The 56,529-nt window shown below is 62.6% G+C and carries 34 protein-coding genes (1 of these 34 cut by a window edge); 21 read left to right on the top strand and 13 right to left on the bottom strand.

Translation table 11 applies throughout. The annotated features are described in order from the left end of the window. The 5 genes from ACM6J5_RS08520 to ACM6J5_RS08540 all read left to right on the top strand — a co-directional run. Window positions 1-1,891: the 3' end of an amino acid adenylation domain-containing protein gene (locus ACM6J5_RS08520; RefSeq protein WP_414928185.1), read on the top strand. The gene continues 7,346 nt to the left of window position 1, outside the view; only the last 1,891 of its 9,237 coding nucleotides appear in the window; its start codon lies off the left edge, out of view; its stop codon occupies window positions 1,889-1,891. Between the two features lie 52 nt (window positions 1,892-1,943). Next, window positions 1,944-3,002, top strand: a complete 1,059-nt coding sequence (locus tag ACM6J5_RS08525) for a TauD/TfdA family dioxygenase (RefSeq protein ID WP_095942525.1) — start codon at window positions 1,944-1,946, stop codon at window positions 3,000-3,002. An 11-nt stretch (window positions 3,003-3,013) separates the two neighbouring features. Continuing rightward, window positions 3,014-6,112: a non-ribosomal peptide synthetase gene (locus ACM6J5_RS08530; RefSeq protein WP_414928186.1), complete on the top strand. Its 3,099-nt coding sequence runs from the start codon at window positions 3,014-3,016 to the stop codon at window positions 6,110-6,112. Continuing rightward, window positions 6,109-17,913 (top strand): amino acid adenylation domain-containing protein, encoded by an 11,805-nt coding sequence (locus ACM6J5_RS08535; RefSeq protein ID WP_414928187.1) that lies wholly within the window; start codon window positions 6,109-6,111, stop codon window positions 17,911-17,913. The genes ACM6J5_RS08530 and ACM6J5_RS08535 overlap by 4 nt, the downstream gene beginning before the upstream one ends. Before the next feature lie 92 nt (window positions 17,914-18,005). After that, a complete protein-coding gene (locus tag ACM6J5_RS08540; protein WP_414928188.1) occupies window positions 18,006-18,971 on the top strand; it encodes an alpha/beta hydrolase in 966 nt (321 codons plus the stop codon). A 148-nt stretch (window positions 18,972-19,119) separates the two neighbouring features. On the opposite strand, the gene ACM6J5_RS08545 is transcribed toward ACM6J5_RS08540, so the two are convergent. Then, window positions 19,120-19,479, bottom strand: coding sequence for a DUF6124 family protein (locus ACM6J5_RS08545; RefSeq protein WP_095942529.1), 360 nt, complete (start codon window positions 19,477-19,479; stop codon window positions 19,120-19,122). A 534-nt stretch (window positions 19,480-20,013) separates the two neighbouring features. On the opposite strand from ACM6J5_RS08545, the gene ACM6J5_RS08550 reads away from it, so the two are divergent. The 3 genes from ACM6J5_RS08550 (at window position 20,014) to ACM6J5_RS08560 (ending at window position 21,279) form a co-directional block, all read left to right on the top strand. Next, on the top strand, window positions 20,014-20,241 hold the full coding sequence (locus ACM6J5_RS08550; protein WP_414928189.1) for an antitoxin: 228 nt from the start codon (window positions 20,014-20,016) through the stop codon (window positions 20,239-20,241). A gap of 44 nt (window positions 20,242-20,285) precedes the next feature. Beyond that, window positions 20,286-20,657: a hypothetical protein gene (locus tag ACM6J5_RS08555; protein WP_414928190.1), complete on the top strand. Its 372-nt coding sequence runs from the start codon at window positions 20,286-20,288 to the stop codon at window positions 20,655-20,657. A 106-nt stretch (window positions 20,658-20,763) separates the two neighbouring features. After that, complete coding sequence (locus ACM6J5_RS08560; protein ID WP_095942530.1) at window positions 20,764-21,279, top strand: PaaI family thioesterase; 516 nt, start codon at window positions 20,764-20,766, stop codon at window positions 21,277-21,279. Window positions 21,280-21,392: 113 nt separating this feature from the next. Here ACM6J5_RS08560 and ACM6J5_RS08565 read toward each other — a convergent pair whose 3' ends face one another. From ACM6J5_RS08565 to pvdM, 5 genes are all read right to left on the bottom strand, one after another. Next, the gene (locus ACM6J5_RS08565) at window positions 21,393-23,810 is read right to left on the bottom strand and encodes a TonB-dependent siderophore receptor (protein ID WP_414928191.1); all 2,418 of its coding nucleotides are present in this window, start codon (window positions 23,808-23,810) and stop codon (window positions 21,393-21,395) included. A gap of 126 nt (window positions 23,811-23,936) precedes the next feature. Next, the gene (locus ACM6J5_RS08570) at window positions 23,937-25,586 is read right to left on the bottom strand and encodes a cyclic peptide export ABC transporter (RefSeq protein ID WP_414928192.1); all 1,650 of its coding nucleotides are present in this window, start codon (window positions 25,584-25,586) and stop codon (window positions 23,937-23,939) included. Between the two features lie 220 nt (window positions 25,587-25,806). Then, entirely contained in the window at window positions 25,807-26,679 is an 873-nt protein-coding gene (locus ACM6J5_RS08575; RefSeq protein WP_095942533.1) for a formylglycine-generating enzyme family protein, read from the bottom strand. Window positions 26,680-26,695: 16 nt separating this feature from the next. Beyond that, window positions 26,696-27,976 carry an aminotransferase class V-fold PLP-dependent enzyme gene (locus ACM6J5_RS08580; RefSeq protein WP_414928193.1) on the bottom strand — a complete coding sequence of 427 codons (1,281 nt, stop codon included), beginning with the start codon at window positions 27,974-27,976 and terminating at the stop codon, window positions 26,696-26,698. Between the two features lie 29 nt (window positions 27,977-28,005). Then, the gene (pvdM, locus tag ACM6J5_RS08585) at window positions 28,006-29,355 is read right to left on the bottom strand and encodes a pyoverdine-tailoring dipeptidase-like protein PvdM (protein ID WP_095942535.1); all 1,350 of its coding nucleotides are present in this window, start codon (window positions 29,353-29,355) and stop codon (window positions 28,006-28,008) included. A gap of 229 nt (window positions 29,356-29,584) precedes the next feature. On the opposite strand from pvdM, the gene ACM6J5_RS08590 reads away from it, so the two are divergent. After that, the gene (locus ACM6J5_RS08590; protein ID WP_414928194.1) at window positions 29,585-31,204 is read left to right on the top strand and encodes a PvdJ/PvdD/PvdP-like protein; all 1,620 of its coding nucleotides are present in this window, start codon (window positions 29,585-29,587) and stop codon (window positions 31,202-31,204) included. Window positions 31,205-31,334: 130 nt separating this feature from the next. On the opposite strand, the gene ACM6J5_RS08595 is transcribed toward ACM6J5_RS08590, so the two are convergent. Genes ACM6J5_RS08595 through ACM6J5_RS08605 form a run of 3 tightly spaced genes read right to left on the bottom strand, consistent with a single transcriptional unit; the run spans window position 31,335 to window position 35,883 of the window. Beyond that, window positions 31,335-32,729, bottom strand: coding sequence for an efflux transporter outer membrane subunit (locus tag ACM6J5_RS08595; RefSeq protein WP_414928195.1), 1,395 nt, complete (start codon window positions 32,727-32,729; stop codon window positions 31,335-31,337). 7 nt (window positions 32,730-32,736) lie between these two features. Then, the gene (locus ACM6J5_RS08600; protein ID WP_150674015.1) at window positions 32,737-34,710 is read right to left on the bottom strand and encodes a MacB family efflux pump subunit; all 1,974 of its coding nucleotides are present in this window, start codon (window positions 34,708-34,710) and stop codon (window positions 32,737-32,739) included. Beyond that, window positions 34,711-35,883, bottom strand: a complete 1,173-nt coding sequence (locus ACM6J5_RS08605; RefSeq protein WP_414928196.1) for an efflux RND transporter periplasmic adaptor subunit — start codon at window positions 35,881-35,883, stop codon at window positions 34,711-34,713. 381 nt (window positions 35,884-36,264) lie between these two features. On the opposite strand from ACM6J5_RS08605, the gene ACM6J5_RS08610 reads away from it, so the two are divergent. The 7 genes from ACM6J5_RS08610 (at window position 36,265) to ACM6J5_RS08640 (ending at window position 46,827) form a co-directional block, all read left to right on the top strand. Further along, on the top strand, window positions 36,265-36,744 hold the full coding sequence (locus ACM6J5_RS08610; RefSeq protein ID WP_095942540.1) for a sigma-70 family RNA polymerase sigma factor: 480 nt from the start codon (window positions 36,265-36,267) through the stop codon (window positions 36,742-36,744). Between the two features lie 136 nt (window positions 36,745-36,880). Continuing rightward, the gene (locus ACM6J5_RS08615) at window positions 36,881-38,218 is read left to right on the top strand and encodes a lysine N(6)-hydroxylase/L-ornithine N(5)-oxygenase family protein (RefSeq protein ID WP_414928197.1); all 1,338 of its coding nucleotides are present in this window, start codon (window positions 36,881-36,883) and stop codon (window positions 38,216-38,218) included. 568 nt (window positions 38,219-38,786) lie between these two features. Beyond that, window positions 38,787-41,501, top strand: coding sequence for a magnesium-translocating P-type ATPase (gene mgtA / locus ACM6J5_RS08620; protein ID WP_414928198.1), 2,715 nt, complete (start codon window positions 38,787-38,789; stop codon window positions 41,499-41,501). A 139-nt stretch (window positions 41,502-41,640) separates the two neighbouring features. Further along, entirely contained in the window at window positions 41,641-42,357 is a 717-nt protein-coding gene (locus ACM6J5_RS08625; protein ID WP_150674010.1) for an MgtC/SapB family protein, read from the top strand. Between the two features lie 105 nt (window positions 42,358-42,462). Then, on the top strand, window positions 42,463-42,864 hold the full coding sequence (locus ACM6J5_RS08630; RefSeq protein WP_095942597.1) for a chemotaxis protein CheY: 402 nt from the start codon (window positions 42,463-42,465) through the stop codon (window positions 42,862-42,864). A gap of 108 nt (window positions 42,865-42,972) precedes the next feature. Then, window positions 42,973-43,599 carry a response regulator transcription factor gene (locus ACM6J5_RS08635; RefSeq protein ID WP_095942544.1) on the top strand — a complete coding sequence of 209 codons (627 nt, stop codon included), beginning with the start codon at window positions 42,973-42,975 and terminating at the stop codon, window positions 43,597-43,599. Continuing rightward, window positions 43,600-46,827, top strand: a complete 3,228-nt coding sequence (locus ACM6J5_RS08640) for a transporter substrate-binding domain-containing protein (RefSeq protein ID WP_414928199.1) — start codon at window positions 43,600-43,602, stop codon at window positions 46,825-46,827. Window positions 46,828-46,830: 3 nt separating this feature from the next. Here ACM6J5_RS08640 and dkgB read toward each other — a convergent pair whose 3' ends face one another. Continuing rightward, window positions 46,831-47,634 carry a 2,5-didehydrogluconate reductase DkgB gene (gene dkgB, locus ACM6J5_RS08645; protein WP_150674007.1) on the bottom strand — a complete coding sequence of 268 codons (804 nt, stop codon included), beginning with the start codon at window positions 47,632-47,634 and terminating at the stop codon, window positions 46,831-46,833. 249 nt (window positions 47,635-47,883) lie between these two features. Next, window positions 47,884-48,792, bottom strand: coding sequence for a LysR family transcriptional regulator (locus tag ACM6J5_RS08650; RefSeq protein ID WP_095942547.1), 909 nt, complete (start codon window positions 48,790-48,792; stop codon window positions 47,884-47,886). Between the two features lie 104 nt (window positions 48,793-48,896). Between ACM6J5_RS08650 and ACM6J5_RS08655 the strand changes: the two genes are divergently transcribed. From ACM6J5_RS08655 to ACM6J5_RS08675, 5 genes are all read left to right on the top strand, one after another. Further along, complete coding sequence (locus ACM6J5_RS08655) at window positions 48,897-49,763, top strand: pirin family protein (RefSeq protein WP_414928200.1); 867 nt, start codon at window positions 48,897-48,899, stop codon at window positions 49,761-49,763. A gap of 93 nt (window positions 49,764-49,856) precedes the next feature. Beyond that, the gene (locus ACM6J5_RS08660; RefSeq protein WP_150674005.1) at window positions 49,857-50,540 is read left to right on the top strand and encodes an isochorismatase family protein; all 684 of its coding nucleotides are present in this window, start codon (window positions 49,857-49,859) and stop codon (window positions 50,538-50,540) included. 56 nt (window positions 50,541-50,596) lie between these two features. Then, window positions 50,597-51,223, top strand: coding sequence for an isochorismate family cysteine hydrolase YcaC (gene ycaC / locus ACM6J5_RS08665; RefSeq protein ID WP_095942550.1), 627 nt, complete (start codon window positions 50,597-50,599; stop codon window positions 51,221-51,223). Window positions 51,224-51,434: 211 nt separating this feature from the next. Beyond that, window positions 51,435-52,877 (top strand): mechanosensitive ion channel family protein, encoded by a 1,443-nt coding sequence (locus ACM6J5_RS08670; protein ID WP_095942551.1) that lies wholly within the window; start codon window positions 51,435-51,437, stop codon window positions 52,875-52,877. A 237-nt stretch (window positions 52,878-53,114) separates the two neighbouring features. Then, a complete protein-coding gene (locus ACM6J5_RS08675; protein WP_095942552.1) occupies window positions 53,115-53,555 on the top strand; it encodes a carboxymuconolactone decarboxylase family protein in 441 nt (146 codons plus the stop codon). 12 nt (window positions 53,556-53,567) lie between these two features. On the opposite strand, the gene ACM6J5_RS08680 is transcribed toward ACM6J5_RS08675, so the two are convergent. Together ACM6J5_RS08680 and ACM6J5_RS08685 are read right to left on the bottom strand one after the other, a co-directional pair. Beyond that, a complete protein-coding gene (locus ACM6J5_RS08680) occupies window positions 53,568-55,160 on the bottom strand; it encodes a DHA2 family efflux MFS transporter permease subunit (protein WP_414928201.1) in 1,593 nt (530 codons plus the stop codon). Next, window positions 55,157-56,278, bottom strand: coding sequence for an HlyD family secretion protein (locus ACM6J5_RS08685; protein ID WP_414928202.1), 1,122 nt, complete (start codon window positions 56,276-56,278; stop codon window positions 55,157-55,159). Before ACM6J5_RS08685 ends, ACM6J5_RS08680 begins: the two co-directional genes overlap by 4 nt. Window positions 56,279-56,529: the final 251 nt, after the last annotated feature.

A 56,529-nucleotide genomic window follows, 5' to 3' on the forward strand; every position in this document is an offset into this window, starting at 1 on the left:
GCGGCTGCCGGCGGATGCGCGTCAACTCACCGACACCGTGCGTCGCGCTCTGGGCGAACGCCTGCCGGACTACATGCTGCCGGCGCAACTGGTGTTGCTGGCGGCGTTGCCGCTCAACCGCAACGGCAAACTCGACCGCGCCGCGTTGCCGGCCCCGCAGGTCTGGGAGGCCGAACTCGGCAGCGCCCCGCAAGGCGCACTGGAAATCGAACTGGCGCAGATTTGGCGGCAGGTGTTGCGGGTCAATCGCGTCGACCGGGAAAACAGCTTCTTCGAATTGGGCGGGCATTCGTTGCTCGCGACGCAGATCGTCTCGCAGATCCGCCAGCGCCTGGGCCTGTCGGTGAGCCTGCGCAGCCTGTTCGAGCATCCGCGCCTCGAGGATTTCGCCGCTCAGGTGCAGGCGCTGCAACACAGCTGTGAACGCCCGGCGCTGGTGGCGGACACCTCTGGCGAGCGCCAGCCGTTGTCCTTTGCCCAGCAGCGCCTGTGGTTCCTGTGGAACCTGGAGCCGGACAGTTCGATGTACAACATGCCGGGTGCCTTGCGCCTGCGGGGCGAACTGAATCTCGACGCCCTGCGCCAGACCTTCGAAACCCTGGTGCAGCGTCATGCAGTATTGCGCACCACCTTCTACGAGGAAGACGGCCAGACCTGGCAGCGGGTCCACGGGCAGTTGCCGTTGAGCTTCGAGGCCAGCGACCTGCGGCATCGGCCAGCACCGGACGTCGAAGCGCAGCAACTGGCCCGCGAGGAAGTCGCCCGACCATTCGACCTGCGCCACGGTCCGTTGCTGCGGGTGCGGGTGCTGCGGGTCGCGGATGATCAGCGTGTGCTGTTGCTGACGGTGCATCACATCGTCGCCGATGACTGGTCGTTCCGCGTGCTGATCAATGAATTCATCACGCTGTATCCAACCCTCAACCGTGGCCAGACCCCGCAACTGCCGGCGCACAGCGTGCAGTACGCCGACTTCGCCAAATGGCAGCGCCAGTGGCTGGAGCAGGGCGGTGAGTTGCAACGCCAGCTCGACTACTGGCAGCAGCGCCTTGCCGAGCCACAGGCGGTGCTGGAGTTGCCCGCCGATGGCGACCGGCGCACGGCGCAAGAGGGTGCCAGTGCCCATTTCACCTTCAGCGACGAACTCAGCCGGCAGTTGCGCGACTTTGCCCAGCAACGCGATTTGTCGCTGTTCATGCTGCTGCTGGCCGGTTTCACCCTGGTCCTGCGCCAGCGTACCAAGGTCAGTCGGGTGCGCATCGGCACCGATATCGCCAACCGAAATCAAGCCGAGCTTGAAGAAATGGTCGGCTTCTTCGTTAACCAATTAGTACTGCAAGTGGAGGTCGATGCCGAGCAGTCGGCGGCACAGTTGCTGGAGGCCTGTCGCCGGGCGGTGCTGGAGGCTTCGGACCATCAGGACCTGCCGTTCGAGCGTCTGGTGGAAGCCTTGCGCCTGCCGCGCCGGGCCGGTCGTTCGCCGCTGTTCGACATCAAGCTGATCTACCAGGAAGGCGTCGGTCGCCTGCCGTCGATGGAGGGCCTGCAGGTCGAGGACTTCCCGTCCGGGCGCCAGGCCGCCGAGATCGGCATGGTCGCTGCGTTCTACAACGATGCCGAGCACATTCACTTGAGTTTCGAAACGCCGGTGGGCCAGTACCTGCCGAGCACGCTGGAGTCTTTGTTCGAACAGATCCGGGCGGTGCTCGAAGCGCTGATACGCGCTGACGGGGTGCAGGTCGGTGAGTTGCTGGACCTGGCGGCTGATGTGCAACGCCTTGCCGATGCGCGCGTGAACGAGCAACGCAAGGCCCTGCTCGGCGGTGCCATGGCGATCAAGCGTCGCTCGGCGAACCGTGGCGCGCCGGAGCGGCAAACCGCAGCGGACTGATTCAGTCGGCGGCGCCCTTGAGCGCCGCCGTCAACATTTTCTGGAGGGGTTTATGACCGTTTCAACGACCAAGTCCATGCCCAGGATGGGCCGTGGTGCCCGCAAAAGCCTGTCCACCGATCCGACGCGGCTGGTGAGTTTTGCGCCGATGTTCGAAGGCCTCAGCATGCCGCTGGTGTGCCGTCCGGCCGTGTCCGGCGTGAGCCTGGTGGAATGGGCGAGCCAGAATCGCGCGCTGATCGAAAGCAAGCTGCTGGAACACGCGGTGATCCTGTTCCGTGGCTTCCAGGTGGCCGATATCGGCGAGTTCAACCGTTGCGTCGACGGGATTTCCGGCGGCGCCCTGGAGTACCTGTTCCGCGCCTCGCCACGGACCCAGATCAGCGGCCAGTTCAAGATCTACAGCTCCACCGATTACCCGGCGGCGGAGAAAATTTTCCCGCACAACGAACACTCGTATTCGCCGGTGTTCCCGCGTCACCTGTATTTCTACTGCGACACGCCGTCGACCACCGGCGGTGAAACCCCCTTTGGCGATACCCGCCGGATCCTCGCGCGGATCGACCCGGCGGTGCGCGAAGAATTTACCCGCAAACGCATCATGTACGTGCGCAACTACGGCGACGGCATGGGCCTGCCATGGCAGACGGTGTTCCAGAGCGAGGACCGCGCAGAAGTCGAGGCCTACTGCGCAAAAATCGGCATCCAGGCCGAATGGAAACCGGGCAACCGCCTGCGCACCCGGCAGAACGGCCCGGCCATCGTGCGCCATCCACTGAGCGGCGAGCGCATCTGGTTCAACCACGGCACCTTCTTCAACGCACTGACCCTGCCGGACAGCATCCGCGACAACCTGCTGCGTGAATTCGGCCCGCAGGACCTGCCACAAAACACCTTCTTCGGCGACGGCTCGCCGATTCCCGAGGATGTGATTCGCCACCTGCAAGGCATCTACCGCGAGGTGATGGTCGAGTTCGCCTGGGAGAAGGGCGACGTGGTCCTGCTCGACAACATCCTCAGCGTGCATGCGCGCAACGAATTCACCGGCTACAGAAAAATCCTCACGGCCATGGCCATCGCGCAGAAAAGCGCCGACCTGGATCAGGAATAAGGACATCCGACATGAACACCACCGCCCTCGAACCTTCGGTAGACGTATTCCAGACTTCGGCCCAGCAGGCCTTTTATTTGCGTGCCCAGGCGCTGGGCGCTCGGCCGCTATTCGCCGCGCTGACGTTGCCGGTCGCCCGGCCAGTGGACGCCCTGGCGTTGCGCACGGCACTGGAAACCCTCGGTCGGCGCCATGAAATCCTGCGCACGCTGTACCGCCGCCTGCCGGGCATGAAGTGGCCGGTGCAAAGCCTGTGCGATGCCTTGCCGGTCACGTTGCTGGGCAACCAGCCTTCGCTGGACGAGGCCTTGAGCCGCAGCCGTGAAGTCATGGTTGAAGATTCGAGCAAGGCGCTGGTGGTGGCGCAGGTTGAAGACCAGGCAGGGCAGTCTTTCATCACCCTGCTGACCCCAGCGTGCAGCTTCGACGAGGCCTCGCTGCGGGTACTCTCGGCCGAGCTTGCCAGTCTGTTGCGCGGCGAAACCCTGGTCGAAGACGAGGACGCGCTGCAATACCTGGACTACAGCGCCTGGCAGGAAGAACTGCGCGAAGAAGACATCGGCCACCAGGGCGCCGCGTTCTGGCGCAACCTGCAACAGCAGTTCGCCGTGGCCCACCGTTTGCCGTTCGAAAAAACCGTTGAAGTGTCCCTGGCTCGCCGTCAGGTCACGCTCAGCGATGCCACCTGGTACGCCGGGGTACAACGACTGGCTGATGAGTCGAACGTCGAGGCACCTCAGGTCGCGTTACTGCTGTGGAGCGCATTCGTGGCGCGCATCGGCCAACAGGAAAAAGGCCTGATCGGCTGGCAGGTGGACGGTCGCAACGAGCAGACCGCCGCCACCCTCGGGCGTTTCGCCCGGCGTTTGCCGGTGGCCTTCGAATACCGCAGCCAGCAGACTCTGGCGCAAGCCTTGGCAACCTTTGCCGCCAGCGTCGAACAGTCGCTGTCGTGGCTCGATTGCCTCAATGAATTTGAATTGAGCACCGAAGGCACCGCGCCGCTGCGTTACGGCTTCGTCCATCAGGCTGGCGAAGAGGCCGCAATCGAGGTGGACGACGGCAACCCGGAAGTCCTGCGCTTGCGAGTGCTGGGCGATCAGTTGCAGTTGTCGTGTCTCGACGGTGCGTTGCCTGAATCGATGCTGGCCGAGTGGCTGGGGCAGTTTGCCGAGTTCAGTCGGCAACTGTTGGCGTCGCCCGAACTGACCCTGGCCGGGGCTGATCTGGTCAGTGCCGCGCAGCGGACCCGTCTGATCGAAGGCTTCAATCCGAACGCCACCGAGCAGGTTTTGCCGTGCCAGTTCCTGCACGAGTTGTTCAGTGAACAGGCGCGCCTGCATCCGCAACGCATCGCCCTGAGTGTCAACGGCCAGCGCCTGACCTATGCCGAACTGGATGCGCACTCCAACCAAGTGGCCAATACCTTGCGCGCCCAAGAGGTGGCGGCGGATGAAATCGTTGCGGTCTACGGTCAACGTTCTCTGGAGATGGTTATCGCCCTGTTGGGCACGCTCAAGGCTGGCGCTGCGTACCTGCCACTGGACCCGAACTACCCGATCGAGCGCCTGGCGTTCATGCTCGCCGACACCGGCGCGCGCCAGGTACTGGCCTGCCAGCCGCTGCCAGACGCGTTGCACAGTGAGCGTGTGGTTTCCCTGATGCCGGGGGCTGAAGTCTGGTCCGCCGCGCAATCCGAACCTGCGCCTCAGGGCGACAGCGCCAACCTGGCCTACGTCATCTACACCTCCGGTTCCACCGGCAAGCCCAAGGGCGTGATGATCAGTCATGCCAACGCCGTGGCCTCGACCCTGGCGCGTACGGCGTTTTATCGCCAGCCACTGCGCGCATTCCTGATGCTCTCGTCGTTCTCCTTCGACAGCTCGGTGGCCGGGGTTTTCTGGGCGCTGGGGCAGGGCGCGACCCTGTGCCTGCCGGACGAAGACAACTACAAGGATCCGGCCCGACTGGCCGAGTTGATCCAGCGCGAAGAGATATCCCACTACCTGACCCTGCCGTCCTACCACGCGCAGATTCTCGAGCAACTCGACCAGCAGGCACTGGCCTGTGTGATCGTCGCTGGCGAAGCCTGCGGCAACGCACTGGTGCAGCGACATCGCGAGGCATTGCCGGGGGTGGCGCTGGTCAACGAATACGGCCCGACCGAAGGCACCGTGTGGTGTTCGGCCTGGGAACTGCCGCTTGACCAGGACGATGACAGCATCCCGATCGGCCAGCCGATTGCCGGCATGCGCCTCCACGTGCTCGGTCCGGACCTGCAACCGGTGGCCGTGGGCGTCGAAGGCGAGCTGTATGTCGGTGGCGCCGGCATCGCCCGGGGTTATCTGCAACGGGCCACGCTGACGGCCGAGCGTTTTGTCCCCGACCTGTTCGCGAAGGCGGCGGGCCAGCGTCTGTATCGCACCGGCGACCTGGCGCGCTATCGCGCCGATGGCGTGCTGGAGTATCTGGGCCGGGTCGACCATCAAGTGAAAATCCGCGGCTTCCGCATTGAGCTGGGGGAAATCGAGTCGGCCATGCGCAACGCGCCGGGCATCGAGGACGCCGCCGTGATTGCCCACGAAACCCCGACCGGTCCGCAACTGCTGGGCTTCGTGGTGTCCCCGGCCGACACCGCCGAGATCCGCCTCAACGAATTGCGCAGCCATCTGGCCGAGGCGCTGCCCGAGCACATGCAGCCGGCGCGCTTGCAGGTGCTGGAGCGTTTCCCGCTGATGCCCAACGGCAAACTCAATCGCCAGGCCTTGTTCGATCTCGATGTGCGCCGCCGCGTCTTTGTCGCGCCGCGCAACGACCTGGAAAAGACCCTGGCGGCGATCTGGGTCGAAGCGCTGCAGGTCGAGCGCGTCGGTGTGCACGACAACTTCTTCGAACTCGGCGGGCACTCGCTGCTGGCCACGCGCATTCGTGCGCGGATTCAGGAAGAACTGAACCTGGCGATCCCGCTCAAGCTGTTTTTCGACGGTGACACCCTGGAGCGACTGGCGGCGGAAATCGAGCAGTTACACCAGCACAGTGAACACAAAGAAAACGATGTAGACGCCCTTGAAGCGTTGTTTGACGAAGTGGATGAGGAACACGCGCGATGAGTGCCGCACCGGACAGAATGATGACCCTGGCCCAGCGTTTCTGCGGCTTGAGCGCGGACGCCCGGCGTGCGTTGCAACAGAAGATGCATGCCCAGGGGCTGACCCTGGAACTGCTGCCGATCCCGCCACGGGACCGCGCCGTCGACACGCTGCCGGCGTCCTACGCGCAGCAGCGCTTGTGGTTCCTCTGGCAGATGCAGCCCCAGGCCACTGCCTACAACCTGACCGGTGCCTTCCGCCTGAGCGGTGAGCTGAACCCTGAGGCGCTGGCGCAAACCCTGGACGCGCTGGTACAGCGTCACGAAGTACTGCGCACCACCTTCGTCTTCGATGAGCAGCAAGTGCTGCAAAAGATTCACCCATGGATGGATGCGCCGCTGGTGGAAGTCAGCGCTGGCGACGAGGCCGAACTGCAACGGCAGATCGCCCTGAACGCCGAGCAGCCATTCGATCTGCACAGCGGTCCGTTGATGCGCTGCCGCTTGATCCGCCTCGATGCGCAGCAACATGTGCTGGTGCTGACCTTCCACCACATCGTCACCGACGGCGGCTCGCTGCCGATCCTGTTGCAGGAGTTCACCCGGCTCTATGCGCAGTTCAGTACCGGGCAGTCTGCGCAGCTGCCGGAGTTGGGCATCCAGTACGCCGACTTCGCCCGCTGGCAGCGCCTGTGGCTTGAGGCAGGCGAGGCCGAACGCCAGTTCAATTACTGGCGCGAACAGTTGGGGCACGAGCATCCGCCACTGAACCTGCCGACCGACCGTCGTCGCCCGGCGATCCCGAGCCAGAAGGGGGCCAGCGTCGAGCTGGAAATCTCCACTGCGTTGACCGCCCAACTGCGGGATCTTGCCCGCCGCGAAGGCTGCACCTTGTTCATGCTGCTGATGGCGGCATTGCAAACGCTGTTGCACCGCTACAGCGGCGAACAGGACATCCGCGTCGGCGTGCCGATTGCCAACCGCACTCGCCAGGACGTCGAGAACCTGCTGGGCTTTTTCGTCAACACCCAGGTCCTGCGTAGCCAGCCACGGGCCGACCAGCCGTTCGGGCAATTGCTGGCCGAGATCAAGGCCGCGGCACTCGGCGCACAGGCCCATCAGGACCTGCCGTTCGAGCAACTGGTCGATGGCCTGGGGGTGGAACGCAGCCTGAGCCACACGCCGCTGTTCCAGGTGATGTTCAACCACCAGCGCGACAGTGGCGGCCCGCAACGCTGGGACCTGCCGGGGCTGAACGTCGAACCGCTGATCTGGGATGAAAAAACCACCAAGTTCGACCTGATGCTCGACACCGTCGAGGGCGACGAGGGCATCCGCGCGTCGTTCGTCTACGCCACCGAACTGTTCGACGCCTCGACCATCGAGCGCCTCGGCCGGCATTGGCTGAACCTGTTGCAGGCGATTTGCACTGACAGCACGGTTGCCCTGGCGGACTTGTGCATGCTCGACGCCGCCGAGCAGCAGGCGACCTTGCTCGACTGGAATCGCACTGCCGGGTTGACCAGCGATCAGGCGAACCTGCTGTGCGCCCATCAACTGATCGAAGCCCAGGCTGCCGCGCACCCGAACAACATCGCCGTGACCTGCGACGGCGTCACCCTCACTTACGCCGAACTGAACCGCCGCGCCAACCGTATCGCCCACCGTCTGCGCGAGCGCGGCGTCGGCCCGGACGTGTTGGTGGGCATCGCCCTGGAGCGTTCGCTGGAGATGATCGTCAGCCTGCTGGCGATCCTCAAGGCCGGTGGCGCCTACGTGCCGCTGGACCCGCAATATCCGCAGGATCGCCTGGCCTACATGCTCGCCGACAGCGGTACGTACCTGTTGCTGACCGATTCCGCGCTGTTGCCGCGCCTGCCTTTGAACGAACAGATCGAAGTGATCTGCCTCGATCACGCCAGCGACTGGCTGTTTGAAGCCAGTGCCGACAACCTGCCGAACCTGACCGCGCCAGCGAACCTGGCCTACGTCATCTACACCTCCGGCTCCACCGGCAAACCGAAAGGCACGCTGCTGCCCCACGGCAACCTGACGCGCCTGTTCAGTGCCACGCAACACTGGTTCGGTTTCAACGCCGACGATGTCTGGAGCCTGTTCCATTCCTATGCCTTCGACTTTTCCGTGTGGGAAATCTTTGGTGCGTTGTTCTACGGCGGCAAACTGGTGGTGGTGCCGCATGCGGTCAGCCGCTCCCCGGAAGACTTCGCCCGTTTGCTCAGCGACGAGCGCGTCACTGTGCTGAACCAGACGCCGTCGGCCTTCCGCCAGTTGATGCCGTTCGCCTGCGCCAATGCGCAAAACCTGTCCCTGCGTTATGTAGTGTTCGGCGGCGAGGCGCTGGACGTGGCCAGCCTGCGTCCGTGGTACGACGCCTTCGACGACCGGCAGCCGTTGCTGATCAACATGTACGGCATCACCGAAACCACGGTGCACGTGACCTACCGACCGCTGTCCCGCGCCGACCTCGACGGCGCCAACAGCTCGCCGCTGGGCGAGCCGATCGCTGATCTGCGCTGGTACGTGCTCGACCCGCGCCTGAACCCGGTGGCCAAGGGTTGCGTCGGTGAGTTGTACGTCGGCGGTGCTGGCCTTGCTCGCGGTTATCACCAGCGTGCCGACCTGACCGCCACGCGGTTTGTCCCGGACCTTTTCGCCACCGAGTCGGGCGCGCGGCTGTACCGCACCGGCGATCTGGCGCGGTATTGCGCCGATGGCAGCATCGAGTACGCCGGGCGTATCGACCATCAAGTGAAGATCCGTGGCTTCCGCATCGAACTGGGGGAAATCCAGGATCGCCTGCAAAGTCATCCGGTCATCGAGCAGGCGCTGGTGCTGGCGCCCGAGGTCAATGGCAGCCCGCAACTGGTCGCATGGTTCACCGCGACCGGCGACGACAGCGATTTGCGTCAGTCCCTGCGCGAACATTTGCAGGCCGGTCTGCCGGAATACATGGTGCCGGCGCATCTGATCAAACTCGACCGATGGCCGCTGACCGGCAACGGCAAGCTGGATCGCGGTGCATTGCCCAAGCCTGACGCGGCGCTGGCGCAGCAGGCTTACACGGCACCGATGGATGCGCTGCAAACCGAATTGGCGGCGATCTGGCAGGACGTGCTCAAGCTCGAGCGCGTAGGCATCGACGACAACTTCTTTGAGCTGGGCGGCGACTCGATCATCTCGATCCAGGTGGTCAGCCGTGCGCGTCAGGCCGGGATTCGCATCACCCCCCGGGACCTGTTCCAGCACCAGACCGTGCAGAGCCTGGCGAAGGTCGCGGTACGCAGCGCCGGGTTGCTCATCGACCAGGGGCCGGTGCGTGGCGAGGTGCTGCTGACGCCGATCCAGCACTGGTTCTTCGAGCAGGACATCGAAGCCCGTCATCACTGGAACCAGTCGCTGCTGTTGGAACTGCGTGAACCACTGGACAGCGCCAACCTGCAACAGGCCTTGGCCGCGTTAGTGGAGCATCACGATGCATTGCGCCTGCGTTTGCGCAATGTCGACGGCGTCTGGCAGCAGGCTCAAGCCGAGCAGTGGAACAGCGCCGAGGTGCTGTGGCAGCGCCAGGCCGCCAATGCCGATGAATTGCTTGAGCTGTGCAACGCCGCGCAAGCCAGCCTGAATCTGCAGGACGGCCCGCTGTTGCGCGCCTTGCTGGTGGACATGGGCGCGGCGGGCCAGCGCCTGCTGCTGGTAGTGCATCACCTGGCGGTGGACGGCGTGTCCTGGCGGTTGCTGCTGGAAGATTTGCAAACGGCCTACCAGCAGGCGCAGCAAGCCCAACCCCTGCGTCTACCAGCGAAAACCAGCGCCTATCAGACCTGGGCCGCTCGCCTGCAATCCCATGCGCAAAGTGCTGTATTGGCCAGCCAGGCCAGTTACTGGCAAGACCAGTACCGCGACGTGCAAGTTGAACTGTCCGCCGAAAACCCCCAGGGCAGCCTGGCCAGCCAGCACGCCGTGAGCGTGGAAACGCTGCTCGACAGCACCTTGACCCGGCAATTGCTGCAAGATGCTCCAGCGGCTTACCGCACCCAGGTCAACGACCTGTTGCTGACGGCGCTGGCGCGAGTGCTGGGCCGATGGACCGATCAGCCGTCGACCCTGGTGAAACTGGAAGGCCATGGTCGTGAGGACCTGTTCGACGACATCGACCTCACTCGCACCCTGGGCTGGTTCACCTCGATTTTTCCGGTGAAACTCACTCCGGCCACTGATCTGGCCGGCAGCATCAAAGTGGTCAAGGAACAGCTGCGCGCCGTGCCCGACAAAGGCATCGGCTTCGGCATCCTGCGCTATCTGGCCGACGCCGGCCTTGAGGATCTGCCGTCACCGCAAGTCACCTTCAACTACATGGGCCAGTTCGACGCCAGCTTCGACGAGCAGGCGCCGTGGCGCCCGGCCAAGGAAAACGGTGGCGCCGAGCAGGGCGCATCGGCCGAACTGGACCGGGGGCTGAGCATCAACGGCCAGGTCTACGCCGGGCAATTGCGCCTGAGCTGGACCTTCAGCGGTGACGTGTTCAACCCGCAGACCGTGCAGCGTCTGGCCGATGCCTACGCCCTGGAACTGCAACAGCTGATCGAACATTGCCTGAGCGGTGCCGGCGGCCTGACCCCGAGCGATGTGCCGCTGGTGCGCGTCGATCAGGCGCAGCTGGATGCCTTGCCGCTGGCGGCCAGCCGGATCGAAGACATCCTGCCGCTGTCGCCGATGCAGCAAGGCATGCTGTTCCACAGCCTGTTCGCCCCGGATGCCGGGGCCTACATCCCGCAGATGCGCGTGGATGTGCAGGGTCTCGACGTCGAGGCGTTCCGCGATGCCTGGCAACAGACGCTGCAGCGCCATGAAGTGCTGCGCGCGGCGTTCTTCAGTGAAAGCAACGGCTCGCGGCCGCTGCAAGTGATCCTCGCCGACGCCACGCTGCCGCTGACTGTGCTCGACTGGCGCGATCAAACCAAGGTGACCGAAGCGCTGGATCGCCTGGCGGAGGACGACCGTTTGCGCGGTTTCGACCTGACGGTGGCGCCGTTGCTGCGCCTGACGTTGGTGCAGACCGCCGCTGACCGCCATCACCTGATCTTCACCAATCACCACATCCTGCTGGACGGCTGGAGTACCTCGCAGTTGTTCGGCGAAGTGCTGCAACGCTACTCCGGTGTCATACCGGCGCCAGTCGTTGGCGGATATCGCGATTACATGACCTGGCTGGGCAGCCGTGATCGCGCCACATGCGAAGCGTTCTGGCTGGAGCAATTGCAGTCGTTCACCGAGCCGACCCGTTTGGCCGGCGCCTTGCCAGGACCGGTTGCAGGGCAGAGCGATGCTCATCGCACCCTGCACCTGAGCCTGGACCGCGCGGCCACCGAACGCCTGAGCGGCTTTGCCCGTCAGGCCCGCGTCACGCCCAACACTCTGCTGCAAGCGGCGTGGCTGTTGCTGTTGCAGCGCTACACCGGGCAGCAGACTGTGGCGTTCGGCGCCACAGTGTCGGGGCGTCCGAGCGAGTTGCAAGGCATCGAGCAGCAGATCGGTCTGTTCATCAACACCTTGCCGGTGATCGCCACACCGCACCCCGAGCGCACGGTCAGCCAATGGATCGATGAAGTCCAGGCGCTCAACCTCAGGTTACGCGAAGTCGAATACACGCCGCTGGCAGATGTGCAGCGCTGGGCCGGTCATTCTGGCGAGGCGCTGTTCGACACACTGCTGGTGTTCGAAAACTACCCGGTGGCGCAAGCGCTGGAGCAGGGTAACGCCAGTGCGCTGAAGTTCTCCGGTATCAGTAACCACGACCAGACCAGCTTCCCCTTGGCCATCGCCGCCGAGCTGGGTGAATGCCTGGACTTGCGTTTCAACTACGACACGGCGCTGTTCAGCGCCGAAGCCATCGAAGGCTTGAGCGCACGTCTGCTGGCGTTGCTCGATGCCATGGTCCGTGCGCCACAGCAGCCATTGGGGCGCCTGAGCCTGCTCGATGCCGAACAAACGGCGCAGCAGGTCGAAGGCTTCAACCGCACCGCGCAGGCCTGGCCGGATGTGCGCCCGGTCTACCAGTGCTTCGAAGCCCAGGCGCTGCAAACCCCGCAGGCCCCGGCCCTGGTGTTTGCCGGCCAGACCCTCAGCTATCGCGAGCTCAACCAACAGGCCAACCGGCTGGCGCACTACCTGCGCAGCCAGGGCGTCGGCGCCGAAGTGCTGGTGGGCATTGCCGCCGAGCGTTCGCTGGAGTTGGTGATCGGCCTGCTGGCGATCATGAAGGCCGGTGGCGCCTATGTACCGCTGGACCCGGACTACCCGCGCGAACGCCTGGAACACATGTTCAAAGACAGCGGCGTACACCTGCTGCTGACCCAACGGCATTTGCTGCAGCAGTTGCCGATTCCAGCCGCCACCACCGCGATCTGCCTGGACGACATGGCGCCGTTGCTCGAAGGCCGCAGCGAAGAAAACCTGCCCTGCGCGGTCGAGCTGCAATCGCTGGCCTACATGATTTACACCTCCGGCTCCACCGGCAAACCCAAGGGCGCGGCCAACCGTCACGATGCCTTGTACAACCGCCTGGCGTGGATGCAGGGCGCTTATCCACTGGACGGGCGCGACACCGTGTTGCAGAAAACCCCGTTCAGTTTCGACGTGTCGGTCTGGGAGTTTTTCTGGCCATTGATGACCGGCGCACGCCTGGCCGTGGCCGCACCGGGTGCCCATCGCGATCCGGCGCAACTGGTCAGCCTGATCGAGCAGTACCGGGTCAGCACCCTGCATTTCGTGCCGTCGATGTTGCAGGCGTTTGTCCAGGGAGAAGGCTTCGAGCGTTGCGCCAGCCTGCGGCAGATCCTGTGCAGCGGCGAAGCCCTGTCGGCAGACTTGCAGCACAGCCTGTTCCGCGTGCTGCCGAACGTTGGCCTGTACAACCTGTACGGCCCGACCGAAGCGGCCATCGACGTGACCCACTGGACCTGTGTCGACGACGGCGCCGTCAGCGTCCCGATCGGTTATCCGATTGCCAACCTGGTGACCTACATCCTCGACGACAGCCTGCAACCGCAAGTGCAAGGTTGCGTGGGTGAGCTGTACCTGGGCGGCATCGGCCTGGCCCGTGGTTACCACAACCGTCCGGGCCTGACCGCCGAGCGCTTTGTCGCCAGCCCGTTCGGTTTACAGGGCGAGCGCCTGTACCGCACCGGCGACCTGGCGCGTTACCGCGAGGACGGCGTAATCGATTACGTCGGGCGCATCGACCATCAAGTGAAGATCCGCGGCCTGCGCATCGAGCTGGGGGAAATCGAAGCCTGCCTGCTGGAACATCCGTCCGTGCGCGAAGCGGTGGTCATTGCCCTCGATGTCGGCAAGTCCAAACAACTGGTGGCTTACGTCATCGGCGATGCCGACCTTGAGCCACTCAAACAACACCTGCGCAACGCGTTGCCCGAGCACATGCAGTCGAGTCATCTGTTGCTGCTCGATCAGTTGCCGGTGACACCCAACGGCAAACTCGACCGCCGCGCGCTGCCACAGCCAGACCAGCAGGTGCGCGAGTACGTGGCGCCGCGCAATGCCGTGGAGGCGACATTGCAAGCGGTGTGGCAGGCGTTGTTCGAAGTGCCGCAGATTGGTATGCAGGACAATTTCTTCGAACTGGGCGGTGATTCCATCGTCTCGATTCAGGCCGTCAGTCGCGCACGCAAGGCCGGGTTGAGCATTTCACCCAAGGATGTGTTCAGCCATCCGACCATCGCCGAACTGGCCTCGGTCGCTCAACCGGTCGGGGAGGATCAAGCTGTACCGACTGTGTTCGCACCGACAGCAAAAATCGAACTGAGTGACACGCAATATCAGGCGCTGGAACTGACGGCGGACGAAGTCGAGGATGTTTATCCGCTGTCGCCGATGCAGCAGGGCATGCTGTTCCACTCGGTGCAGGACGGCGACTCGGGGCTGTACGTCAACCAGATCGAAGTGGGCGTGCGCGGGGTTGATGGCGCGCGTTTCCGTGAAGCCTGGGCCGACACCGCGCGGCGTCACGGGATTCTGCGCACCGCATTCCTCTGGGAAGGCGACAGGGAACCGCTGCAAGTGGTGCTGCGTGATGCGCTGTCATTGCTCACCGAACTGGACTGGCGTGGTCTGGATAATCAGCCCGGGCGTGTGCGCCAACTGGCCCTCGAGGAGCGCGAACGTGGCTTCTCGTTGAACCGCGCACCCTTGTTGCGCCTATTGTTGGTGCGCCTGGAGGACGACCGCTATCGCCTGATCTGGACCTATCACCACATCCTCATGGATGGCTGGAGCGTTTCGCGCCTGATCGGTGAAGTGCTGCGTCATTACAGCGGTGATGAGCACGAACCGGTGGCCGCTTATCGTGACTACATCCATTGGCTCGGCCAGCAAGCCGCCGAGGCCAGCGAGGCGTTCTGGAAAGGCAAACTGAGCAACCTGGAAGGCGCCACCCACATGGCCCGCGCCTTGTCGGTCAAGGCGCCGCAAGCCGGTTATCACGCGATCTACACGCACCTGAGTGCCGGGCAGACCGCGGGTCTGCAGGCCTTTGCCCAGCAACAGCAAGTGACCCTCAACACCCTGGTGCAAGCCGCATGGCTGCTGCTGTTGCAGCGCTACACCGGCCAGCGCACGGTGACCTTCGGCGCCACCGTGTCCGGCCGCCCGGAAACCCTCAACGGCTCGGAGAACATGCTCGGGCTGTTCATCAACACCTTGCCGGTGGTCAGCACGGTGCCGACCGAAACCAGCGTCGGCGATTGGCTGCGCGATATCCAGGCCTACAACCTCGACATCCGCGACTTCCAGCAAACCCCGCTCAGCGATATCCAGCGCTGGGCCGGGCAGGGCGGGCAGTCGTTGTTCGACAGCATCATCGTCTTCGAAAACCAGCCGGTGGACCGCACCCTGCGCGAGTGGAACGGCGACTCGCTGCGCTTCGAAGACGTCTCCGACTTCGGCCTGACCAGCTTCGCCATGGACCTGATGGTCAGCCTCGACGAAGGGCTGCGCATTGAGTACATGCACCAGCGCGACCAGTTCGATCTGGCCACCGTCGAAGTCCTGCGCGGCCACATGGAAAGCCTGATGCTGCGTCTGTGCGACGACGCCGGGCGCGCCGTCGGTGAGCTGGGCCTGCTGACCCTGGACGAAGGCCGGGCGCTGGACGGCGAGCTGCCGGTGATGGCCGAGGGGGGCGAGACGCCGGTGCACGAGCTGATCCGCCAGCGTGCGCGACTGCAACCGGAGCACACGGCGCTGGTGCTCAGTCATGCCGAGCGTGACGCCGAGCAGTTGAGCTACGCCGAGCTGGACCGTCGCTCCGACGCTTTGGCGGTGCATCTGCTGGAACGGGGCGTGCAGGCCGAAGACGTGATCGGCGTGTTCATGGAGCGCTCGCTGGAGCTGGTGGTGTCGCTGCTGGCGGTGATGAAGTGCGGTGCCGCCTATGTGCCGCTGGACCCGCAATACCCGCAGGAACGCCTGCGCTACATGATGGCCGACAGCGACATGCGTCTGCTGCTGACCCAGGAGCGGCTGCGCGATAGCGCACAACTCAATCCGGGCACAACGATGGTCGCCGTGGATCGCTTGAACCTTGATGTCGATGTGACGCTGCCTTCGTGTTCCGTGCACGCCGAGCAATTGGCCTACCTGATCTACACCTCGGGCTCCACCGGTAAGCCGAAAAGCGTCGCCGTGTCCCACGGGCCGCTGAGCATGCACGTGCAAGCCATCGCCGAGCTGTACGAGATGGACCCGGACAATCGCGAACTGCATTTCATGTCGTTCGCCTTCGACGGTGCCCATGAACGCTGGATCACCGCGCTGATCAGCGGCTCGACCCTGGTGATCCGCGACAAAACCCTGTGGACCGCCGAACAGACCCTGGCGGTGCTGCACCGCCAGCGCATCAGCGTCGCCTGCTTCCCGCCGGCGTACCTGCTGCAACTGGCCGAGCACGCCGAACTGCAGGGCGGCGATCCGCCGCCGGTGCGCATCTATTGCTTCGGTGGCGATGCGGTGCCGGACGCCACCTTCGAACGGGTCAAGCACACCCTCAAGCCACAATACTTGGTCAACGGCTACGGTCCGACGGAAACCGTGGTCACGCCGTTGCTGTGGAAAATCGCCGCCGACGGCCACTGCCAGGCGATGTACGCGCCGATTGGCCAACGCGTCGGCGCCCGCAGCCTGCACGTGCTGGACATGGACCTCAACCCGTTGCCGGTGGGCATGGTCGGCGAGCTGTATATCGGCGGACGGGGTGTCGCGCGCGGCTACCACCGTCACCCGTGGCAGTCTGCCGAGCGCTTCGTCGCCGACCCGTTCAGCGCCGAGGGCGGGCGCCTGTACCGCACCGGCGACCTGGTGCGCCGGCGCGAAGATGGCGTGTTCGATTACGTCGGGCGCATCGACCATCAGGTCAAGGTGCGCGGCTTCCGCATCGAATTGGGCGAAATCGAAGCCCGTTTGCGCGAGCAGGCCGGGGTCAACGATGCGTTGGTAGTGGTGCGGGACAACGGCCAGGGGCCGCAACTGGTGGGCTACGTGGTCGCGGCGCAAGACGATGGCCTCGGCCCGCGTTGCCAGGCGGCATTGCGCGAAAGCCTGCCCGACTACATGGTGCCGACGCAGGTCGTGGTGCTGTCGCGCTTCCCGCTGACCCCGAACGGCAAGCTCGACCGCAAGGCCCTGCCGGACCCGGCCTTCAGCGGTCGCGAATACATGGCCCCGCGCACGCCGCTGGAATGGGCGCTGGCGGAGATCTGGCAGCAGGTATTGGGTATCGAGAAGGTCGGCATCACCGACAACTTCTTCGAGTTGGGCGGCGATTCGCTGCGCACACTCAAGGTGATCTCGAAAGTCCGCGCCCTGAACGAGCCTGACTTCCAGCTCAAGCTGCGGGACATGATGGCCAAACCGACGATTGCCGGGTTGTCCGGAGTCGATGAACAGCCCGTGCGGCAGAGTCCGCAACCGCTGTTGCTGCTCAACCAGGTGGCGAATGTTCAGCCGCCGCTGTTCTGCCTGCACGCCGGTTTCGGCACGGTGTTCGACTACGAGCCACTGGCCCGGCGCCTGGAGGGGGAGCGCACGGTGTACGGCGTGCAATGCCGGATGCTGCTCGACCGGCAATGGCACGACACCTCGCTTGCGCAGATGGCCGCCGACTACGTCGAGGCAATCCGCGCCCGGCAACCCCAGGGGCCGTACCACGTGTTGGGCTGGTCGCTGGGCGGGGCGTTGGCGTTGCTGGTGAGTGACCTGTTCGAACAGCAGGGCCAGCGTGTGGCATTCGTCGGTCTGGTGGACAGCTTTGTACCGACCCAGGCCAATGCCGTGGCCAGCCCGGATGAGTGGCGTACGGATCTGGCCGAGTTCCTCGGTGCAACTTTGGGCATGGATGGCGAGGTGATTGCCCGGGTGTTGACTACCGAATCGGCAGGGGACCACGACGCGGTGGCGCGGATCATTCGCGCGGTGATCGACGGCCAAAGCGATCAGGCCAGCGGTTACGCGCTGCTCGGCGCCGACGAACTGGCCCAGACGTTCATGGTCAGCACGCGCTTGAAGGCGCTGTCGCGGCAGGTCGAAAGCCTGCCGATTGCGCAAGCCGAACTGCATTGCTGGTGGGCCGATGGCAACCCGACGGCCGAACGCGCGACCCTGGAGCGTCAGCAACCACGGGTGCGCAAGGTGCAAACGGTGATGGCCGGCCACTTCGATATCCTGCAGCAGGATGAGTGCCTGGACGCCGTGGTGGCGGCGCTAGGCCGGGAGGTGGTGGCGCAGATCTAGGGCTTACCCGCGACAAAAACAGGCTCGCCCTAATGAACGGTCCTCACTGTTCGTTTATTGGGCGAGCTTTTTATTTTTGGAGACTACCGCCCATGGCACTGCACCCGGACATCGAAGGATTTCTAGAGCTGGCCGAGTTCGGCCGCCTCAGCGGCAAAAGCCAACCCATGCATGAGCTGAGCCCCGCAGAAGCGCGGCAGCAGTTCGAACAGACTTCGCAGCTGCTCGATGCGCCGCCAGCGGGCGCGTTGACGGTGACGGCGGTGAGCATTCCTGCGCGGGACGGGCATGTGCTCAACGCGCGGCTGTACGCCAAACCGCAACCGGACAGCGAACCGCGCCCGGTGTTGTTGTACTTCCATGGCGGCGGCTACGTGGTCGGTAGCCTCGATTCCCACGACACCCTGTGCCGGCGCCTGGCGCTGGCGGGGGAGTTTGCCGTGTTGTCGGCCGATTATCGGTTGGCGCCAGAACACCGGTTTCCCACCGCTTACAACGATGCCGAAGACGTGACGCGCTGGCTGGCCGTTACCGGAGCCAAGGCGTTGGGGCTGGACGCCAGGCGCATTGCGCTGGCCGGGGACAGCGTCGGCGGCAGCCTGGTGGCTTCGCTGTGCATCGCCATCGCCCAGGCCCCATTGGGCTGGCCGCTGGTACCGCGCCTGCAAGTGTTGCTGTACCCGGTGATCGACGCGGTAAAAAAACGCCCGTCCCTTGAGCGATTCGCCGAAGGCTACCTGCTGGAAGCCACCACGCTGGAGTGGTTCTACCAGCAGTACCAACGCAGTGAAGCGGATCGTGCCGACTGGCGTTTTTCGCCGCTGTACGCCGAGTGCGTGCAAGGGCTGGCGCCGACGGTGCTGTGGCTGGCCGAGTACGATCCGTTGCTCGATGAAGGCCTGGCCTGGGCCGAGAAACTGCGCGCGGCGGGGCAACCCGTGGTGCTGGAGGTAAAAGCCGGCATGATCCACGACTTTGCGCGCATGGGCGAGATGGTCCAGGAAGTGCCGGGGATGCTGGTGCAACTGGCGGCGCAGATCGGCGAGAGTTTGGCCTGACGCATAGCGTAGTGATCAGCGACACCGTACCCCTTGTAGGAGCGAGCCTGCTCGCGATGGCGGCAGCACATTCAACTTCAATGTGTCTGACACACCGCCATCGCGAGCAGGCTCGCTCCTACAGTTCGTTTTGCGCTGAATCGGATAATTAAGGTGGATCAAGCCGATCCAGCGCCCGATTCACCGCCAGTTCCCCCAGCATGATCACCTGCGCAATCCCCAACAGCGCATGGCGACTCGTCCCCTCCAGATGATCCACCAGATCGTTGGCCATGACATTGGCCGACGCCAGCGATTCGCAGGCATGCACCAGCAGGGTTTCGGTACTGAGTTCGGGGTTCACGATGAACATGGTGCTGGGTGTGCGCGGGGTGGCCATGATGTTGGCGCCCGGGTTGAGGTAGTGATTGAGCGCGCGCTCGGCGGCTTCGTGGAATTGTTTGGAGTCGGGGCTTTCGTAAGGGGAGGCCGGGTCGGTTTCCGGCGGATTTGGAGTTACCTTGAACATAAAAATCTTCCTCTAGTAGTGAGCCCACAACCATCTCGCTACTAAACGAAAGGGTGGCGGCTGTGCGCAAGTTAGTAGACCGGTGAGGAAGCGAACCGGCGCGCCCGAGGGCGCCATGCACACAGCCACCATCAAGTGCAGACGAATGTCCGACTGGATGAAACTTGTGCAACCGTTCAACCTCATCGGGCTACTAAACCCGATCACTGGAAATCAGTGACGGAATCAAGTTACCGACGACCCCCAAGGCGCACAAGCCGGCGGATTCTGGCGTACCTGTAGGCAACGGCGCAAGGCGTTGTGGCTTTCACGAAGTAACCTGTAGGTCGCTTAAACAGGCGCTGTCGAGTGGTTTTTAACCTGCTGTTTTGCCTTGTCAAAGAGCGTTGAATTCCTCGGAGTCGGCAGGAAGAGTCCTACGAAAATTTGCGGTTGGCCCTCGGAAGTACAGCGCTTACGATGTGACGCGACGCACGCCGGGTAAGCCAGTGACATTCATCATTGCCAATGACGACAACGGCTTTGGAGGCCAAAATGAAAGCCGAACCGTCCCCCATCGTTTCAGGGCTTCAGACCGAAGAGCAGGCCGCCAGCCATGACCGCTGGTTCCGCGCCAAGGTGCAAGCTTCGATAGACGACCCACGCCCGAATGTCCCGCACGATCGGGTGATGGCTGACATGCGAGCCCTCATCGCACGAAGGTCTGAAAAAACCAAGGACGATTCAATGATGGATCTTAAAAAAACCTCATCGGTTGCCTGATATTCCCCATCGCTCCTGTCGCAGTCATTTATCTGACCTTCGCCTTGTGCAGCGACATCTGGGCAGAAAACTTCTACACACCCGGCGAGGACGGCGGAGAAGTCGAGCCGATGCTGGCTCTCGTTATCATTCCGCTTCTGCTGGTGATCGTTGCATCGTTGCTGGCGGGGCTGACCGGGTTGAGCCGATGGATTACGCGGCGCTTCGAACCCGGTGCCTGGTGGCGATGGCTGCTGGCGATTCCACGTTTGGTCCTGGCAGCCGTCGCATTGTTTCTGTTTTTGCTTTCAAGCGGTTTCCTGATGGGCGATACGCTCGGTCCATTCAGGCATTGGCAGGTGGCTTGTGCATGGGCAGCCTGTGCAGCCACCGTGAGCGCATTCCTGGTTCAGCAATTTTCACGCCTGAAGGAATAGTCCTTAAGCCACGGACAGGGGGCTGCCGAGCTATCTTCCGCATCCCGTATCGGCTATGTAATATCGACATCGGCCCGATGCCGCCCGTATTAAGGATGAACACGCTATGACCCCGCAGGACACTCCACTTCAAGACATCGCCGCGCCCGAAGGCGTTTGTTATGGCTGCGGCAGCCAGAACCCGCACGGGCTGCACATCAAGAGCTTCTGGCATGAAGACGGGGTGCATGTCATGGCCGAGCATTTGCCGGAAGACAAGTACTGCGGCTGGCCGGGTCTGGTTTACGGCGGTTTGATCGCGATGCTGGTCGATTGCCACTCCAACTGGGCGGCGATGGCTTATCACTACCGGGCAGAGCAACGCGAGGTGGGCAGCTTGCCCCACATCACCTGCGTCACCGGTAACCTGGGCATCAAGTACATCAAGCCCACCCCGATGGGTGTCCCCCTGACACTGCGTGCAAGAGTCGAGGGCGAGGTCGGGCGCAAAAGCCGGGTCATCTGCGAGATCTTCGCCGGGGATGTCCTGACCGCTGTCGGGGACTCCACGTTTGTCCGCGTCGATACCGAGCAACTCAGGGCCGCTGCACAAGCAGAAAACGGAACCGGCTCACTACTGTAGGAGCGAGCTCGCTCGCGATGGACTCAAGAGCGCTGCGTTTAACCAGTAAACACGCGTTATCGTTAACGACCATCGCGAGCATGCTCGCTCCTACAAGTGGAGTCAGCCGGCCATCAGTACTGCGCGCGCAGGCTCAGGGTCAGGGTGCGCGGGTCGCCGTAGAAGTTGGTGCCCCAGGAGGCATCGACGCGGTCGTAGTACTTGCGGTCGAACAGGTTGTTGGCGGTCAGTGTCGACGACAGGTGTTCGTTGAACTTGTAGCCCACCTGCGCCGAGGTCACGGCATAGCCGCCTTGTTTGAACTTCACATCACGCTGGTAGTAGGTGTCGCTGACTACACGCACGCCACCGCCGACGCTAAAGTCCTTGAGCGCACCGTCGGTGAACTCGTACTTGGTCCACAGGTTGTAGTTGTGCTTGGGCGTGATGGTGCTGAAGGTCTTGCCTTTGTTGGCCTGATCGCCGTCCAGGAACTTGGTGGAGGTGAAGGCGTAACCGGTGACGATGCTCCAGTTGTCGGTCAGGTTGCCGCTCAGCTCGGTTTCCCAACCCTGGCTGCGGGCCTTGCCTTCGGTCATGTAGGCACCGGAGGTGTTGTCGTACTCGGCGCGGTTTTCATCGTAGATGCGAAAGGCTGCAACGCTGGCGTTCAGGCGTCCGTCGTAGAATTCGCGCTTGAGGCCGATCTCGTACTGCTTGCCTTCGCGCGGGCCGACCGGCTGGCCGTCTGTGCCGATTTCACTCTGCGGTTTGAACACGCCGGTGTAGCTGAAGTAGGTCGACAGTTCAGGGGTGATCTTGCCGATGATGGCGCCGTACGGCACGACCTTGCGGTTGATGCTGGTGTGGGCTTCGCCGAAGTTGTTGAAGAAGGCGTTGGCGTTCTTCGCGTCGCTTTCGTACCAGGTGACACGGCTGCCGCCGATGACATCGAGCCAGTCGGTGACGTTGAACTTGGCGCGGGTGTAGACGCCGTACTGATCGGACTTGGACCAGTTGCCGTTGACGTGCGCATAGTCGTTGCGGGGAATGTCGATGCTGCCCGGATCGAACACGTTGATCGGGAAGTACTCGCCGCCGCCGTAGGTGAAGTCCTTGTCCAGATGCTGGTACTCGGCGCCCACGGTGAACTCGTGCCGACGATCGGCGAATTCGAACGGCGTGGTGACGAAGCTGTCGACGCCGACGGTCTTGATGTGGGTGTAGTAGTCGTAGGCCACGGCCCAGCTGTCACCGGTGGCCGGGTCGACCGCGCCGTCGGCCCAGGTGAAGTTACGCTCCGGGGTTTCGGCGTCGCGGTAGGTCAGGGTGGTCTTGAACTGACCGCCGTTGTCCAGTTCGTGGTCGAGTTCGGCGAAGGATTCCCAGACTTTTTCGTTGAGGGTGTTCCACTTGGCGTCGACGAAGGTCGAGCGCGGTACGTCGAGCAATGAGCCGTCGGCGTAGGCCGGCAGGCCGAAGGCCGGGGTGGAGTTGTTCTTCTGGTAGGCGCCGCCTACCGACAGGGTGGTGGCCGGGTCGAGGTCGAATTCCAGGCGACCGTAGACCATCGGGCGTTCGTTCTGCGCGTAGTCGACGAAGGACTGGTTGTTCTCGTAGGCGGTGATGAAACGACCGCGCACGGTGCCCTGTTCGTTCAGCGGGCCGGTGACGTCCACCGAAGAACGGTAGCGATCGTAAGAGCCGGCGGCCAGTTCGCCACCGAGGGCGAATTTGCTCAGGGCGCGCTTGCGCACCACGTTGATCGTACCGCCGGGTTCACCCGCGCCCTGGTACAGGCCCGACGGGCCGCGCAGTACTTCGATGCGGTCGTACATCGCCAGGTCGAAACTGGTGGCCATGTCGCCCTGGCCGGTGGGCTGCGAGACGCCGTCGACCTGCACCTGATCGACGAGGAAGCCACGCATGTAGACGTCGTTGAGGCTGGAACCGGAGTTGTAGGTTTTGATGGTCACACCGGTGACCTGGCGCATGGCGTCCTGCAGGCTGTTGAGGTTCTGGTCGTCCATGCGCTGGCGCGTGACGACGGACACCGACTGCGGGATGTCCTTGAGCTTGATGTTGCCTTTGCCGATGGTCACTTCATCGCTGGTGTAGGAGTGCGTGCCTTCGGTGGTCGGCCCCAGCGCCACGCCGGTGATGGAAGTCGCACCCAGTTGCAGTGCACTGGAGTCACCGGCCGATGGCACCAGCGACACGGTGTTGCCATTCAACTGAAAATTGATGCCGCTCCCCAGCAGCAAGGTTTTCAGTGCCTGTTCCGGTTCCATGTTGCCGGACACCGCCGTGGACTTGATGCCGTTGACCATGTCCTGGCTGTAGAGAATCTGCAGGTTGGTCTGCTGGCCCAGTTGGCGCAATGCGCTGGCCAGCGACTGAGCCGGCACATTGACGTTCACCGGGGCTGCCTCGACCTGGGACGTACCCAGCAGCAACAGGGTCAGCAGCGCACCCGGCACGAGCGTTCGGAATTTCTTTTGCCGTTCGATGGCTAACGCCAAGGGTGCGCGGGACAGAGTAAGGCTTTGCATTGCTCGAATCGCTCCAGAATGGTGTGTGCAGTTTTTTAGTTAATGATAATTATTATTAGACGGACCACTTTGGCTAAACCGGAAAACAAACTTCAAAAAACAATGATTTGCGTGCGGCAATGGCACTCAAGCGGTTGTGCGCTCGGTGACGACCCGGCCCGATTCCATGCGCACCAGTTGATCGGCCATGTCGAAATAGCGGTCGTCGTGGGAGATCACGATGATGGTCTTGCCCAGGCGTTTGAGGTCCGGCAGCAGCTCGGTGTAGAAGATGCGGCGGAAGGTCGGGTCCTGGTCGGCGGCCCATTCGTCGAACACCAGCACCGGGCGCTCTTCCAGCCAGGCATTGACCAGCGCCAGGCGTTTGCGCTGGCCGGTGGACAGGTCGGTGGTGGTGAAGCTGCCGTCCCTGACGCTGACCTTGTGCGCGATTTCCAGCCGCTGCAGGTATTGGTTGGCATCTTCGGGAATGTGCTGGTCGCCCTGGACCACGTCATCGAACAGGTAGTAGTCGGCAAAAATCGTGGTGAACAATTGGCGGTAGTCGTCGCGATTGTGCGCATCGATGCCTTGGCCGTTGAGCAGGATCGATCCCTGTTGCGGCGCGTAGAGGCCCAGCAGCAACTTGATCAGGGTGGTCTTGCCGCAGCCGTTTTCGCCGACGATGAAAACGATGTCGCCTTGCTCGATGGTCAGGTTCACCGGGCCCAGGCGAAACGCGTCGCTGCCGGGGGCGGCGGGGAAGGCGTAGCTGACGTTGTCCAGTTGCAAGCGGTTGACCACCGTCGGCGAGGTGCCTTTGTCGTTGAGCAGCAGGTGCGGCTCGGGGGAGGAAAACTGGCTGGACAGTTCGGCGATGCGGCGAAAGGCAATGCGCGCCCGGCTGACGATCGGCAAGGTGCTGACCAGGTGCTCGATCGGGCCTTTCATGTACAGCAGCACCAGCACGAAACCGCTCATCACCGCTTGGTCGGCACTGGGCCAGAACGATTGCAGGGCCAGCGCCAGGCCGATCACCACGAAGAACAGCATCGAGCCCAGGGTCTTGGCGATCACGAAGGTGTTGATCGAACGCACCTGTGTGTTACAGATGAAATCGGCGGTGCCCTGGATGCCCTTGACGAACATGCGCTGGCGGCGCGGGCGGTGGATGCGCAACTCCTTGGCGCCGCCGGCAATGGCGTTGTAGTGCTTTTGCAGATCGTCCTCGGCATCGCGGGCGGCCATGAAACCCTGGATGCCCTTGCCCTGGGCGTAGAACTGGATGCCGGTGCCGATGGCAATCGCCAGCACCATCATCAGGAACATCGGCCACGACAACATCGCCAGGTAGCCCATGCAGCCGAGGGTCACGGTCAGGGAAATCGCCAGCGGTGCGAAGGCGAAGGCGAAGTCGCTGATGGTGTCGACATCGTGGGTCAGCACCGGGATCAGCCGGTGGCTGCGGTAGCGCTCGATCTGCTCGATGGGCGCTGAAAGCACCTTTTCCCCAAGGGTTTTGCGCAGCCTGGCAATGATGTGCTGGCCGACGTAGTTGGTGCCGATGTCCGAGCAGATCGAACTGCCCAGGGCCAGCAGGCACAGGCCGCCGAACAGCGCGACCACGCCTTGGGTCAGGCCATTCGGCGAGTGCAGCGCGTTGTTGATGGTGGCCAACAGCGCCGTCACGCTCAGGCCACCCACCATGCCCAAAAGGATCGACAGACTGACGACGAGCCGGAACGGTTTGAGGAGGGTGAACAATTCATGAATTGCACCGCGCGTTGGCTGGGTCATGAGCAGAGGGTTCCTTGGGTCTTGAGGCAGATACCCAGTAGAACGTCTGGTGGAGGGCTTAATTTAAAGGGTGGGAGACGGGTGGCGGGGGCTCGGTCCGCTGACAGGGTACAAATCAGTGTGGGAGCGAGCCTGCTCGCGAAGGCGGACTATCAGTCAACTTCTACTGCGACAGGCAGACCGCTTTCGCGAGCAGGCTCGCTCCCACAGGATGGGGAAGCTAGAGAGTGCGCACGACGCGAAATCCGATCCAGTCGCCACGGGTCTGCGGGTCGATGTCATTGCGGTTGCCCGAGCGGGAAAACACTGGCGCTTCGCCCCAGTCGTTGCCACGGATGCGCAGGGTGTCGCAGTTCGGTTCGGTCCAGGCGCTGCCATCGGTGGGCGCGCCGACGTAGTCCGGGTGGTAGCAGTCGGCGATCCACTCGTAGACGTTGCCATGCATGTCGTACATGCCGAAGGCATTCGCCGGAAAGCTGCCCACCGGTGAGGAGTAACTGTAGCCATCGGTGGGGCCGTAGGTGTTGGCATGGGTGGCGATGCTGTACTCGGTGCCGGGGTCGAACGGGAAGGGGAACGCTCCCGTTGACCCGGCGCGGGCTGCGTACTCGCGCTGGGCCTCGCTGACGATGTGGTAATGCTGGCCGGTTTTCATCGACAGCCAGGCGACGTAGGCGCTGACTTCGGCGAAGTTCATGCACACCGCCGGCTGGCGCGGGTCCTGGGGGTAACTCGGTTTGCCATTGGTGCATGCCCGGCCGGGGCGGGTGTCACCATCGGGCAGGGTGACTCCGGTTTCCTTCATGTATTGGGCCCATTCGCCAGCGGTGATCTGGTAGCGGCTCATGGCGAAGGGTTTGTCGAACGTCACCTCATGCATCGGGCCTTCATCTGGCTCGCGGCCGACCTCGTCGTCCGGGGTGCCCATGGTGAAGGTGCCGGCGGGCAGCACCACCATTTCCGGGCAGTTACGGCAATCCTTGAAGACCTTGCCGGGCAACGGCGCGGTGTAGGCCTGGGCGAGGCCGGGCAAGGCGCTGCCGAGCACGGCCAGCAGCGTCAGGGCGCCGAGTTTTTTCAGGGTGCTTTTCATAATGGCTCTCGCTCAGTCAGACCTGGTTGGCCAGCAGTTCCATCAGGCGGTCGATGTGCGCTTGGGTATTGAGCAGCCCCGGCGACACACGAATGATCGGCCCGACATCCCGGTCCACGGCATCGCACACCACGCGCTGATCCATCAGGTAATTGGCGACCTCCTCGCAGTCCCGGTTCTTGATGCGGAAGAAGGTGAAGCCGGCGGAATATTCCGGCGACAGCGGCGTGACCAGCTCCACCGACGGGTGTGCCTGCAAGCGTTTTTTCAGGTAGCTGTTGATGGTGTGAATGCGCATCGCCACCTCGGCCTTGCCCAGCTCCAGGTGCAATTTGAAAGCTTCGGTCAGCGCCCAGCGGTGTTCGAACGAATGGTAGCCGCCGTAGGTCATCACCGTGGAAAACCGGGTGGCTTCGGAGAAGGTCGGGATGGTCGGGGTCACGTCCTTGAGCTCGTCGGAGCGGGCGCAAATGATCCCGGTACCCCGTGGGCCGAACATCCATTTGTGGGTGCCGGCAATGAAGAAATCGCAGTGCATGTCCGGGAAGTCGACGTTCTCCACGCCGAAGCCGTGTACGCCATCGATCACGTAGAGGATGCGGTCCTTGTCGGCGCGGCCACGGTTTTTCTCTTCCACCAGTTTGCCGATCTCGCCGATGGGCAGCTTCACGCCGCTGCCGGAATGCACCCAGGTCATGCCCAGCACGCGGGTTTCGGGGCGGATGTTGCGTTCAATCGCGGCCAGCACTTCGGCGGTCGAAACCTTGTACGGGTCTTCGAACAATTTGATCTTGCGAACCTGGGTGCCGTCCTTCTGGGTGCGGTATTCGAACACGCTGTTGGCGGCGTAGTGCTCGTGTTCGCTGGTGAGGATTTCCTGATCCGGGCGCACGTGGATGCCGGCGTAGATCATCGCCAGGCCTTCGGTAGTGCTGCCGGTCAGGGCGATCTGCGACGGCTTGGCTTTCAGATAGCGACCGGCCCACACGCGCACCTCTTCTTCGCGGCGTTCGGTTTCGCCGCGATGCCAGTCCATGGCCAGGCCCGGGTTGCGATCCAGATTGGCGCGGTGCATCTCGATGGCTTCACGCACAGGCAGCGGGTGCGAGGTCACCAGGAAGTTGGCGAAGTGCAGGTAGTTCGGGTCTTGGGTGAAGAGTTGGCGCAACTGGTCCCATTTGTCCTTGGGCAGTGGCGCGGGGCTGGCGGCCCGTGCTGGCAGACTCACGGCGGAGACCAGGGGGATGCCGGCCGCGAGGATGCCGGCCTGCTTGAGGAATGAACGACGGTTGGTCATGGATTCGGTTCGCTTTGGCAAAGGAAAAATCAGTTTTGAACGACAGGCCGGGAGGACTTCTGCACCTGGTCCCAGACCCGCAGGAAGTTGCCGCCCCAGAGCTTGGCGATGTCGGCCTCGCTGTAGCCGCGGCTGATCAGTTCGGCGGTCACGTTGCGGGCCTCGCTGACGTCTTTCCAGCCGTCGAGGCCGCCGCCGTCGTTGAAGTCGGAACTGATGCCGACGTGGTCGATGCCGATTTTCTTCACGGCATAATCGATCGCATCGCCGTAATCCTTGAGAGTGGCCTTGGGTTCTTCGTCGAGGATCGAATAGAGCTGGCTGGCGTACTCGCCGAAGCGCTGCTCGGGCCAGACAGTGATCACCGGATCGCCGGGCATCAGCGCCATCTCCAGGCCTTGCAGCGGTTGCAGGTCGAAGCGGGCGCGCAGGGCGTTGAGCTTGTCCTGGGTGGCCTGGCTCAGCGGGCGGATATAGGTCGGGAAACCGACGATCTGCACCACGCCGCCGCTGTTCTTGATCAGCTGCATTTCCGGGTCGCTGAGGTTGCGCGGGATGTCCACCAGCGCGCGTGGTGCCGAGTGGGAGGCGACCATCGGCGTGCGGCTCAGTTGCGCGACTTGCTCCAGGGCCTTGGTCGACATCTGCGACACATCGATGATCACGCCCAGGTCGTTGAGGCGATGTACCGCTTGCTTGCCGATGTCCGACAGCCCACCCAAGGCGTCCCGCGAATCATTGAAAAACGGCAGCGGCCGTGACGAATCGGCCCAGGCGTTGTTGCCCACGTAGCTGAAGCCGAACATGCGCATGCCGCGCGCGGCCCACTTGTCCAGGGCGTTGAGGTCATTGCCCAGCGGATAGGCGTTGAGCATGCTGATGAACACCGCGAATTTGCCTTCGCCATGCAGGCGGCGGAAGTCGTCGGGGGTGTAGGCGATGGCTACTTGATTGGGGAAGTCACGCACCATCGCGCTGATGATCTTGTAGCGGGTTTCCTGCTCATGGCGGGCCTCGTCGACGAAACCGGCGGTAGGGCGATGGGGGGCGTTGGGGCCGTTCCAGATTTCCGGCCAGCCGAAAATCGTCAGCGCCGCACCGGACAGGCGCCCGCGCCCGGTCTTGATCAGGTCGAACTGGCCTTCGCCATCCTTGTCGACTTCATTGCCGGCGGTGCCGAAGTCCATGGGCACGGTGATGTGGCTGTCGAACGAGAGAATGCGTTCCTGCAACTGATCGGCCTGTTTCATCACCTTGACCGGGTAGCCTGGGTTGTCCCTGAACCCGTAGTCCCAGGCCGCGAAGCCTGCACCCGCGCTGATCGCCAGGGCCAGCGGCAGGCCGATGAAAAGAGCCTTTTTCGAACGTGGTTTTGTCATTGTCGTCTCAGTCAGGTTCGCCGCCCCGGATCAGGCGCAGGGGCCTTTGCTATCTGGGGGGAACGAGTGGCTGGCCGGAAAATTTAGCGCGGCTGATGGCCTCATCGCGAGCAGGGGAATGCGTTCTCCTGTAGGAGTGAGCCCTGCTCGCGATGCTTTTTAAATTTGCTCGGGCAACAAACGTTCTAGCTTGGATAAAGCCTGCTCCATGGCTGACACAGGTAGGGCAATGACGATTTCTCGACGATGGTTCCTCGCGGGTCTGGCGCTGACCGGTGCCGCCGTGCCGGCGGTGTATTACGGGCATCGCGAACTGACCAGGCCGGACCCGACCATCACCCCCGGCGAAGCCTCGTTCGACGTGGCGGATGTCGCCGGCCAACGTTTGGCGGATACCTTGCGCGGGGTCTGGCAGATTCGTTTCGAAGGTCGTGACGCCGGTATCGAAGGCTTGCCCCTCGAAGGCCTGGAGGTGTTCCTCGACATCGGCCACAAGGGGCGTGGTTTCAGTGGTTATCTCGACACCGCCGAGCGTTTGCGCTCCACCGAGGAGCCCCGTTACCAGGTGCTCGGCGATTTGTCCGGGGCCAACCCGAAGCAGCTGGCCTGGCGACTGCTGGGGGCCAGCGGCTGTTGCGATTACGAGTTCGACATGACCCTGGACGAGGTGTGGGCCGGTTTCGGTAACGCCGGCAGCGGCAGCCTCAGTGGGCGGGTGCTGGACCTGAATCGGCCACTGATGCTCACCGCCCAGGACAATCGATTCATTGCCGTCAAACGGGAATTCCCTGAAGCCCGGGAGCGCGCCGGCCTCAATCCGACCCTGCTGGCCTGGCTGGTATCCCCGGAACACCGGTTGTTCCACCAGCTTTGGCATGCCTCCCGGGACAAGTGGCACAAGCTGTCCGAAGACCAGCGCGGCGCCTTGCGCGGGCTCGGCTGGCAACCCGGACCGCGAGACAAAGAGCGTGACGCCCGAGGTGAACGCAAGGATCGCAACGGTTCGGGCGTGGACTTTTTCTTCATGCACCGGCACATGCTCGGCACCGCGCGCTCGATGCAGGACCTGCCGTCCTGGACGCACTTCCCGTTGCCGCAGCCGGAGCTGGCGCGGGACAGGCTCGGCTTTGCACGTTACTTCGACAACCACGACGGCACCGCTTTGCCGCCGACCTGGCTGGCCGAGGACGATGACGAGTACACGCAATGGGTCAGCGACATCAAGACTGGCGAGACCTATCACAGCAATTTCCAGGTCTGGGAATCGCGCTACCGCGATCCGCGTTACCTATCGACGTTGACCCTCGGTCAGTTCGGCTCGGAGGTCGAACTGGGCCTGCACGACTGGCTGCACATGCGCTGGGCTTCGGTGCCGCGTGATCCGTCCAACGGTCAGCCGGTGCCATTCGCCCGGGATCCGGCGGACTTTTCCGCACGCTGGTTTGCACCGGAAAACGATTTTCTCGGCGACCCGTTTTCTTCCCATGTGAGCCCGGTGTTCTGGCATTTCCACGGCTGGATCGACGATCGCCTGGAAGACTGGTTCCGCGCTCACGAGCGCTTTCATCCGGGGCAGGTCAGTCGGCTGCAGGTCAACGGCGTGCAATGGTTCGCGCCAGGGCGCTGGGTCGAGATCGATGACCCGTGGCTCGGCCCGAGCACCCATGGCTGCAGCACCACGCCCGGTTTGCAGACAGGCAAGTCAGTGGAAATGGACCCGGAAACCATGAAGCTGGCGCTGCGCATTACCTTTGGCGAAGACGAGAAGAAACTTGCCGGCTTGTTCCGTAAGGTGCCACAACGGCCGTGGTATGCGCGGCATTTGAAGGCTAAACAGAGCCAGGCTTGATACCGCGTTATCGTTCAATCGCGAGCAGGCTCGCTCCTACAAGGTTTAGTGTTTTCCGCATGGTTCGGGCACGACACAAATCATGTAGGAGCGAGCCTGCTCGCGAAGGCGTACTCACTGACGACAAAGATTACAAAACCTGCCACCCGCCACCCAACGCCTTGTACAGCGCAATACTCGCCTGCATCCGCGACAACCGCAGTTGCACGTTCAAATCCTGCGCCGCATACAGCGTGCGCTGGGTTTCCAGCACCGTCAGCAAATCCTCGGCCCCGGCCTGATAGCGGCTTTGCGCGATGTTGAACGCGGTCTGTGCCTGGCTCAGCTCTTCGCTCTGCCACCCGCGCTGTTCATCCAGTCCGCGAATGCTGTTGAGGGCCTTTTCGACGTCGGCGAAGCCGTTGATGATCGCGCCGCGATAGGTCTCCAGCAGTTCCTCCTGGCGTGCCGCGGCCTTGTCGCGCTGGGCGCCGAGGCGGCCGTTGTTGAACACCGGCGCGAGCAGCCCGGCGGTGATGTTGTAGAAGGGGCTGCGCAGAATGTCGTCGGCCCGGTCGGCGCCGGAGCCGATTTCGGCGGTGAGGGTCACGGTCGGCAGCATCGCGGCCCGGGCGACGGTGACGTCCGCCTGGGCCGCAGCCAGTTGCGCCTCGGCCCGGGCAATGTCCGGACGGCGGCTGAGCAATTGGCTGGGCACCCCGGCATTGATGGCGGGCCAGGTCAGTTGATCGAAGCGTTCCTGACCCAACGACAGCGCCTGAACCGGGCGCCCGAGCAGGGCGGCGAGGCTGATCCGTGCATCCTCGGCCTGTTGCTGCACCAGCGGCAGCTGGCGTTGCTGCGCTGCCACCAGGCTTTTTTGCTGCGCCAGTTCCAGGGCCGTTGCCGAGCCCGAATCGAAACGGGTCTGCACCAGTTTCAACACGCTTTGGGCATTGGCCAGATTCAACTCGGCGATGCGGCTTTGCTCCTGTAACGACAAGGCTTGCGCGTAGCCGTTGGCCACACCACTGAGCAACGTCAATTCCACTGTGGCCTGATCGAACTCGCTGGCTTGCAGACTGAATTGCGCACTGTCGCGACTGGCCCGTTGGCCGCCCCAGAAATCAATTTCGTAGCTGGCCGTCAGGTTCGCCGTGAAGTAGTCGACGGCATCGTTATCGCTGTCGGCATCGAGCTGACTGTAGCCGCTGCCGCGCAGCAGTTTCTGGCGATTGGCGTTGACCCCGGCCTTGACCTCGGGCAATTGCGAGCCGCCGGCAATCACCGTGTCGGCCTGGGCCTGGCGTACTCTCGCGATGGCTGCGGCCAGGTCGTAGCTGCCAAGCCGTGCCTGTTCGATCAGGCGCCCCAGTTGCGGGCTGCCGAAGCGGTTCCACCATTGCTGGTTGTCATGGACAGTGCCTGCGGTGTGCGGCGATTGCCAGGCGGCGGGCGGCTGGATGCCGCTGTCCGGGCGCTGGGCCGGGCTGCCACAGGCGCTGAGCAGCAGGCACAAAGTTAACAGGCTGAGTGGCGGCTTCATCAATCGATCATTCACTGGTAAGGGCCGTGACCGGGTCGAGTCGGGCAGCCTTGCGGGCCGGCATGTAGCCGAAAACGACACCGGTGACCAGGGCGCAGCCGAAGGCACCCAGCACCGCTATCAGGGAGAACGCGACAGCGACTTCGCTGACAATCAGCACGCCACCGACGATCAGCGCCAGGGCGATCCCGGTGAGGCCGCCCACCACCGAGAGCATCACCGCTTCAGTGAGGAACTGACGCAGGATGTCGCGCTGGCGGGCACCGGTGGCCATGCGGATACCGATCTCGCGAGTCCGCTCGCGCACGGTCATGAGCATGATGTTCATCACACCGATGCCGCCCACCAGCAGCGAAATCGCCGCAATCGAACCGAGCATCAGCGACAGGGTGTTTTGTGTGCGCGCCTCGGCCTGGATCATCGCCGCGTTGTTGGTCAGCTCGAAATCGTGCTTGCCGTCGTGCAGGCGCAGCATCAGTTGCTCGATGGCTTTTTCGGTTTCCTTGACCTTGCGCGCGTCGGCGGCGGCGATGGCGATGTATTCGGGATTGTGGGTGCCGAACAGGCGCACGCTGGCGGCGGAGTAGGGGATGGCGATGCGGTCGTCGCTGTCGGAGTCGCCGGAGCTGGCGCCTTTTTCCGCGAGCACGCCGACCACCTGGAAGGGGACGTTTTCGATCAGGATGTACTGGCCGATCGGGTTGGCCACGTCCTTGAGCAGTTTGGTCCGCACCTTGTGCCCGATCACCGCGACCGCCGCGGCGTTCTGTTCGTCGGCGTGGGTAAAGTAACTGCCTTCGACCACCGGCCAGTTGAAAATCGCCGGGAAGTTGGTGTCGTTGCCGCCGACGTAGCTCATGTGGTCGAGGTTGCCGAAACGCACCCCGGCCTCCTGGCCGTTGACCGGCATGATTCGTTTCACCTGGGGCAAGCTGGCAATCGCCGCGACTTCATCGAGGGTGACGATGCCCATGGGCGTACGCGGGTTGGGCGCCGAGCCGCTGAGGTAAATGATGTTGGAGCCGAACGCGCCCATCTGCGCCATCACCTGGCGTTTGCTGCCTTCGCCGACGGCCAGCATCACCACCACCGAGGCGACGCCGATGATGATGCCGAGCAGGGTCAGGGCGGTGCGGAACTTGTTGATCCACATCACTCGCCACGCCGCGTGCACGGCATCGACCAGTTCGCCTTTCCAGGCGCCAGTGGCTTCTGCGCCTTCGCTCAGGCGCCTGCGTAAATCGACGGCTTGCAGGGCGCCGGGGTTGGCCGAGTGTTGCGCGGCAGGATTGTCCCGGGCGCTGTCGCTGATGATCTCGCCGTCGCGGATCTCGATGATGCGTTTGGCCCGGGCCGCTACTTCGCGGTCGTGGGTGATGAGGATCACCACGTGGCCCTGGCTCGCCAGCTCGTCGAGCAAGGTCATGACCTCGGCGCCGCTGTGGCTGTCGAGGGCACCGGTGGGTTCGTCGGCCAGGATGATGTGGCCGCCGTTCATCAACGCGCGGGCAATCGACACCCGTTGCTGCTGCCCGCCGGAGAGTTGATGGGGGCGGTTGCCGGTGCGCGAAGCCAGGCCGAGGCGCTCGAGCAGGGCGGCGGCGCGGGCGTGGCGTTCGGCGGCGGGCAAGCCTGCGTAGATCGCCGGCATCTCGACGTTTTCCTGGGCCGAACCGGAGGGAATCAGGTGGTAGCCCTGGAACACAAAACCAAAGGCTTCACGGCGCAGCCAGGCCAGTTCGTCACTGTCCAGCGCCGCGACGTTTTCCCCAGCGAAGCGGTATTCGCCCGAGGTCGGGCGGTCGAGGCAGCCGAGGATGTTCATCAGCGTCGATTTGCCGGAGCCGGAAGCGCCGACGATCGCCACGAACTCCCCGGCATGGATCGACAGGTCGATGCCACGCAGCACGTGGACTTCAGGCGCGTCGCCACCGCCATAGGCTTTGCGGATGTCCGAAAGGTCGATCAGGGGCGTGTGCATTCAGCCGCCACTCCCGTCGACCGGGCCGATCAACAGGTGATCGCCCTCCTGCAGGCCGTCGAGGATCTGTACCCGCAGGCGGTCACTGATGCCGGTGCGCACGTTGCGCTGCTCGATGCTGCCGTTGCTGGCGACCACTTGCGCGGTCTGCCGGTCTGTCTGCGGGCCGGCCTGCAGGGCTGCGATGGGCGCGGTGAGTACGTTCTGCGCCTGATTGGCGACGAAAAATACCTGGGTGGTCATTTCCGCCATCAAGGCGTTGTCGGCGTTGTCGACGTCCAGCAACACGGTGTACAGCACCACGCGGGCACTCCCGCTTTTGCTGGTGCTGGCGGGGCTGCCGCCGCCCTGGCTGGTCTGGTCCAGCGGCTTGGGCGGGACGGGCAGGATTTGCCGCACGGTGCTGGTCCAGCGCCGGGTGCCGCCGCTCAGGGTGGTGAACCAGGCGTGCATGCCGGGTTTGACGTGGCCGATGTCGGCCTCCGAGACCTCGGCCCACACGGTCATTGGCGACAGTTTGGCGATGCGCAGGATCAGCGGCGTCTGCTGTTGGGCGTTGAGGGTCTGGCCGACCCGGGCATCCAGCGCGACCACGGTGCCGGCCATCGGCGCATAGATCCGCGTGTAGCCGAGCTCCGCCTGGTCGCTGCGCAGGCTGGCTTCGGCCTGGCGGATCTGCGCCTGGAACATGGCGACCCGTGCCTGGGTGGCGCGCAGTTCGGCCTGGGCGGTCTGCACGTCTTCTTCACGGGTGGCGCCGCCGGCGGCGAGGTTCTGTTGACGCTGGTACTTCTGCCGGGCCAGGTCGTGTTGCGCGCGCTGTTCCTGCAGCTGCGCCTTGAGATTTTCGACGGAGAAGCGCCCGGCATCAAGTTTGGCCTGTTGCGTGGACGGGTCGATTTCCACCAGCAACTGGCCTTCCTTGACCACATCGCCGACTTCCACGTGGATCTTTTGGATCTGCCCGGACGCCTGGGCGCCGACGTCGACATAACGCCGCGGTTGCAGGGTGCCCAATGCGGTGACGCTGCTTTCAATGTCGGCGCGGTTGACCTGGACGGTGACCAGCCCGTCGCGGCCCGGCGGGATGAACGGCCAGGCGGCGACGGCAACCACGGGGATCAGACAAAGTGCTGCAAGCAGGGCGCGTCGGGTCTGTCGGGGACGTTTCATGCGGGGTTCCAGCCTGGGAAAATCGGCCCGTCGTTCAGCGGCGGAGGCGGGCAGAGACGGGGAGCTGTCCTGTAAACGATGAACCGGGCACAGAATTTAGGCGACGACACAACCCACTGTAGGAGCGAGCTTGCTCGCGATGGCCGCAAGGACGACGCGATAAATCAGAAAATACGCATCATCGTTCACGACCATCGCGAGCAGGCTCGCTCCTACAGGGGGCGAGACAATTTATCGGGCAAGTTGAAGCAGTACTTTAAATCTATATGAGAATTACTATAAATTACGCGACTCGAACTGCCACTATCGTGCCACTGTGTAATTCAGCGGTCACCGAACCGGCTCAAGGACAGAAACCGCACCCCCGTGCGGACGGGAGTCATGTTGGAAAACTACTATCGCGAACTGGTGTGTTTCCTGAACGCCAGGCTGGGCAACCGTCAGGTGGCCGAAGATGTGGTGCATGACGCTTATCTGCGGGTCCTGGAGCGCTCCAGTGATACGCCGATCGAGCAGCCCCGGGCATTCCTTTATCGCACCGCCCTGAACCTGGTCATCGACGACCATCGACGCAATACCCTGCGTCAGGCCGAACCCCTGGACGTGCTCGACAATGAGGAGCGCTATTTCACCCCTTCGCCACAAAGCATGCTCGATCATGGCCAGCGCCTGGAAATGCTCCAGAGTGCCCTGGCGGAGTTGCCGAGGTTGTGCCGCGAGAGTTTTCTGCTGCGCAAGATCGAAGGCCTGTCCCATCCGCAGATTGCCGAGCAACTGGGCATTTCCCGGGCGATGGTCGAGAAGCACATAGTCAATGCCATGAAGCATTGCCGTATACGCATGCGACAGTGGGACGCCTAGTGATCCTGCGCGGTTAAATTTTTTTTCACGGTCCTCGTTCCTACTCAACAGACGACCTGTTGTGCGGCCCACGGCCTGTCAGGTCACTTAGGTTCAATGTCCCGCTATGGCGGGGAGCATCCAGAGGACACTGGAAATGACACAGGCAATTGCATCGCCCCTCGTTCACGACCTGATCGGCGTCGGATTCGGCCCGTCGAACCTGGCACTGGCCATCGCGCTGCAAGAGCGCGGGGCGAGCCAGGGCAATCTGGATGTGCTGTTTCTCGACAAGCAGGCCGACTACCGCTGGCACGGCAACACCCTGGTGACCCAGAGCGAGTTGCAGATTTCCTTCCTCAAGGACCTGGTAACCCTGCGCAATCCGACCAGCCCTTACTCGTTCGTCAATTACCTCAAGGCCCACGGGCGCCTGGTGGACTTCATCAACCTGGGCACCTTCTATCCGTGCCGCATGGAGTACAACGACTACCTGCGCTGGGTCGCCGGGCAGTTCACCGCGCAAAGCCGCTACGGCGAAGAAGTGCTGACCATCGAGCCGGTGCTGCACAACCATCAGGTCGAGGCATTGCGGGTGATTTCCCGCGATGGGAGCGGGCATCAGCAGGTGCGCACCACCCGTTCGGTGGTGGTCAGCGCCGGTGGTACGCCACGCATTCCCGAGGTGTTCAAGGCGCTCAAGGATGACGGCCGGGTGTTCCACCATTCCCAGTACCTGGCGCAGATGGCCAGGCAGCCGTGCGTGGACAACCGGCCGATGAGCATTGCGATCATCGGTGGCGGGCAGAGCGCGGCGGAGGCCTTCATCGATTTGAACGACAGCTTCCCGTCGGTGCAGGTGGACATGATCCTGCGCGGCTCGGCACTCAAGCCGGCCGACGATAGCCCCTTCGTCAATGAAGTGTTTTCGCCGGAGTTCACCGACCTGGTGTTCCAGCAGCCAGGCAGCGAGCGCGAGCGACTGGTCAACGAGTACCACAACACCAACTACTCGGTGGTGGACATCGATCTGATCGAGCGCATCTACGGCATCTTCTACCGGCAGAAGGTCTCGGGCATCGCCCGTCATGCGTTCCACACTCTGACCACGATCGAAAAGGCCACCGCCAACGAACGGGGCATCGAATTGGTGTTGCGCAACAACGCCACCGGCGAAGTCTCGCTGCGTCACTACGACGCCGTGGTGCTGGCCACCGGTTACGAGCGGCAGATGCACCGCAAGCTGCTGGCGCCGCTGGAGGAGTACCTGGGGGATTTCGAGGTCGATCGCCACTACAAGCTGATCACCGATGAACGCTGCAAGGCCGGGCTCTACATGCAGGGCTTTTGCCAGGCCAGCCATGGGCTGAGCGACACCTTGCTGTCGATCCTGCCGATTCGTGCCGATGAAATTGCCGGGTCGTTGTATGAGCATGGCAAGCATCGCGGGCATGGGCGGTCGGTGGTGGATTTGTTGTTGGCCACTGCCAGCTGAGTTTGCTGCGTCTGTAAGGCCGCCATCGCGAGCAGGCTCGCTCCTACAATGGACCGGTGTTCACAGGACCAATGTAGGAGTGAGCCTGCTCGCGATGAGGCCATTGAAATCACCCAAGACCCTCAATCCTGAACCCTTCCTGAAGAACCCCGCGATACCCCCGGCAAGACTTTGTAACGGGTTTACTCGCCAAACATCGGGGCGTAAGCTTCGCGCGTTTTCATCCATTACGGAGACCCACAGTGGGTACTTGTTCGAGTGACAGTTGTCGGCCGGTCTCGGTAACCGGCATTTTCTCGGCAAGATAACGCGCAGTCTCCTGTGCCGTTGTCTCGCCGACAAGCGAGCAGCGGCATCCCGATCATGGCCAGTTCCGGCCATGTCCCGACGTCCCTCTCATCGACGCTGAACAGTGCGTGGTTTCGACTTTTTGTCGTGGCCGCCGCTCTATCGACACGTCTGTCATTCGTGACCGGCGCGCCAGGCCTTGCTTTGCCGGTTGTTCCGGCGGCAGCGGCGTGGACCTGCCTGCTCGACGGTTTCCCGGCTGACCAAAGGGGCACCAGCCATGAAACTTACCCTCAAGGAATTCTTCGCAGGCTTCCTGCGTAACCGCCACATCGCCCGGCACTTCCGTCGCCTTGCGTTGCTGGAAACCTTCACCGACACCACGGTCAGCCGTGAAGTCCCGCCCACCCTGGCGCAAACCCTGGTGGCCGCTGCCGGCAGCGACACGGGGCAACTGCTCAACAATTTGGGCAGTCACACCGACGGTTTGAGCGAACTTGAAGCCGATGCCCTGCGCGAGCAATTGGGCCTCAATGAAGTCGAGCACGAACAGCCGCTGCCCTGGTGGACCCACCTGTGGCACTGCTACAAGAATCCGTTCAACCTGCTGCTGACCTTGCTGGCGCTCATCTCCTGGCTGACCGAAGACATGAAAGCCGCCATCGTGATTTTCTCCATGGTGGTGCTCTCGACCTTGCTGCGCTTCTGGCAGGAAACCAAATCCAACCAGGCCGCCGATGCCCTCAAGGCGATGGTCAGCAACACCGCCACGGTGATGCGCCGCGACCTTGAGGACCAGAGCGCGCAGCGTATCGAGTTGCCGATCAGGCAACTGGTGCCGGGCGACCTGATCGTGCTGTCTGCCGGTGACATGATTCCCGCCGATTGCCGGGTGCTCAGCGCCAAGGACCTGTTCGTCAGCCAGGCGGCCATGACCGGTGAATCGATGCCGGTGGAAAAATTTCCCCGCCAGCAGGACCGCGACACTATCAACCCCCTGGAACTGGACAACATCCTGTTCATGGGCACCAACGTGGTGTCCGGCACGGCCATGGCGGTGATTGTCACCACCGGCAACAGCACCTATTTCGGTGCCCTGGCCCAGCGCGTCGGCGCCACCGACCGGGCGCCGACTTCGTTCCAGACCGGGGTCAACAAAGTCAGCTGGCTGCTGATCCGCTTCATGTTCGTGATGGCGCCGCTGGTGTTGTTCATCAACGGTTTCACCAAGGGCGACTGGACCGAAGCGTTGCTGTTCGCGCTGTCGATCGCCGTGGGCCTGACCCCGGAAATGCTGCCGATGATCGTCACCTCGACCCTGGCCAAGGGCGCGGTGTTCCTGTCGCGCAAGAAAGTCATCGTCAAACGCCTCGACGCCATCCAGAACTTCGGCGCCATGGACGTGCTGTGCACCGACAAGACCGGCACACTGACTCAGGACAAGATCTTCCTGGCGCGCAACGTCGACGTCTGGGGCAACGCCTGCGATGATGTGCTGGAAATGGCCTACCTCAACAGCTACTACCAGACCGGCCTGAAAAACCTGCTGGATGTGGCGGTGCTCGAACACGTCGAGATCCACCGTGAGCTGAAAGTCGGCACGGCGTTTCGCAAGGTCGACGAGATCCCGTTCGACTTCACCCGCCGGCGCATGTCGGTGGTGGTCGCCGAGCGCGATCAACCGCACCTGCTGATCTGCAAGGGCGCGGTGGAAGAGGTGCTGGCGGTGTGCTCGCAGGTACGCCATGGCGAAGTCGATGAAGCCTTGAGCGAAGAATTGCTGGCGCGAATCCGTCAGGTCACGGCCACGTTCAACGGCGAAGGCTTGCGTGTCGTGGCGGTTGCTGCTCGGCCGATGACCGAAGGACGCGACACCTACAGCCTGGCCGATGAACAGGCACTGACGCTGATTGGTTACGTGGCGTTCCTCGATCCACCGAAAGAAAGCACTGCCCCAGCCATCAAGGCGCTGGCAGCCCATGGCGTGGCAGTGAAAGTACTGACCGGCGACAACGAGCTGGTGACGGCGAAAGTCTGTCGCGAAGTCGGCCTGGAACAGCAAGGCCTACTGATGGGCAACGACATCGAAGGCATGAGCGATGCCGAGCTGGCGAAAGCGGTGGAAACCACCAACGTCTTCGCCAAACTGACGCCATCCCACAAGGAGCGCATCGTCCGGCTGCTCAAGGGCAACGGACACGTGGTCGGTTTCATGGGCGACGGCATCAACGACGCCCCGGCGCTACGCACCGCCGACATCGGTATTTCGGTGGACAGCGCCGTGGACATCGCCAAGGAAGCGGCCGACATCATCCTGCTGGAAAAGAGCCTGATGGTGCTGGAGGAGGGCGTGCTGGAAGGGCGCCGGACCTTCGCCAACATGCTCAAGTACATCAAGATGACCGCCAGTTCGAACTTCGGCAACGTGTTCTCGGTGCTGGTGGCCAGTGCGTTCATCCCGTTCCTGCCGATGCTGCCGATGCACCTGCTGGTGCAGAACCTGCTCTATGACATTTCGCAGATCGCCATTCCGTTCGATAACGTCGATGAGGAAATGCTCAAGCAACCGCAGCGCTGGCAACCGGCGGATGTCGGGCGCTTCATGCTGTTTTTCGGGCCGATCAGTTCGATCTTCGACATCACCACGTTCGCCTTGATGTGGTACGTGTTCGACGCCAACACCCCGGATCACCAGACCCTGTTCCAGTCCGGCTGGTTCGTGGTCGGGCTGCTGACCCAGACCCTGATCGTGCACATGATCCGCACGCCGAAGATCCCGTTCCTGCAAAGCCGCGCGGCCATGCCCTTGCTGGTGATGACCGGGCTGATCATGGCTGTGGGGATTTTCCTGCCGATGGGACCGCTGGCGCATTACTTCAAGTTGCAGGCGTTGCCGTCGCTGTACTTCGTGTTCCTGCCGGTGATCCTGCTGGCGTACATGGCGCTGACCCAGGCGGTGAAGGGGTTCTACATTCGCCGGTTTGGCTGGCAGTAATGCTGCCAGATGTAGGAGCGAGCCTGCTCGCGATGGTCGTTAACGATAGCGCGTGTTTACTGGCTAAACGCGGCGTTCTTGAGTCCATCGCGAGCAGGCTCGCTCCCACAGGGATCGTGTGTTTTCCAAAGGATTCATCATGCAAGCCATCAACAACCTCAACCTGAACTCCCTGCTCGACACCCTGGTCAGCCTCAGCGCGGCCTTTATCCTCGGTGGCCTGATCGGTTTCGAGCGCCAGTACCGGCAGCGCACCGCGGGCCTGCGCACCAACGTGCTGGTGGCGGTGGGCGCGGCGATTTTCGTCGACATGGCCAACCGGCTCGCCGGTGCCGAAGGCGCTGTGCGGGTCGTCGCCTACGTGGTTTCCGGTATCGGCTTTCTCGGTGCCGGGGTGATCATGCGCGAAGAGGGCAATGTGCGCGGCCTCAATACCGCCGCCACGCTCTGGACCTCGGCGGCGGTCGGTGCCTGCGCCGGTGCCGACCTGCTGGCCGAGGCGTTGCTCGGCACCTTGTTTGTGCTGGCGGCAAACACCCTGCTGCGGCCGATCGTCAACAACATCAACCGTCAGCCGCTGGACGTGATTTCGGCGGAAGTCACCAACATCGTCTATGTCATTGCCCGACGCACGCAGCAGAAAACCGTGCTGGCCTTGCTCGAAGCCGAGCTGGAACGCAGCAACTACCCGGCCAGCGATGTCGATGTGCACGCCTTCGGCACGGATGAAATTGAAATCGAAGCCACCCTGGCCACCACCTCGGTCGATGGTGATGAACTGGATGCGCTGGTGGCACGGATTTCGACTTCGACCTTGGTGGTGCAGGCGTTCTGGAGTCCGAGTACCACGGAGTAAAGTCAGATTAACCGGCGTTTATTTAGGAATATTCCTACATAAATCTAGGAAGGTCTTCCGTAGGCTTTGCGACCTCTTGAAACCGACATCCTTTTGGAGGTGATCTTGCCGAACAAATCCTTGCGCATCCTGATCGCCGATGCGCAGCACTTCAACCGCCTGCGGATCGAGCGGCTGTTCAATCAGCTCGGCTACTTTCGCGTGGCACCGGTGCAGAGTCTCGACGAGCTCCTTCCACTGGTGGAGTACGGTTGCGAGCCTCTGGACCTGGTGCTCATCAATGGAGCGATGGCCAGCGAAGGGCTGGACCTGTTGAATTTCTTTACCGAAAACCCGCAAGTCCATCAGGCCTTTATCTTCAATGTACAGCAGGCGTCGTTGCCGCCAGTCGCGGGCAACGTCCAGCTCAGCCAGGCCGCGCTGCCTGACTTGACGTCCATTACGCAGCTGATGAGCGCCATCGAACATCGCCTACCGTTTGTCGGAACTGTCATTTCTGTCAGGTAGTTCTTTCCAGCCTTCCATGCAAAAGTCTGTGCGCAGCGTTGTGCCCCACCGCTGCGGTGCCTGGAGGGCATTTTTTGCCCGATCGTGTTGTTTTGCACGGGAGTTGTCATGAAGTCAGCACTGATTGTGGAAGATCATCCGGTGGTTCGCTCCATGATCCAACTCGTACTCAAGGGCGAAGGGTTCAAGCAGGTTTACGAGGCCTCCCGTGGCGATGAGGTCCTGGCGTTGATCCGGGAGCATCGACCGGATGTCGTGCTGCTTGATCTGGGTCTTCCCGGTGTGGCGGGGCTTGAGGTGATGGACCGTATCAAGGCCGAAAACACGCGATGTCGCGTGGTGGTGTTCACTTCACTGGAGGCCCAGTTCTATCAGGACCGCTGCATGCGTGCCGGGGCTGTTGCCTATGTTTCCAAGAGCAAGGACCTGGATGATCTGAAGGCGGCGGTGAATTCCGTTATGGCCGGCTATACCTATTTCGCCCAGATCTCCTCGAGCTCTGTGTCGATGGGGGAGTTGCAACGCAGCGAAAAGCAGTTGATCGAAAAGCTCTCCAATCGTGAGTTGACCATTTTGCAGTACCTGGCCCGGGGTTCGAAAAACCTGGAAATCGCCGAGATCATGCACCTGAGCTACAAGACCGTCAGTACCTACAAGACCCGACTCACCCTCAAGCTCAACGTGAGCTCGTCGGTGCACTTGAGGGATTTCGCCCTGCGCAATCATCTGATCTGAATGAACGCACTCCGACGACTGGCAGGTGGGGTGCTGATCGGCCTTTTTCTCTGGGCATCGACGGTCTGTGCACAACAGTCGTTGACCCTATTGGGGCGCTCGAGCGTCGAAGGCCTGAGCGTCAGGTTGTCGCAAACCGAGTCGCGCTGGCTACAGAAAAAGGGCCGATTGGTGCTGGCTGTCTCGGCGCCGGACTATCCCCCCTTCGAGTTCAATACGGCGGGCAAGGTATTCGAAGGCGTGACCGCCGATTACGCCGGATTGCTCGAACAATTGTTGAACGTCGCCATCGAGGTCCGACGTTATCCGTCCCGGGCCGATGCGGTGCGGGCCATCAAGGAGGGGCAGGCAGACCTGCTGGGAACGGCCAATCGATTTGAAGCCGAAGATCCACAGCTGCAGATGTCCAGCGCCTATGCGGTCGATCAACCGGTGCTGGTCACCCGCACCGATTTCCCTCCGGTGCTCGACCCGACACTGGCCGGCAAGCGGCTGGTGATGCTGTATCACTACTTGCCCGAATACAGCGTGCAACAGTTCTATTCCAGGGCGCAGGTCCAGTTGTTTCCCTCGACATTGGCGGCGATGGGCGCCGTAGCGTTCGGCCAGGCCGATGTCTACCTGGGTGATGCGATCAATGCCCATTACCTGATCAGCAAAAATTACCTGAACAACGTGCAACTGACGGACTTCTCGCCCATGGAATCCGGGCGTTTTGCCTTTGCGATGGCCCGCGACAACGATTCGCTGTTGCCCATCGTCAACAAGGCGCTGGCGGCCATCACCACCAATGAACAAATGAACATCCTGCGCCGCTGGGGGGCCAACGGGGTGTCTTTCCCGGGCACTCAGTCATTGCAATTGAGCGTGGCCGAACAGCACTGGCTCGAACGGCACCCGCGGGTGAAGGTCGCAATCAACGAAAATATCCCGCCGATTTCATTTGTCGACAGCGAAGGCAAGTTCCGCGGTATTGGCGTCGATGTGCTGACGAAAATCAGTTTGCGCACCGGCTTGCAATTCGACATCCGGGGCATGAAGTCGGTGGCCGAGATGATGACCGCCATCAAAAGCGGGCAAATCGATGTCCTGGCGGGTATCGGCCTCAGCTCCCAGCGTGAAGATGAATTGCTGTTCACCCGCGCGTTTCTGAGCAGCCCTTCGGTGCTGGTGACCCGCGTGGACACGGACAGCCCCAGGACGCTGGATGACATGGCGGGAAGGACGTTGGCGCTGACCCAGGGCAACATTGTCGGCGAGTACCTTCGCCAGCATTACCCGCAGATCCAGCTGGTGGATGCGCCCCTGTCGACGGACGCCATGGAAATGGTCGACCAGGGCGAGACTCAGGGCGGCATCAACTCCCTGATCAGCGCCCGTTACCTGATTTCCCGGCAGTATCGCGATCGCCTGCAAGTGACCAGCACCGTGGGCACCGACCCTGCACGAAGCACCCTGGCGACCAGCCGCGAGGCCACCGAGCTGCATTCGATCCTGGACAAGGCGCTGTTGAGCATCCCCCCCGAAGAAATTGACGAGCTGACCCAGCCCTGGCGCTTTGACGCAATGGTCGAGCAGAGCTATTGGCTACGACACCGGCAGGCGATCGTGCAGGCATTTGCGCTGGCGGGTGTCTTGCTGTTGCTCGCGTTGGCCGGGATTGTGTGGCAGCGCCGACAGATTCGCCAGCGTCAGCAATTGCTCGGGCAATTGCAGGAAGCCAAGGACGCGGCGGACGATGCCAACCGGGCCAAGACCACGTTCCTGGCCACCATGAGCCATGAAATCCGCACGCCGATGAACGCGCTGATCGGCATGCTCGAACTGGCACTGAAACGGGCCGATGAAGGGGAGACCGACCGCGCCGCCATCGAGGTGGCGTCCAACGCCGGGCAACAATTGCTGGATTTGATCGGCGACATTCTGGACGTCGCCCGGATCGAATCCGGGCATTTGTCGCTGGCGCCGGAGCGGGTCAATCTGCAAGCGCTGGTGACGTCGGTCTGCCGGGTTTTCGAAGGGCTGGCGGTGCAGAAGAATCTGCAGTGGCGGGTCGAACTCGACGAACACAGTGACTGTGACGTGATGCTCGATCCCACGCGCTTCAAACAAGTGCTGTCCAATCTGCTGAGCAACGCGATCAAGTTCACCCGTGAAGGCCAGGTGAGCCTGACACTGCGGGTGCGGCCTCAAGCCCCGGCGCACCTCTCCGTCAGCGTACAGATCGAGGACAGCGGCATCGGCATCAGCGCGCTCGACCAGCAACGTCTGTTCAGCCCGTTCGTGCAGGCGGGTAACAGTCAGCAGAGCGCCCGGCAAGGTTCCGGCCTGGGCCTGGTGATCAGTCGTACCCTGTGCGAAATGATGGGCGGCCGGTTGCACCTCGACAGTGAGCTTGGGCGCGGCACGCGGGTGGATATCAGCCTGGTGCTGCCCGCGCTGCAAGCATTGCCAGCGGGGGGGATGCCCCAGGATCCGGCGCAACTCACGACCCGGGCGTTGTCGATTCTGGTGGTCGATGATTACCCGGCCAATCGCCTGTTGCTCTCGCGGCAGCTGAGCTATCTGGGCCACAGCGTGGTGCTGGCGGAGGACGGGGCGCAGGGGCTTGAACAGTGGCGCAGGCAAGGGTTCGACCTGGTCATCACCGACTGCAACATGCCGCAGCTCAGTGGTTATGAATTGGCGGGTGCGATACGCGAGCAAGAGCGGGTGCAGGGGTTGTCGTCGACGCTGATTCTGGGTTTCACCGCCAATGCGCAGGCTGAGGAGAAGGCTCGGTGCCAGGCGGCGGGCATGGACGATTGCCTGTTCAAGCCCATTCGCCTGGTGGATTTGCAGGCGTGGCTGGCCCAGCGGTTTTCCAGCACACCCTTAACGGCTATCGATGATCCTGGCGTCGCCGAGTTCGATTTGAGCGGGCTGGAGCGCTTTGCGGATGCGGACCGTGAGCTGATCGATCAACTGTTGCACGATCTGGCGCTGAGCAACCGCGAGGATCGCGTGCATTTACTGGCCTTGCACGCCGGCGGCAATCGCCCGGGCTTGCAGGAACTGGCACACCGGATCAAGGGCGGGGCGCTGATGGTGCGCGCGCTCGCCCTGGTCGAGTGTTGCGAACAGCTGGAGCAGGCGTGCAATGACGGCCGCGCGGCAATGATCGATGGCGCCGTCGACCGGTTGCAGCAGGCCATGGCCCGTCTGGACCAGCGTCTGGAGCAGGATTGAGCCTCAATCCCAGTTCGGTGCGATGCCTTTCGGGCTGGTCAAGCGGTGGCCACGATCCAGCGTTGCGATCAGGGCCATGTCGGCCTCGCTCAAGGTCAGCTCGCGAGCCTTCAAGTTGCTTTCAAGGTTGGCCCGGCGAGTGGAAGACGGGATCACCGAGTAACCCGATTGCATGGCCCAGGCCAGGGTGACCTGCGCCGGTGTCGCTTGCAGGCATTCGGCGATCTGCTGGATGAGCGGGTCCTTGAGGACTTCACCGTAAGCCAGGGTCATGTACGAGGTGATACCGATGCCCTGGCTGCGTGCGAATTCGACGACCTCGCGGTTTTGCAGGTACGGGTGCAGCTCGACCTGGTTAGTGGCGATGTGCTCGGCACCGATGGCCGCGACTGCCTTTTTCATCAGGTCGATGGTGAAGTTGGACACGCCGATCTGCCGGGTCAGGCCTAGGCGTTTGGCTTCGAGCAGAGCGCCCATGAACTCTTCGACCGGCACCTGATCTTCCGGCGACGGCCAGTGGATCAGGGTCAGGTCCAGGTAGTCGGTCCGCAGTTTGCGCAGGCTTTCTTTCAGACTGTCGATCAAACGATCACCGGCCAGGTTGGCGACCCAGATCTTGCTGGTGATGAACAACGCCTCCCGGGCGATGCCGCTGGCGGCGATGGCTTCGCCGACGTCGGATTCGTTCTCGTAGATTTGTGCGGTATCGATCACCCGGTAGCCGAGCGCCAGGGCGGTGCTCACCGAATCGATGACCACCTGGCCTTGCAAGCGAAAGGTACCCAGGCCGAAGGCGGGAATGGACATTGATGACTCCAGAGGTTGCAGTGGGAATGGGCGGCAGTATCCGCGCCTGCATCCGTGAGAAAAACCGCTGGAGCGGCAAAGCAATGTTTACCGAAAGTCATGAATCATCGGCAGCTTGCAGCATTGATGGTGCCGGCCTCATCGCGAGCAAGCTCGCTCCCACAGGGGATTTGTGGTGCATATAGATCCAATGTAGGAGCGAGCCTGCTCGCGATAGCCATCACTCGGTCTAAACCCTTGCCCCCGACTCTAGGCAATATCACTGCGACTGAATTCCTCCCCGAGAAAGTCGATCAACGTGCGCACCGAAGGCAGCAAACCCCGACGCGAAGGGAAAATCGCATGAATCACGCCGCTTTTCGGTGCCCAGCCCGGCACCAGTTCCACCAGTTGCCCGGCAGCGATTTCATCGCGCACCACCACACTGGGCAGGTGCACGATGCCGATCCCGGCGACCGCCGCATGGCGCAAGGCCAACAGGTCATCGGTGACCATGCGCGGCGCATGCCGGATCATCGCGGTGCTGCCATCGGCCCCGAACAGTTCCCACTGATATTCGCGTTGCGCCGCGCCCCAGTGCAGGCTCGGCAAACCGCTGAGGTCGGCCGGGGAGGCCGGTGTCGACAGGCGCGATAAATAGGCCGGGCTGCCGACCACGCTCTGGGTGCTGTTGCCCAGCACCTTCATCACCATGTCGGTGTTTTCCAGCGGCGGAAAGCGTACCCGCAGCGCAATGTCGAAGCCTTCGTGAATCAGGTCGACCCGACGGTTGGTGCTCTCGATGAACAACTCCACCAGCGGGTACTTGAGCATGTAGCGGGTCAGCATCGGCCCGACCCAGGAATTGAGCAGCGCCGTCGGGCAACTGACACGCACCAGGCCCTGGGGCTCGGAGCGGTTGCGCTCGATCAGTTCGGCGGCGCTTTCCGCCTCCACGCGCATGGCCAGGCAGCGCTGGTAATAGGCCTGGCCGATTTCCGTCAACGAGCAATGCCGACTGGTGCGGTGCAGCAGGCGCACGCCGAGGCGCTCTTCGAGTTCGGCAATGCGTCGGCTGAGCTTGGACTTGGGCATGTCCAGTGCCCGGCCGGCCGCGGCGAAACCGTGATGCTCCACCACCTGGGTGAAGTAGTAGAGGGTGTTGAGGTCTTCCACCATCGTTCTCCAAATAGAACGCTAAAGCTGATTTTTGCAGTCTAGCGCAGCAAAGGTCACGGTTTTAAGCTTTGTCCATGGCTTCACTCACCTCATCAGGAGACACCATGAAAAACATCATCGGTATCTACACCAGCCCACGGACCCATTGGGTCGGCGACGGTTTTCCGGTTCGCACGCTGTTTTCCTATGACAACCTGGGCAAGCACATCAGCCCGTTCCTGTTGCTGGATCACGCCGGCCCCGCTGAATTCACCCCGACCACCGAGCGACGTGGCGTTGGTCAGCATCCGCATCGTGGCTTCGAAACCGTGACTATCGTTTACAAGGGCGAGCTGGAGCACCGGGACTCCACCGACAGTGGCGGCAAGATCGGCCCCGGCGATGTGCAATGGATGACCGCTGCCTCAGGGATCCTGCATGAAGAGTTCCACTCCGAAGGATTCGCCAAAAGCGGCGGCACCCTGGAGATGGTGCAACTGTGGGTCAACCTGCCGGCCAGGGACAAAATGGCCGACCCCGGCTACCAGACCATTCTCGACGGCGACATCCCGAGCATCGCCTTGCAGGACAACGCCGGCAGGCTGCGCCTGATCGCCGGTGAGTTCGACGGTCACAAGGGCCCGGCGCACACCTTCACCCCGGTCGACGTATGGGACATTCGTTTGAATGCCGGCAAGTTGCTCACCCTGGATCTGCATGAAGGGCGTAACACCGCACTGGTGGTCTTGCGCGGCACGGTTCAGGTCAATGGCCTGGAATCGGTGCGCCAGGGGCAACTGGCCCTGTTCGATCGCAAGGGCGATCAGCTGACCCTCGAAGCCAGCGAAGACGCGGTGGTGCTGTTGCTCAGCGGCGAGCCGATCGACGAGCCGATCGTCGGTCATGGGCCGTTCGTGATGAACACCGAGCAAGAAATCCACCAGGCCTTCGCCGACTTCCAGTCCGGTCGCTTCGGCCGGATGCACGCTTAATTCGCAGCGCTTTTACACCCGACTCTACACAGGATGAGTAGGCCGGTTTTCAGGCCAGGGATGGCTGTTGCCCAAAAGAAAGAGGAAACGCACATGAATACTGTCTACGCGGCCAACTTCAACGGCCAGAAACCGACCATCGACCCCAATGACAGCGCGATGCTGTTGATCGATCACCAGAGCGGACTGTTCCAGATCGTCAAGGACATGGACGTGCCCCAACTGCGCGCCAACGCCATTGCCCTGGCCAAGGCCGCGACCCTGCTGAAAATGCCGGTGATCACCACCGCTTCCGTTCCCCAGGGGCCGAACGGGCCGTTGATCCCGGAAATCCACGAGGCCGCACCCCATGCGCAATACGTGGCGCGCAAAGGTGAAATCAACGCCTGGGACAACCCGCAGTTTCACGCGGCGGTCAAAGCCACCGGCAAGAAAACCCTGGTGATCGCCGGCACGTTGACCAGCGTGTGCCTGGCGTTCCCGTCCATCGCCGCCGTGCATGAAGGCTACAAGGTGTTTGCCGTGGTCGACGCCTCCGGCAACCACTCGAAACTGGCCACTGATCTGACTGTTGCCCGTCTGGCCCAGGCCGGGGTGGTGCCGATCGACATCATGGCTACGCTATCCGAACTGCAAGGCTCGTGGAACCGTCCGGATGCCGAGCAGTGGGCGGCTGTCTATGCCCAGGCCATGCCGCATTATCAATTGCTGATCGAGAGTTACCTCAAGGCCCAGCAAGTGGCGAACGAACACGAGGCGCTGGACTCTCAGCGCTGATCGGTGACCCCACGCCGATTTCCACTCGGCATCGATAACACGCGAGGACTACTGCAATGACTACTTCCTACAAGCGTCTGGACAAGGACAACGCCGCGGTTCTGATGGTTGATCATCAGGCGGGCCTGTTGTCACTGGTGCGCGACATCGACCCGGATCGATTCAAGAACAACGTGCTGGCCCTGGCCGACCTGGCCAAGTACTTCAAACTGCCGACCATCCTCACCACCAGTTTCGAAACCGGTCCCAACGGACCGCTGGTGCCCGAGCTCAAGGCACTCTTTCCGGATGCGCCGTACATCGCTCGCCCGGGCCAGATCAACGCCTGGGACAACGAAGATTTCGTCAAGGCGATCAAGGCCACCGGCAAGAAGCAACTGATCATCGCCGGTGTGGTAACTGAAGTGTGCGTGGCGTTCCCGGCGCTTTCGGCACTGGCCGAAGGTTTTGAGGTGTTCGTGGTCACCGACGCGTCCGGCACTTTCAACGAACTGACCCGCGAATCGGCGTGGAACCGCATGACCGCTCAGGGCGCGCAACTGATGACCTGGTTCGGCCTGGCCTGTGAACTGCACCGCGACTGGCGCAACGACATCGAAGGCTTGGGCACGCTGTTCTCCAACCATATTCCGGATTACCGCAACCTGATGACCAGCTACAGCACGCTGGCCAATAGCAAGTAATCCAGCCAACACGCTTTCCCCTGTGGGAGCGAGCCTGCTCGCGATGACGGTACAACAGGCACTGATGTAGTGACTGTCAGGCCGCCATCGCGAGCAGGCTCGCTCCCACATTGGTTTTGTGGTGATTGCAGAAACCAGCCAAATCAATTGCTCCTACACTATGGCCAATCCATGCGATCTTCGCGTTATTGACCCTGGCTGGAGTTGCTTGATGCTGTCATTGCTCACCGAACACCCATTGTTTTGCGCGATGGCGCTGATCCTGATCGATCTTGGGTTGTGGTACTTGCTCAGTGCCGTTGGCAGCGCCTGGCGGCTGCTGGTGCGGGTGGTAATTTTTTCGTTGTTCAGCCTGCTGTTGTTCAACGAAGGCATGAACCCGATGGAGCCAGCGCCCTGGGCCGACAACGTACCCTTGCATCTGGCGGCCACCGGTTTGCAAATCGGCTGGTGGTTGTTCGGTGCACGGACCCTGACCGTGCTGATCGGCGCGGTGATGATGCAACGGGTCGGGCATACCGGGCGATTGCTTCAGGATCTGCTCGGTGCGGTGATTTTCCTGATCGCGATCATTGCCGCCCTGGCCTATGTGCTCGATCTGCCGGTCAAGGGCGTGCTGGCGACGTCCGGTGCGTTGGCGATCATCGTCGGCCTGGCCTTGCAAAGTACCCTCAGCGACGTGTTCTCCGGGATCGTCCTGAACACCACCAAGCCTTATCAACTGGATGACTATATTTCCATCGATGGCATGGAGGGCAAGGTGACCGACATCGACTGGCGTGCCACGCGCATGCAGACCTCTCAAGGCAGCATGGCGGTGATTCCCAATTCACTGGCGGCCAAGGCCAAGATCATCAACTTCAGTCGGCCGAGCGATATTTTCGGCATATCCATCTCTGTGGAACTGAGTCCGCATGCGCGACCGAACACCGTGATCGATGCCCTGGAGCGTGCCATGCAGGGCTGTCGCCTGCTGCTGGATAAACCAGCGCCTAACGTCGCCCTGAAAAACGCCAGCAGCGCCGGGGTGGAGTACGAAATCAGCGGGTTTGTCGCGTCGATGAGCGAGAAGCGTGAGGTGCGCAATCAACTATACGATCTGGCCTACCGGCACTTACAGGCATCCGGGATCAACTTGTTGTCGAGCGTGGAACTCGACCCGCCGGTCAACTTGACACGGCAGCGGGCGTTATTGGACAGCTCGCCGATTTTCTCCACCTTGCGTCAGGAAGAGAAAGACACCTTCAGCCAGAACATGACACTGCAAACCTTCCGTGCCGGGGAGACGATTCTGGAAGCGGGGGAGGTCAGCGATCACTTGTACATCATTGAGTCCGGCGTGGTCTCGGTGACGTTGATGCGCCACGGGGCGCCATTCGAATCAGGGCGCATGGGGCCGGGGGAAGTGATCGGCGAGGCCGGGATCCTGGCCGACAGTTCGGTGCCTGCGCAGTTCACCGCCAAGACCTTCTGTGGCCTGTATCGCATCGAAAAATCCTACCTCAAGCCATGCCTGGATGCCCGTCACGACATCAGCGATGCAATGAAAACCTTGCTCGATTACCGGCTGCTCAAAGCGAAAACCCTGACTCAGGACCTGCCGGTGGCACAGGCGAAAAAGGGCTTTTTGCAGTGGTTGCGCAATCGGGTGTGAATGGCCGCTGCGCGGTTCGTCGGATCGCCGCCCGGAGCCGGCTCGCTCCCACAGGGAAATGCGGTCAAATGTGGGAGCGAGCTTGCTCGCGATGACGGCAGTGAGCTCAGCAAAAGTGAAGAGTGAAACCCATCACACCCTCGCCAATGGCCTCCTCGACTTCTGGAAGATTGGCTATTTGTGCAGACCGGTCGTGGGACTAACGTAGTGACACACCCACTTGCCCTGGAGCATGCCATGCAATCCCGTATCGATTTCTACACCGCTTCCCCTGACGCCCTCAAAGCGATGATCGCCCTGGAAACAGCGGTGTCGAAGTTGCCGCTGGAAAAAAACCTCATCGAACTGGTCAAGCTGCGCACCTCGCAAATCAACGGCTGCGCTTTTTGCCTGGACATGCACAGCGCCGATGCCCGCAAGGGTGGTGAGTCTGAGCGTCGCCTGGCGACACTGTCGGCCTGGCGCGAAACGCCGTTCTTCACCGAGCGTGAGCGCGCCGCACTGGCCTGGACCGAATCCCTGACCCTGATCAGCCAGACCCATGCCCCGGACGAAGACTATGAGCTGGCTACCGCCCAGTTCGATGCCAAGGAATTGGTCGACCTGACTGTCGCCATCACCACCATCAATGCCTGGAACCGCCTCGCCATCGGCTTCCGCAAAATGCCCCAGGCCTGACCCGCACAAGCATCAATGCGCATCGGCACTCGGCGCGGCCGGTGGTTGCACCTTGCGCATCAGGGGCACCATCGCCGTGGCGATAATGAAGCAGACCATGATCATCAGGAACGCGTCGCCATAGGTTTGCGTCTGGGCTTCGCGGTAGGTCAACAACCATAACTGATGCAGGCTGGCGGTGACCCCGGCGTCACCGCCCTGACCGAGAGCGGCGAAGTTGTTACTGACTTGGGACAGCCATTGGTTGAGCGCCTCGTTGGTGCTGTTGAGGTTCTCCGCCAGCCGGGTGAAATGCAGGTTGGTGCGGTCGTTGAGGATGGTCGCGCAGGCGGCAATGCCGATAGCCCCGCCCAGGTTGCGCATCAGATTGAACAACCCCGACGCATGCTTGAGCCGTGCCGGCGCCAGGCCGCCGAGGGTCAAGGTCACGGTTGGCGGCACCGCCAATTGCTGGGCAATTCCTCGCAGGGCTTGCGGCAGCATCAATTCCCTGGCCCCCCAGTCATGGGTGATCGGGCTGAAATCCCACATCGATAACGCGAACAACCCAAGGCCGGTCATCATGATCCAGCGCAGGTCGATGCGGTTGGCCAGAAAGGCATACAGCGGAATCGCCATGATCTGGAACACCCCGGTGGAGAAAACCGCCAGACCAATGTCCAGCGCACCGTAGCCACGCACCCGGCCGAGGAACAACGGCGTCAGGTAAATGGTGGCGAACAGGCCGATGCCGGTGACGAACGAAAAGAAACAGCCGAGGGAAAAATTGCGGTCCTTCAAGGCGCGCAGATCGACAATCGGATTGGCCACATGCAGGGTCCGGCCGATGAACGCCAGCCCGGCCAGGCCGCTGATCCACGCGGTGGTCAGGATCGTGCGGTCGCTGAACCAGTTCCAGCGCGGGCCTTCTTCGAGGGTGTATTCCAGGCAGCCGAGGAACAGCGCCAGAAACACCATGCTCAAGTAATCCGCGCCTTTGAGCAGCGACAGTTCCGGCTGGTCGATTTTCACCAGCATCGGCACGGCCACGGCGACAAAGATGCCGGGGACCAGGTTGATGTAGAACAGCCAGTGCCAGGACGATATGTCAGTGATCCAGCCGCCGATCACCGGGCCCAGGGTCGGCGCCAATGAGGCCACCGCGCCGATGGTCGCGGCGGCGATCACCCGTTGCTTGCCGGTAAAGAACACGAAGGCCGTGGTGAACACCAGCGGGATCATCGAGCCACCCAGAAAGCCTTGCAGGGCGCGGAAGGCAATCATGCTCTGGATGTTCCAGGCCACGCCGCACAGCAGGCTGGTCAGGGTGAAACCCACCGCCGATGCGCAAAACAGCCAGCGCGTCGAAAACACCCGCGACAACCAACCGGACAGCGGGATCACGATGATTTCGGCGATCAGGTAGCTGGTTTGCACCCACGCGGTTTCGTCGGTGCCGGCGGAAAGCCCGCCGCCGATGTCACGCAACGAAGCCGAGACGATCTGGATATCCAATAGCGCAATGAACATGCCGATGCACATGCTGGCAAAGGCGAAGACCTTGGTTGTCGTCGCCATGTCCGCGGCATTGAACGGTTGCGCCGGGGCGGCGAGGGCGCGGCTCATGGCGCGCTGGCCACGGCTGGTGCTTGAGGCTCCTTGCGCGTGTCCACTTCAGCGGTCACCGACAACCCCGGACGCAAGTGGCCGAGCACACTGTCGGCCGGGTCGAGGTGGATCCGCACCGGCACCCGTTGCACGATCTTGGTGAAGTTGCCGGTGGCGTTTTCCGGTGGCAACACACTGAATTGCGAGCCGCTGGCAGGGGCGAGGCTGTCCAGATGACCGTGGAATTCCTGGCCCGACAGCACGTCGGCACGGATCACCACCCGTTGCCCCGGCACCATGCGGGCCAGTTGGTCTTCCTTGAAATTGGCATCGACCCACAGACCGCTGGCCGGCACCACCGAGAGCAATTGCGAGCCGGCCTGGGCATAGGCGCCGACCCGTGCCCGGCGATTGCCGATCACACCATCGACCGGCGCCTTCAGTTCGGTGTAGCCGACATTCAATTGCGCAAGGTCACGCTCGGCCCTGGCCTGGATCAAGGCGGCCCGGGCTTGTTGTTTCTGGGTGTCGATCACATTCAACTGGCGCTGCGCGGCCAGCAGTTCAGCCTGGGCGCGGTTGCTTTGGGCCTGGGCCGTCTTGAACGTGGTGTTGGCGCGCTGGGCGCTTTCCACCGAGACGGCGTTGGTGATCACCAGTTTTTTGTAGCGGGCATCGTCATCCCGCGAACGGGCGGTTTCGGCACCGGCGGCGTCGATGCCAGCGCGGGCCTGGCCAATGACGGCCTGTTGCAGTTGTTCGGTGGCGTCGAGGTTGGCCAGCAGGGCCTCCTGGGCGGCCACTGCGCCTTCGGCCTTGGCCAGGTTGGCGCGGTAGTCGCGCGAATCGAGACGGATCAGCACGTCGCCGGCCTTGACCTTCTGGTTGTCGGCCACCAGCACTTCGTCGATGTAACCCGCCACTTTCGGCCCGATCACCGTCACATCACCGCCGATGTAGGCGTCGTCGGTTTCCTCGATGAAACGCCCGGCAGACCACCAATGCACGCCATATACACCAGCCAGTACCAGTGCGGCGATGCCCAGTGTTGGCAACAGCAGGCGTTTAAGCTGGGGAGGTTTGGCGGCAGGCACCGGGGCAGCCAGGTCGGGTTCAGCGGTGGGCATGCTGGTCATGGAGGATTACCTGCTGGAGCGGGGGTTATTTATGATGAGTGTAATATGACGTATGTAATATTTTGAGGCAATTGGTTTTTGCTGCCGGTCGTCAGGTGATAAATGAGAGGGGGATCAGATTTTGAATACGATGAATAACTACTGTGGGAGAGGGGGATCAGATTTTGAGTTCGATGAATAACTACTGTGGGAGTGAGCCTGCTCGCGATAGCGGTGTGTCAGGCAACATCTTTGCCAACTGAACGGCCGCA

Origin of the sequence: Pseudomonas sp. IT-P74 (assembly GCF_949768175.1) — a bacterium.
Taxonomy (GTDB): Bacteria; Pseudomonadota; Gammaproteobacteria; order Pseudomonadales; family Pseudomonadaceae; genus Aquipseudomonas.

What these genes read in the sequence shown, in the direction of transcription:
- ACM6J5_RS08525 (WP_095942525.1), top strand. Translation starts at nt 1,944, where the DNA reads ATGACCGTTTCAACGACCAAGTCCATGCCCAGGATGGGCCGTGGTGCC.
- ACM6J5_RS08530 (WP_414928186.1), top strand. Translation starts at nt 3,014, where the DNA reads ATGAACACCACCGCCCTCGAACCTTCGGTAGACGTATTCCAGACTTCG.
- ACM6J5_RS08535 (WP_414928187.1), top strand. Translation starts at nt 6,109, where the DNA reads ATGAGTGCCGCACCGGACAGAATGATGACCCTGGCCCAGCGTTTCTGC.
- ACM6J5_RS08540 (WP_414928188.1), top strand. Translation starts at nt 18,006, where the DNA reads ATGGCACTGCACCCGGACATCGAAGGATTTCTAGAGCTGGCCGAGTTC.
- ACM6J5_RS08545 (WP_095942529.1), bottom strand. Translation starts at nt 19,479, where the DNA reads ATGTTCAAGGTAACTCCAAATCCGCCGGAAACCGACCCGGCCTCCCCT.
- ACM6J5_RS08550 (WP_414928189.1), top strand. Translation starts at nt 20,014, where the DNA reads ATGAAAGCCGAACCGTCCCCCATCGTTTCAGGGCTTCAGACCGAAGAG.
- ACM6J5_RS08560 (WP_095942530.1), top strand. Translation starts at nt 20,764, where the DNA reads ATGACCCCGCAGGACACTCCACTTCAAGACATCGCCGCGCCCGAAGGC.
- ACM6J5_RS08565 (WP_414928191.1), bottom strand. Translation starts at nt 23,810, where the DNA reads ATGCAAAGCCTTACTCTGTCCCGCGCACCCTTGGCGTTAGCCATCGAA.
- ACM6J5_RS08570 (WP_414928192.1), bottom strand. Translation starts at nt 25,586, where the DNA reads ATGACCCAGCCAACGCGCGGTGCAATTCATGAATTGTTCACCCTCCTC.
- ACM6J5_RS08575 (WP_095942533.1), bottom strand. Translation starts at nt 26,679, where the DNA reads ATGAAAAGCACCCTGAAAAAACTCGGCGCCCTGACGCTGCTGGCCGTG.
- ACM6J5_RS08580 (WP_414928193.1), bottom strand. Translation starts at nt 27,976, where the DNA reads ATGACCAACCGTCGTTCATTCCTCAAGCAGGCCGGCATCCTCGCGGCC.
- pvdM (WP_095942535.1), bottom strand. Translation starts at nt 29,355, where the DNA reads ATGACAAAACCACGTTCGAAAAAGGCTCTTTTCATCGGCCTGCCGCTG.
- ACM6J5_RS08590 (WP_414928194.1), top strand. Translation starts at nt 29,585, where the DNA reads ATGACGATTTCTCGACGATGGTTCCTCGCGGGTCTGGCGCTGACCGGT.
- ACM6J5_RS08595 (WP_414928195.1), bottom strand. Translation starts at nt 32,729, where the DNA reads ATGAAGCCGCCACTCAGCCTGTTAACTTTGTGCCTGCTGCTCAGCGCC.
- ACM6J5_RS08600 (WP_150674015.1), bottom strand. Translation starts at nt 34,710, where the DNA reads ATGCACACGCCCCTGATCGACCTTTCGGACATCCGCAAAGCCTATGGC.
- ACM6J5_RS08605 (WP_414928196.1), bottom strand. Translation starts at nt 35,883, where the DNA reads ATGAAACGTCCCCGACAGACCCGACGCGCCCTGCTTGCAGCACTTTGT.
- ACM6J5_RS08610 (WP_095942540.1), top strand. Translation starts at nt 36,265, where the DNA reads ATGTTGGAAAACTACTATCGCGAACTGGTGTGTTTCCTGAACGCCAGG.
- ACM6J5_RS08615 (WP_414928197.1), top strand. Translation starts at nt 36,881, where the DNA reads ATGACACAGGCAATTGCATCGCCCCTCGTTCACGACCTGATCGGCGTC.
- mgtA (WP_414928198.1), top strand. Translation starts at nt 38,787, where the DNA reads ATGAAACTTACCCTCAAGGAATTCTTCGCAGGCTTCCTGCGTAACCGC.
- ACM6J5_RS08625 (WP_150674010.1), top strand. Translation starts at nt 41,641, where the DNA reads ATGCAAGCCATCAACAACCTCAACCTGAACTCCCTGCTCGACACCCTG.
- ACM6J5_RS08635 (WP_095942544.1), top strand. Translation starts at nt 42,973, where the DNA reads ATGAAGTCAGCACTGATTGTGGAAGATCATCCGGTGGTTCGCTCCATG.
- ACM6J5_RS08640 (WP_414928199.1), top strand. Translation starts at nt 43,600, where the DNA reads ATGAACGCACTCCGACGACTGGCAGGTGGGGTGCTGATCGGCCTTTTT.
- dkgB (WP_150674007.1), bottom strand. Translation starts at nt 47,634, where the DNA reads ATGTCCATTCCCGCCTTCGGCCTGGGTACCTTTCGCTTGCAAGGCCAG.
- ACM6J5_RS08650 (WP_095942547.1), bottom strand. Translation starts at nt 48,792, where the DNA reads ATGGTGGAAGACCTCAACACCCTCTACTACTTCACCCAGGTGGTGGAG.
- ACM6J5_RS08655 (WP_414928200.1), top strand. Translation starts at nt 48,897, where the DNA reads ATGAAAAACATCATCGGTATCTACACCAGCCCACGGACCCATTGGGTC.
- ACM6J5_RS08660 (WP_150674005.1), top strand. Translation starts at nt 49,857, where the DNA reads ATGAATACTGTCTACGCGGCCAACTTCAACGGCCAGAAACCGACCATC.
- ycaC (WP_095942550.1), top strand. Translation starts at nt 50,597, where the DNA reads ATGACTACTTCCTACAAGCGTCTGGACAAGGACAACGCCGCGGTTCTG.
- ACM6J5_RS08670 (WP_095942551.1), top strand. Translation starts at nt 51,435, where the DNA reads ATGCTGTCATTGCTCACCGAACACCCATTGTTTTGCGCGATGGCGCTG.
- ACM6J5_RS08675 (WP_095942552.1), top strand. Translation starts at nt 53,115, where the DNA reads ATGCAATCCCGTATCGATTTCTACACCGCTTCCCCTGACGCCCTCAAA.
- ACM6J5_RS08680 (WP_414928201.1), bottom strand. Translation starts at nt 55,160, where the DNA reads ATGAGCCGCGCCCTCGCCGCCCCGGCGCAACCGTTCAATGCCGCGGAC.
- ACM6J5_RS08685 (WP_414928202.1), bottom strand. Translation starts at nt 56,278, where the DNA reads ATGACCAGCATGCCCACCGCTGAACCCGACCTGGCTGCCCCGGTGCCT.